Origin of the sequence: Catellatospora vulcania, assembly GCF_009720385.1 — a bacterium.
GTDB classification, from domain to species: Bacteria; Actinomycetota; Actinomycetes; order Mycobacteriales; family Micromonosporaceae; genus Catellatospora; species Catellatospora vulcania.
Genome location: NZ_ML769306.1, coordinates 238123 through 295454, shown reverse-complemented (window position 1 = coordinate 295454; position 57332 = coordinate 238123). Strand labels below are relative to the sequence as shown.

Sequence of the window (57332 nt, the reverse complement as noted above, 5' to 3'; positions counted from 1 at the left end):
ATCACGCCGGTGCGTCCTACCTGGACGTCGATGCGCAGCAGCTTGGTGGTGCGGGTGTCGGCGGGGAACTTGTAGGCGATGCCCCAGCGCGGGGCCCTGGTCGAGTATCCGGCCTGCTCCTGGTCGGCGGTGAGGTCGGCCTTGACGACGACGCCGTCGATGCCGAAGCCGAGGTCGCCCCGGCGTGCCCCGAGCGCGGCGACGGCGGCGGTGACCTCTTCGATGTCGGCGCACACGGTCAGCGCGGCGGACGACTGCGCGGTCGTGGCGATGCCGAGGGTGCCCAGGTGTTCGATCGTCGCGGAGTGGCTGTGGGCGTGTTCGGCGGGTACGCCGTACGCGGCGTAGGCCATGAACGACAGTGGCACGTCGTAGACCCGCTGTGCCCGCAGCGATCCGGCGGCCGCCGAGCGCGGGTTGGCGAACACCGGCTCACCGTGGGCCAGCCGCAGGTCGCAGCCCTTGGCGAAGTCGGCGTCGGTCATGTACACCTCGCCGCGGATCTCGATGGTCACCGGTGCGGGCAGCCGCGCGGGCAGCCCGGCGACGAGCCGGGCCTGGCTGGTGACGTCCTCGCCGGTGTGGCCACTGCCGCGGGTGGCGATCAGCGCGAGCCTGCCCTCGGTGTACCGCACGGCGATGGCGAGACCGTCGATCTTCGGTTCGACGGTGTAGCGGGTCACCGGCCGGCCGAGGGTCTTTTCGAGCTTGGCCGCCCAGTCGCGCAGCCCTTCGCTGTTGAAGACGTTGCCGATGCTGAGCATGGGTGAGCTGTGCTCGACGTCGCCGCTGGCCGTCCCGACGACCGCGGTGGGGGAGTCGGCGGCCCGCCACTGCGGGTGCTCTCGTTCGCTGGCCACGATCCGGGCGTAGAGCGCGTCGTACTCGGCGTCGTCGAGCAGGGCCTGCTCCCCGGCGTAGTACGCGGCGGCCGCGCGCCGGGCCTGGGCGACTGCCTGCAGGTACCCGTCCCGGGTGGGGTGTGCCTGGGCGTGGGCGGGGTCGACGATCGGGGCGACCGCGGTGCGTTCGGCGAGGTCGTCAGGCATGGTGCGAGCTCCTTCGTCCAGCCTGCGGGCCAGGCGGTACGCGAAGGATAGTGGCCCGGTGCGACACCCGCCGATCATGCCGGGCCGCGTTCGTGGATTCCCGGACGTGTCTGACACGGGCTGGTCTACGGTCGAGGTATGTCGTATCCGCCTGCGGTCTATACGGCTGACCATGGTGAGGTCAGCGCGGTGTTCCGGCCGGTCGGCAGCCCGCCCGAGCTGACGTACAGCAGCGGTAACACGGTGCACTACCTGTCGACCGGCGCATCCACGAACGGCCTGTTCGGCCTGTACCGCTGGGAGATCGGCCCGGAGCCGAGCGGCCCCGAGCCGCACTTCCACCGGTCGATCTCGGAGTCGTTCTTCATCCTTTCGGGCACCATGCGGATCTACGACGGGGTCCGCTGGCTGGACGCCGTGCCCGGTGACCACGTGTACGTGCCGCCGGGCGGCATCCACGGGTACCGCAACGAGTCCGGGGAGCCCGCGTCGATGCTGCTGCATTTCGCGCCGGGCGCGCCACGGGAGGGTTATTTCGAGGGTCTGCCGAACCTCGCCTCGATGACCGACGCGGAGCGCGCCGCGTTCTTCGTCGAGCACGACTCGTTCTGGGTCTAGCGAGGGCGCGGCGGAGCGAGGTCTGGTGCCGGGAGTTTCGGGCTAGTACATTCCGGCAATGACACCCGTCGCTCCGTCGCCGGTCGAGTCGGCATCCGGCGGCTCCCGGCTGATCAGCGGCCTGTTGTTGATCGCGGTCGCGGGTCTGGCCGTGCTGGTGGTGCGGTGGCCGGAGCCGCCGCCGGACGTTGCGCCGCCGTCGGCGCCGGGCGAGGTCAGCCTCGGCGAGACGACCTGCAAGGCGATCTCGCTGAGCTGGTCAGGGTCCACCGACGACCGTGCGGTGACCGGGTACGAGGTGCATCGCGACGGCCGGGTCGTCACCAGCGTCGGCGGCGGCACGCGGTCCGTGGTGATCACGGACGTGCCCGCCGGCACCTGGAGCGTTCAGGTCAAGGCCCGCGACGAAGCCGGCAACGTGTCGGCGGCCGGCGCGCCGCTCTCGGTGACGCCGCCGCCGTGCGGCGCGGATGCCAAGGCGCCCAGCACGCCGGGCGAGGTCAAAGCCACCGCCGACGGCACGACGGTCACCATGACGTGGCAGGCGGCCACCGACGACGTCGGGGTCGCCGCGTACGACGTGTTCCGGGACGGGGCGAAGGTCGGCACCGTGGCGGGCACGGGTGGCACGGAGTACACGTTCATCGACCTGGGTGTGCCCGCCTCCGCCGGGCACCGTTACCAGGTCAGCGCCCTGGACGGCCAGGGCAACGCCTCCTCGCGCAGCGCGGGGGTCGACGTCACCGCGGGCTCGGCCTGCACGCTGCTGTGCACGATCACCCCGGTCGCCAAGGACACCGGTGTCGTCCTGGGGCTGGCCTCGCTGCCCGACGGTTCGGTGCTCTACGGGCGGCGCGACACGCACGAGATCGTGCGGCTGGATCCGCGTTCCGGTCAGGTCACGCCGCTGGGTGTGGTGCCCGGTGGGGCGGTAGGCGGTGACGGGGGCCTGCTGAGTGTCGCGGTGGCGTCCTCGTTCGCCAAGGACCGCTGGATCTACGTGCTCTACACGACGGCGACGGACAACCGCGTCGTGCGGCTGCGCCTGCGCGGCGACGAGCTGGACGGCGGGTCCATGCAGTCGCTGGTCGTCGGCATTCCGCGCGGGAAGGTCCACAATGGCGGCCGGCTGCGCTTCGGCCGCGACGGCAAGCTGTACGCCGCCCTCGGCGACGCCGGGAACCCGCGGCTGGCGCAGGACCAGCGCAGCCTCGCCGGCAAGGTGCTGCGGTTCAATCCGGACGGCACGGTCCCGTCCGGGAACCCGTTCGGCGGGTACATCTGGAGCCTCGGCCACCGCAACCCGCAGGGCCTGGCCTTTGACGCGCGGGGCAGGCTGTGGGTGCACGAGTCCGGCGACGGGCTCACCGACGAGACGAACCTGATCGTCAAGGGCGGCAACTACGGTTGGCCCGCGTGCGAGGGCACCGAGTCGAAGTCCGGGGCCGGCTGTGAGACCCCCGGCTTCGTCGCGCCCCGTTACACGTTCTCCGCCGCCGAGGGCGCCTGCGGCGGTATGGCGTTCGTGCGCGACGTCGTCTTTCTCGCCTGTACGGGCAGCTCGCGGCTCTACCGGGCGGTGCTCGACGGCGACGACCTCGCCGAGGTGAAGGCGGTGCTGGTCGGCGCGTACGGGCAGCTGTCCGCGGTCGAGCCCGGGGCGGGCGGCACGCTGTGGGTCGTCGGCGGCGGCGACACCCAGTTCCTGCGGATCACGCTGCCACCGGCGGCCTGACACCGCGGCGCGGCCGCGCGATAACGAAATGATCTAGCGCAAACCCGCATATCTTGGACATCGTGACCGGTGTGCCGCTGCGGGTGGGGTCGGCTTTCCCCGATCCGCCGTTCGAGGTGCCAGGGCCGGAGCCCGCGGGATTCGACATCGACTGGACGACCGCGATCGCGGCCGAACTGGGGCAGCCGCTGACGGTGCACCGCTACGAAGGCGCGGACTTCGACGGGATTTTCGCCGAGCTGGGCCGGAGCATCGACGTGGTCGCCTCCGGGGCGACGGTCACCGAGTACCGCAGGACGCTGGCCCGGTGGTGTGAGCCGTACCTGCGCTCGGGCCAGAGCCTGGTGGTCGACGCCACCGCCACGCCCGGCGTGCACGGCTGCGACGACCTGCGCGGCCTGACCCTCGGCGTGCAGCGCGGCAACACCTCACTGTTCACCGGCCCGGACGGGCGATCCCACGTCGAGGAGTCGACGATGTCCCTCGACGCGCTCGGCCCGGACACGGCCACCGGCTGGCTGCCGACCGCGGCAGCGCGGTTCCAGCAGACCCCGCCAGGGTCGCAGCTGGCCTGGCACGACGCGCCGCAGCGCCAGTACGTCGTGACCCTCACCGGGACGCTGGAGTTCACCACCCGCGACGGCGAGAGCTTCCGCCTGTGCCCCGGCGACGTGCTGCTCGCCGAGGACACGGCCGGTGGCGGCCACCGCTGGCGCCTGCTCGGCGACGAGCCCTGGACCCGCGTCTACCTGCAGCTCCCGTAGCGGCACGGGGATATGTGGGGAGGATGTGTAGGTAGCACGCGGATAGCGTGACGGTGGCGGTTGAGGCTGGTTTGCATACCTAGCATCTCTAGGTATGCAGACAGTGGATGTGCTGGTCGTCGGCGCGGGCCTGGCCGGATTGCACACGGCCCGCCTGCTCGCGCGCCGCGAGCTGAACGTGATGGTGGTCGACCGCCGCAGGTCGCTGTCGGCGGGCATCCGCACGACAGGGATCTTCGTGCGCCGCACCCTGGAAGACTTCGACCTGCCCGAGCACCTGCTCGGCCCCGGTGTCCGCGACGTGCTGCTGTATCCGCCGTCGCGGCGCGCCCCGATCCGGCTGACCAGCGACCGGGACGAGTACCGGGTGGCCGACATGCCCGGCGTGTACGAGCACGCGCGCCGCGCGGCGGAGGCGGCGGGGGCGCAGGTCGTGCTGGGCGTGCGGTACGACGGCTCGTCGGCGGGCGTGGTGCGGTTCGACGGCGCGGAGCCGGTCCGGGCCCGGTTCATCGTCGGCGCGGACGGCGCGCGCTCCCGGGTGGCCCGTGACCTCGGCCTGGACGTCAACCGCCGCCTCATCGTCGGGGCCGAACTGGTGCACCCGATCGCGTCGGGCACCACCACCCCGGCGTTCCACTGCGTGCTCGACCCTCGGGTCGCGCCGGGCTACCTGGGCTGGGTCATCGACGACGGCCACCACGCGCACGTCGGCGTCGCGGGATACCCGGACGTGATGCGCGCCGGGGTGCGCCACCTGCTCGAGGAGTTCGCCGCCGACGCACCCGGCCGCGCCGCCCCGACCGGCCCGATCGAGCGGCGCGGCGGCCCGATCCCGGTCGGCGGAGTGCTGCGCCGGCTGGCCTGCCCGGCCGGGCTGCTGGTCGGCGACGCGGCCGGTGCGGTGTCCCCGCTGACCGCCGGCGGCCTGGACCCGTGCCTGCGCATGTCGGAGCTGGCGGCGTCGGTGGCTGCCGGATACCTGCGCACCGGCGACGAGAAGCATCTGATCCGGTACGACGGGGGAGCGCTGCGGGACCGGTTCCGTGGCCGGTTGCTGCTGCGCCGGATGCTCGCCGGTGTCCGGTCGCCGCTGGCGGCGGAGGCGGCGGTGGCGGCGCTGCGGGGCCGCGCCGGTCGTGCGGCGGCGGCCCGGGTGCTGTTCGGTGACGGCTCGTTCCCCGACGCCGACCCGCGCCCGGCCCGCCGGGCGGTCGACCACTGCGCCGCCCGCAGCGCGGGCTGACCGGGCCGTGCCGCGGTCACCTGCTCACACGGCGGACTTCGCCTCGATCGCCTCGAGGTCGCGTACGGCGTAGCGGTGGTGCTCCCATTCCTCTTCCAGGATCACGTGCAGGCAGGACAGGGTGGTCTCCTGGTATTCGGGCGCCCACGGGTTCGCGCGCGTCGCGGCCAGCTCGTCGGGGGTGACGGCGGCGAGGAAGTCGCGCACCGTCGCCACCCGACCGGCCCGGACCTCGATCACCTCGTCGTACGGCGGTGCGGTCTTCACGAAGATCGACATGTCCAGGTCGTCGCCGGCGTCGGCGTGGCCCAGGCCGACGGGGTGGAACGGCTGTCCGATCCCGAGGACCGCCCGGCCCAGCCAGGCGTCCGTGGCGAGCACCAGGTGCCGCAGCGTCTGCGCGAACGACCATTCGCCGCCCACCGAGACGTCGACCGTGCCGGCCGGCATCGCCGCGACGCGTTGGAGCGTGGCCGCCCAGGTGTGCTCCAGCGTGGCCCAGGCCGCGCGCAGGCCGTCGGGATCGGCGGCACGCCGGTCGGCACGGCCGGGAAACCGGCGGTTGAGTTCGGCCTCGACGAGCGGGATCACGTCGACGCCGTTGACGCGCAGGAAAGCGGCATGGGGAAGCCAGGGCGCGTCGATGTCAGCCCCGTCCAGGTTGACTTCGCGCATCACGACACCGGACAGGTCGGCCCTGACGAACCGGGCTCCGCGCAGGTCCGCGTCGACGAACTCCGCGCCCTGCGAAGCGTCGGACCGGGTGAAGTCAGTCATGGCTACTCCCTACCAAGAGCACGCGACGATGGCAATCGCGCGAGCGATCGGTCAGGTTCGTTCGCCTTCCTCGGTCTTGAACGTGCTGAAGCCGCGCCGGTGATAGTTGGGCAGGGCCGCCGGGTGGTCGACCGACGAGGTGTGCAGCCACACCCGCGTCACCGTCGGCGTGAGGTCCCAGGCTTGCCGTACGGCGAGCGTCAGCGCGTATCCGCCCAGGCCCCTGCCGACGAACTCCGGCACCAGCCCGAACGTGTCGATCTCCACCTCGTCGCCGGGGTGCACGTCGCACGCGAGCAGGCCCGCCGGCTCGCCGTCGAAGGCCAGCAGCCAGAAGGCCCGGTCCGGATGCCGGGCGAACCAGAGGGCCCACTCATCGCCGGTGCGCACAGCGCTCTGCCAGCCATGGGGCGCGCCGATTCGGGCCTGGACGTCGACGACCAACGGCGAGTCCCGGTCCAGCGGTGTCAGGGTCAGACCGGGCACCGGATCCGCCGGGAGGAACTGCTCCCGGGTGGTCATGTGGACGTACGTCACGATCTCCCTCACCCGCGGAGCGTAACGCCGCCGGTACGGAAGGAGGACGGCCACCGGCGGTGGGCGCCGGGGACCGTCAGCGGTGTTCGTACTGGCCGGCAGTCGGCCTGGTGCACCGCACATCGGGACGCCGCGGCTCGCCGAAGTGGGTTAACCTGCTCCGCCGTGCCCGCGTCAGCGACGCGAGCATCGAACTCGTGTGAAAGGTGCGTCGACATGCAACTGCTGCGTGGAGTGTCGGTGCTGGTGGTCGTGCCGGTGCTCGCGGCCTGCTCGATGTTGCAGGCACCGCCCCCGATCACCACTGAGGCGCTGGTGGGTGAGTGGCGCGCGCAGTGCAACACCCTGGACGTGTCACCTGTCCTGAGCCTGGAGGCGGACGGTGACTTCTCCGTGGCCGACTTCCCGACCGACGAGTCCGATCCGCTCGTCGTCGACGGGACCGGCGAGTGGGGGCTGGACGAGATCGGCGACCATGGCAAGTTTCTCGACCTGCGGTTCCACCGCGGAGACCATGACGAGAGCTATGCCTTGCTGCTCGACTACGAGGACGACGATTTTAAGATCGTCCACTACCTGGGCGACCCCGACGACATGAACGGCTGCTGGTTCTCGCGTTGACGGCTCGGCCGGCATGACGAGGCCCATAATCTGCGCGGCGGCGCTTGCGTCCAGAAAATAGATATCACTATGATAGCTCCATGGCGGGCGAGCGGAAGCAGTTGTTGCTGCGGCTCGACCCTGCCGTGCACGACGCTTTGGCCAGGTGGGCGGCAGACGATCTGCGCAGCGTCAACGCGCAGATCGAATTCCTGCTGCGCCAGGCGCTGGCCCGCGACGGCAGGCTGCCCGGCGGGGTCGGCGAGCCGAGGCGGCGCGGACGTCCCCCCAAGGATCCGGACTGAAAGAGGCAGACATGGAGCTCACCTCACAGGTCTATCTGCTGGCCTACAACACCGACCGGCACAAGCTCACCTGCAACGGCTACCTCGGGTATGTCCTTCGCGCCGCGGCGCTGACCGAGCTCCTCCAGCTCGGTGCACTGTCCGATGCGGACGGCAAGGTCAAAGCCACCGGCGTACGCGTCACCGACCCCGTGCTCGCCGATGTGCTCCGGGACATCGCCGAGGCGCCCAAGCTGAAGAACTGGGCGCACTGGGTGCACCGGGCGCAGACGCCGATGTTCCGCGCGGTGCAGCAGCGGCTGGTCGACGCCCGCCTCATCAGCACCGAGCGCTACCGGATGCTCGGCATCTTCCCGGCGACCCGGGTCAAGGTGCACCAGCACCGGCCGGTCAGCGAGCTGCGTACGGCGGTGTCCCGGACACTGGGCGCGAGCAGCGCCGACCCGCAGGAGGCGGCGCTGGCGGCGCTGGCCGCCGTCGGGGAGATCCGGATCGCGATCAGCCGAGCCCAGACCCGCGAGCGCAAGCAGCGTATCGAACACCTGGTAGGTCAGGCCGGGCCCGCGCTGCCCGCACTGCGCAAAGTCATCCGCAACCACCACGCCGCCATGGCCTCGGCCTCGGGCTGACCGACCGAGGTCGCCGGTTTGACAGCTCAGCCCGGCGGTCAGCGCAGGCGTTCCACGGTGACCGGGATCAGGCCCTGGCCGCGGGCTTCGGCACGCAGGCGGCGCAGCAGTGGGGCCAGGGTGTGGGCCGACGTGTCGTCGGAGCGGTCGGTGGCCAGGTCGACGGCCCAGGCCGTGTCGGCGCCGATCCGGCGCAGGGTCCAGGTCACCGTCTGCCCGTCCAGGGTGCGTCTGGTGCGCCCGGCGATCCGGTGCGCGGTGTCGTCGGCGCGGTCGAACGGCTGCATCCGCCACCCGCTGCGCAGCGCCGCCAGGCCCGACTCGGGCAGCTCGCCGGCGAGCAGCACCCGGTAGATGCGGCGTTCGGGCGTGGCCTGGGCGGGCACGAGGTTGAGCGGCGCGGCGTCGGGCAGGTCCAGGCGGTCCAGGAAGTGGCGGCGCAGGTCCGGTTCGGCGAGCAGTTCGCCGCCGCCCAGCATCCGGTACGCCGCCTGCGCGCTCGCCCGGTCGACCGGTGTCACCCTGGCTTGCAGCCGGGCGTCGGCGCGCAGGCCGCGGCTGAACGCGGCCGCGCTCCACCAGGTGCCCCCGACGGTCCAACCCGCACTGTCCAGCGCGGACGCGGTGCCGTCGGCGCGCAGCACGAACTCCTCGACGACGATGCCCTCGGGCGGCAGCGCGCGCTCGCGGGCCCGGATGTTGGCGAAGACCAGGTAGTAGTCGAGCTGTTCGGCGACATCGACGGCGGCAGGATGTCCGGCGCGGCTCATGGGTTCGATGGTGCCGTCGAGGGTGCGCGCCCGCGGGGCTGACACGCCGTGCGAGAGGTGTCGGATATCGATGGTTGACGTGTGACCTGCAGTGGCACCGGCACGCGTCCACCGCCTGCGGGACGGCGGGTGCGGGGTCGTCGTGTCGACGGCCCCGCACCGGCCTTTCAGCATCTGGTGATGGTCGAGTTGTTCAGGGTGATGCCGGTGATGGTCAGGTTGTCGGCGCAGGGATTCTCGACGATGCGGTTGTTGACCAGGGTGAAGTTGCGCAGGGTGATGTCGCGGTTGCCCGCGAATTCGGTGCGTTCGGCGAGCCGCACCTCGCCGCCGCCGCTGATCGTGCCGCCGTTCGCGGCGATGTTCACGGTGTAGCAGTTCTCGATCAGGATCGCGTTGTTGCCGGTGGAGGCGATGTCGACACGGTCGATGGCGGCGCCGCCGCTCTCGGATACGCAGAAGATGCCCCGGCCGCCGCCGCGGGCCCGCACGGTGCCGACGCGGATGTTGGTCGCGTAGCTGGATCCGATGCGGCCGTTGCGGTTGGCCATGCGGAACGCCGCGTATCCGGTGCCCGCCCCCGCGTTCTCGGCGTCGACGGTGCCGACGGTGGCGTTGACGGTCTGGTTGAGCAGCAGGCCCGATTCGCCGACGTTGCGGGCGGTCACGGTGCCGACGGTGAGACCGTCCACGCCGTAGGTCTCCACGGCGTGCGAACTCGCGCCGGAGACGTACACGTTGTCGATGCGCACGTTGCGGGTCCACTGGCTGGTGTCGCCGCGGTTGTCGATGCGCACGCCGAGGCCGGCGGACAGTCTCATGTCGATCTGGCCGAGGACCACATCGGTGACGTTGCGCATGAATATGCCGTACAGCGGGGCGCCGGTGAGGTTGAGGTGCTGGACTTCGACCTGGGTGGCGCCGCGCGAGTAGATGGGCGCCTGGTCGCCGGTCCCGGTGCCGGTCACGTTGATGGTGCCGCACACGTCGATGGTGGTGTAGCTGGGCAGCGAGATACGGGCGTTGGCGCTCATGGATCCCGAGCCGCGCACGACGACGCGCTGCTTCGACGTGCGTCCGGCGGACAGGCTGTTGACCGCCGCCTGTACCGCGGCGCGCAGGTCGGAGCCGGTGTAGACGGTGCTGCTGCCGTTGCGGGCGGTCCAGGTGGATCCGCTGAGCACGGCTTCGGCGTGGAAGGACCCGCTGCCGCAGCCGGAGCCGCCGCCGGTGCCGAGTTTGACGAGCTGCCACTGCTGGTTGTAGCCGTCGAGGTCCCGGTACTGGGAGATCATCGCACCGTCGGCGGTGGACCAGCTCCACACTTCGAGGGCTTTGCCGCTGTGGCGGTTGACGAATCGCACGTGGCCGCCGGCCGAGTCGGCGATGCCGAAGTGCTGGCGGGTGTTGCCGCTGACGGCGGTGTTCTGGACGAGCTGGACGCCGTCGACGGCGCTGGGCAGTTCGAGCACCTTGCCGCTGTGCACGGACCGGATCTGGTAGTAGCCGCTGCCGACGTCGACGAACCGCCACTGCTGCACGGCCAGGTCGTTGCGGGTGTACTGGTTGACCGGCGCGCCGTCGGCGGTGGACCAGTTCCACAGGTCCATCGCCTTGCCGCTGTTGCGGTTGACCAGGACGTAGCTCGCGGCCGGGTCGACGGTCGCCGCGTGTGCGGCACCGGTCGGCACCAGTGCGCCGGTGACGACCAGGGCCGCTGCGGCGAGACCGGCCGCCGGGATGCGCCACCGTCGCCGCGTTCGTGCGTCGGGAACCTCGGGTCGCATGTTGCCTCCTTCTGTCGAGACATCAAGGAGCCGTCCGCGATCGGGTCGAGTGCCGTCGGCATCGCTGCGGAAAGCGTTTTCCGCAACGGAGGCTACGACAGGGTAGTCATATGTGTCAATGCCGATCTGTCGGACATCGCGGGGTTCATCGCCGCGAGGACGGGGTGCGCCGGCGTGTCCTCGGCTGGGCGCGCTTACGGGATCAGTCGGCCCGGGTCTCCCAGGCGCGGATGAGGTCGCCGACACGGCGCAGTGACGTCCGGACGCGTTCGGTCCAGCCGCTGTCGCCGAGCAGGATCATCGCCTCGCCGCCGAGGAACGACGTTCCCACCAGGACCGCGAGCTCGGCGGCGGTGAAGGGGCCGAGGGAGCCGATCCGCTGCTCGGCTTCGCCGGCGACCTCTTCGAGCAGGGTCATCCAGCCCTGCAGCATCGTGAGCACGCGCTCGGCCACCAGTGCGTCGGACCAGCCCGCGGCGATCATCTCCTGCAGCACCCGCACGTATCCGGAGGCCAGGTCGTCGTCGAGGAAGTCGCACGCCTGCTCGTACCGCCTCCACAGCGGCTCGGACGCGGCGTACATCTGGCGCTGCCGGTCGACGAGGCGCTCGTTCTCGTGATCGAGCAGTGCCAGGACCATGCCCTGCTTGCCGCCGAAGTGGTAGTGGATCTGGCTGAGCGAGACGCCCGCCTGGTCGGCGACCTTGCGGGTGGACAGGTTCGCGTATCCCTCCGACAGCAGGCACGACCGGGCGGACTCCATGATCTTCATCGATGCCGTGGTCAATCGATACCCCTTGCTCGGTCGGTCGACCGAATGTTAACGTACCGGCGATTCGGTCGGTCGACCGAACGACGAGGAGGATCCCATGGTACGGCGGATTCTGGCGCTCGCCTACGGCGTGCTCGCCTATGCCGCGTTCCTCGCGGCGATCGTCTACACGATCGGCTTCCTGGCCAACGCGCTGGTGCCCAAGGGCGTCGACGACGGCGCCGCCGGCCCGGCGTGGCTCGCCGTGCTCATCGACGCCGGCCTGCTCGGCGTCTTCGCCGTCCAGCACAGCGTGATGGCGCGGCCGTGGTTCAAACGGTGGTGGACCCGCTTCGTGCCCGCCGCGATCGAGCGCAGCACCTTCGTGCTGCTGTCCAGTCTCGCCGTCGGCCTGCTGCTGTGGCAGTGGCGGCCGCTGACCGCCGACGTCTGGTCGGTCGGGACCGGCTGGCTGCGCGTGCTGCTGTGGACGGTGTGCGGGCTCGGCTGGGGGCTGCTCGTGCTGAGCACGTTCGTCATCGGGCACTTCGACCTGTTCGGACTGCGGCAGGCACTCGCCCGCGCCCGCCAGACCGCCTACGCCGAGCCGGGGTTCCGGCAGCCGCTGCTCTACCGGATCGTCCGGCACCCGATCATGGTCGGCTTCATCATCGCCTTCTGGGCCACCCCCGACATGAGCGCCGGGCACCTGCTGTTCGCCGCGGCGGCGACCGGATACATCCTGATCGCCGTGCGGTTCGAGGAGCACGACCTGCGTAGGAGCCTGGGCGAGCCGTACGAGCGCTACGCCCGGCAGGTGCCGCGGTTCGTGCCCCGGGCGCGGCGGCTGTCCGAGCAGGTGGAGGCCTGACGATGCGGGCACGGGAGGCGGACGCGGACGGCTTCGTCGAACACCTCGGCGTGCGGATCCACTACGAGGTGTACGGCGACGGCGAGGTGACCGTCCTGCTCATGCCGACCTGGACCGTCATCGACAAGCGGTTCTGGAAGGCGCAAATCCCCTACCTGGCCCGGCACCACCGCGTCGTGGTCTACGACGGCCCCGGCAACGGCCGCTCCGACCGCCCGCTCGACCCGGCCGCCTACGCGCAGGACGCCCAGGTCGCGTACGCGCTGAAGGTCCTCGACGCGACCGGGACCGCCCGCGCGGTCCCGGTCGCCCTGTCCATGGCCGCCAACTGGGCACTCGGGCTCGCCGCCGACCACCCCGACCGGGTCCGCGGGACCGTCCTGATCGGGCCCACGGTGCCCGTCGCCTCACCACCGGACACGCCGCGGGCGGCCTACAACCGCGTCGACGGCCCGTCGCCCGTCCTCGAACCGTCGCGCGTGCCGGTCCTCGGCAGCGACCCGCCTGAGCAGTGGTTGAAATACAACCGCGAGTACTGGATCGAGAACTACGACGACTTCCTCTGGTTCTTCATGGGCCAGTGCTTCAGCGAACCCCACTCCACCAAGCAGATCGAGGACGGCGTCGGCTGGGGCCGCGGGACCACGGGAGAGGTGCTCATCGCCAAGAGCCACGCCCCTTGGCCCGACAACCGCGACCTCACCGACTGGTGCGCACGCACCACCAGCCCGGTCCTGCTGATCCACGGCGACGACGACCACATCAGCTCCATCCACCGCAGCCGGGTCCTCGCCGAACTGACCGGCGGCGACCTGGTGACCCTCGAAGGCGCCGGACACATCCCGCTCGCCCGCGACCCGGTCAAGGTGAACCTGCTCATCCACGACTTCGCCCAGCGCTTCCGCACCCCCGCCTCGCAGCGGCGGACCTGGTCGCGTTTCGGGCACCGGCGCAAGCGCGTGCTCTACCTCAGCTCGCCGATCGGCCTGGGCCACGCCCGCCGCGACGTCGCCATCGCCGCGGAACTACGGCGGCGCCATCCCGACGTGCAGATCGACTGGCTGGCCCAGGACCCGGTGACCCAGGTCCTCGAACAGGCCGGCGAGCGGCTGCACCCGGCGAGCCGGTGGCTGGCCAACGAGTCCGCGCACATCGAGGCCGAGGCCGGCGAACACGACCTGCACTGCTTCGAGGCGCTGCGGCGCATGGACGAGGTGCTGCTCGCGAACTTCATGGTGTTCCACGACGTCGTCCACGACACCGACTACGACCTCGTGGTCGGCGACGAGGCCTGGGACGTCGACCACTTCCTGCACGAGAACCCCGAACTGAAACGGTTCGCGTACGCCTGGTTCACCGACTTCGTCGGGTTCCTGCCGATGCCCGACGGCGGGCCGCGCGAGGCGCTGGTCACGGCCGACTACAACGCCGAGATGATCGAACACATCGCACGGTATCCACGGATCAGGGACCGGGCGATCTTCGTCGGCAGCCCTGACGACGTGGTGGACGAGCGGTTCGGCCCCGATCTGCCGATGATCCGGGAGTGGACGCGCGAGCACTACGAGTTCGCCGGATACGTCACCGGGTTCGACCCCGCCGCCGTCGCCGACCGGGACGCGCTGCGTGCCGAGCTCGGCTACCGGCCGGACGAGCGGGTCTGCGTGGTGACCGTCGGCGGGTCCGGGGTCGGCCACCACCTGCTGCGCCGGGTCGTGGAGTCCTACGGCGAGGCAGCCCGGCTGGTGCCGGGGCTGCGGATGCTCGTCGTCACCGGTCCGCGTATCGACCCGGCCATGGTCGAGCCGGTGGCGGGCCTGGACGTACGCGCGTTCGTGCCTGATCTGCACCGGCATCTGGCCGCGAGCGACCTGGCGGTCGTGCAGGGCGGTCTGACCACGTGCATGGAGCTGACCGCGGCGCGCCGCCCCTTCATCTACATCCCGCTGCGCCACCACTTCGAGCAGAACTTCCACGTGGCGCACCGGCTGGAGCGATACGGAGCAGGCCGTCGCCTCGACTACGCCGACCTGACGCCGGAGGTGCTGGCCAAGGCCATCGCCGAGGAGATCGGGCGGGAGGTCGCCTACCGGCCGGTGGAGCGCGATGGCGCCGCACACGCGGCACGGATGCTGGCAGAGCTGCTCTGACGGCGGACGGGGGGCCTCAATCCAGAGGTCCCTCGCCTGGGCCGTCGGGATCGTCCACCACGTGCATCGCGGCTTCTTCGGCGCTGGCGCCGCCGCCGTCGATGCCGACGTCCCAGGCCACCGAGTCGGGCTGGTCGTCCTCGCCGAAGCCCTGGTCGTCGGCGACCAGGCGGCCGGCGCGCGGCTCCCGCTCGTAGCCCCGCCGGATCAGCTCGTCCTCGTCCACGTAGGTGGGCTCGGCGTACGGGTCGATGTCCGGCTCCTCCTCGGCGAGATGCTGTTCGAGGGACTCGCCGGCGAGTGCCTCGGCCGGGGTCGTGCCGAAGCGGTTGGCCCCGGACCAGCGGTCGGCAGGTGCCACGCCCGTGTCGAGAGGATCGGTGACGGGATCACCGTCGAGCGTGTCGGAGGCGTCGAGCACGCCGTCGTCCTCGACCTCGTCCCATTCGCCGACGCCGTCGATCCTGTCGCTCTGCGCGCCGTCCTGGCTCATGACACCTCCCCGGCCCGACCCGGTGTCGCCGGTAAATGCCAGCATATCGCGGAGGATGCCCGTTTCGGGGTCGTCGCGTGCTTCGCGTACGCCCCTGAACTGCTGCGAATCTGTGAGAACTTCGTGAATCAGGCCATAGTCTGCTTAACGTGTTCTCATGGTTGGAACGCCGAGCACCCCGCTTCGAGACCGTGCCGCATGGCAGGCGCTGGAGTCGCACCATGCCGAGCTGGCCGGGCGGCATCTGCGTGAACTGTTCGCCGCCGACCCCGGCCGCGGTGAGCGGCTGACCGCGCAGGCGGGCGGGATCTACCTCGACTACTCGAAGAACCTGATCACCGACGAGACGCTCCGCCTGCTGGTGCGCCTCGCCGAGGAGTCAGGCCTGGCCGAGCACCGCGACGCGATGTTCCGGGGCGAGCCCATCAACGTCTCGGAACACCGCGCGGTCCTGCACGTCGCCCTGCGTATGCCCAAGGGAAGCTCGCTGGTGGTCGACGGCGTCGACGTCGTCGCGCAGGTCCACGAGGTGCTCGACCGGATGGCCGACTTCGCGCGGCGCGTGCGCTCCGGCGAGTGGAAGGGCCACACCGGCAAACGCATCAGGAACGTCGTCAACGTCGGCATCGGCGGCTCGGACCTGGGGCCGGTCATGGCGTACGAGGCGCTGCGCCATTACACCGATCGTGACCTGACGTTCCGCTTCGTGTCCAACGTCGACGCCACCGACTTCGTCGAGGCGACCCGTGACCTGTCCGCCGACGAGACGCTGTTCATCATCTCCTCCAAGACCTTCGGCACGCTGGAGACCCTGACCAACGCCCACTCCGCCCGCGACTGGCTCGTCTCCCGGCTGGGCGCCGAGGACGCGATCGCGAAGCACTTCGTGGCGGTCTCCACCAACGCCGAGAAGGTCGCGCAGTTCGGCATCGACACCGCGAACATGTTCGGCTTCTGGGACTGGGTCGGCGGGCGCTACTCGATGGACTCCGCGATCGGGCTGTCCACGATGCTCGCGATCGGCCCGGAGCAGTTCGGCGACCTGCTCGCCGGCTTCCACGAGATGGACGAGCACTTCCGCGCCGCGCCGCTGCCGGAGAACCTGCCGGCGCTGATGGGCCTGCTGGCCGTCTGGTACGCGAACTTCTTCGGCGCGCAGACCGTCGGCGTCATGCCCTACGAGCAGTACCTGAAGCGGTTCCCCGCCTACCTGCAGCAGCTGACGATGGAGTCCAACGGCAAGCACGTGACCCTGGCCGGAGACCCTGTCGACTACGACACCGGGGCGGTCTACTGGGGCGAGCCGGGCACCAACGGCCAGCACAGCTTCTACCAGCTGATCCACCAGGGCACCCGGCTGATCCCGGTCGACCTGATCGGCTTCGGCAAGAGCCTGAACCCGCTCGGCGACCACCACGACATCCTGTCGTCCAACGTGTTCGCGCAGGCCCAGGCCCTGGCGTTCGGCAAGACCGAGGACGAGGTACGGGCCGAGGGCACCGCTGCCGATGTCGTGCCGCACCGGGTGATGCAGGGCAACCGCCCCACCAACGTCCTGCTCGCCGAGAAGCTGACCCCGCACCTGCTCGGCTGCCTGATCGCCCTGTACGAGCACAGCGTCTTCACGCAGGGCGCGGTCTGGGGCGTGGACTCCTTCGACCAGTGGGGTGTGGAACTCGGCAAGCAGCTCGCCGCCCAGATCGTTCCCGAACTCACCGCCGGCGCGGAGCCGGACCTGAACCACGACTCGTCGACGAACGCCCTCATCCGACACTACCGCCGCCTCAAGGGATAGGAGCAGGCGATGGCTACGGCCAAACCCATGCAGCTGGGCATGATCGGTCTCGGACGGATGGGCGCCAACCTCGTCCGCCGCCTCATGCGCGACGGGCACCACTGCGTCGTGTATGACGTCAACGCCGCCGCCATCGCCGAGCTGGAGGCCGAGGGAGCGGTCGGCGCGACCTCGCTCGCCGATCTCGTGGCGAAGCTGGACAAGCCGCGGTCGGTATGGCTCATGCTGCCCGCGGCCATCGTGCAGTCGACGCTCGACGAACTCGCCGGGCTGCTCGCACCGCATGACGTGGTGATCGACGGCGGCAACTCCTACTACCGCGACGACATCGACCGGGCCCGGCAGCTCGCCGCGAAGAAGATCGACTATGTGGACTGCGGGACCTCTGGCGGGGTTTGGGGACTCGAACGCGGATACTGCCTCATGATCGGCGGTGAGCAGAAGGTCGTCGACCGGCTGGACCCGATCTTCAAGACCATCGCGCCCGGCGTCGGCGACGTCGAGCCCACCCCCGGCCGCACCCGCAAGGGCGGGACCGCGCCGGAAGGCTACCTGCGCTGCGGGCCCAACGGCGCGGGGCACTTCGTCAAGATGGTCCACAACGGCGTGGAGTACGCCATGATGGCCGGCATCGCCGAGGGTCTGAGCATCATCAAGGGGGCCGACGTCGGCAAGCTCGACCACATCGTGGATGCCGAGACCGCTCCGCTGCGCGACCCCGAGGCCTACCAGTACGAGATCGACGTCGCGGAGGTCGCCGAGGTGTGGCGGCGCGGGTCGGTCGTCGGATCGTGGCTGGTCGACCTGGTCGCGTCCGCGCTGGCCCGCTCCCCGCAACTCGACGACTTCGCCGGGCACGTCTCCGATTCCGGCGAGGGCAGGTGGACCGTCATCGCCGCGATCGACGAGAGCGTGCCGGCTCCCGTCATCACCGCGTCGCTGTACGAGCGGTTCGAATCCCGGGGGCTCGGCGAGTTCACCGGCAAGGTTCTCTCGGCGATGCGCAGCGAGTTCGGCGGCCACGCGGAGAAGAAGGCCAGGAAGAAGCCGGGAGGTCACCAGTAGGTCCGGGGTCGGCGTGAGGGCGGCGCGGCGGCTGACACGATGTGGTGGTGACCGGCCCGCGTCGACGGCCGGGCGAGCGTTGCCGCCCGGCCGTGTCCGCTGCCGCTCAGCCGACGCGCGGCGGTGCGACCGGCTCCCGGCTCTCGGCCCGCAGGGCGGCGGCCAACGCGCGGCCCAGGTCGGTCGCGGCGGTCCCCAGGGCTGCGCTGTATACGAACCGGTCGGGACGCAGCAGCGCGGCACCCGCGCGGTGCCGGGCGAACCAGGCCGTCAGGTGTCCGTCGACATCTGCCACCTCGTGGTAGTCGCCGTCCGCGAGCGCCGGGGCCGTCCCGGCGGGGCAGAGCCGGACGAACCGCACCGGCAGGCCGCGCCAGTGCGGATCGGCGGCGAACGCCGCGTTCACCTGCGGCCCGATCAGCGCGAACCCGCCGCCCAGGACGTCGTCCAGCGGCACCGGGCTCGTCGCGCCGGGCACGGCGACCCGCGGCTGGGGGAACATGGTGCCCGCCGGGCGGCCGCCGACGTGCCAGCCGTGGCGGTGCACCGGCAGCGGCTTGAACTCGAAGTGCCGCACGAAGCGGCGCACCCGCGGCACCAGCTGCACGCCGCGCAGCAGCACGTCCCGTAGCTTCGCACCGGTGCGGTTGCGCGCGAGGAACACCCGCCCGACCCGCACCGTGATCGCGGCCATCTCCTCGGTGTGCGGGCGGCGCTCCTGTTCGTAGGTGTCGAGCAGGCCGGGCGCGGCCAGCCCGGACAGCACGAGGTCCAGCTTCCAGACCAGGTTGGCGGCGTCGCGCAGGCCGCTGCACAGCCCCTGGCCCATGAACGGCGGCATCTGGTGCGCGGCGTCGCCCAGCAGGAACACCCGCCCGGCCCGCCACCGGTCGGCGACCAGGTGGTTGAACGTGTACACGGCGGCCCGGCGGACCTGGAACCGGTCCGGGTCCACATACGGCGCGACCAGCTCCGCCACCGCCGCGGGCTGCTCCAACTGCGCGGCCGTCTCCCCGCCGCGGAGCATGAACTCCAGCCGGTAGCCGCCGTCCGCGGCCGGGGACACGAACGCCGGCCGCCGCCAGTCGCACACGAACCGGGTCCGGTCCAGCCGCACCGCCTCCGGCGGCAGCTCACCGGAGACGGCCAGCCACGGCTCCGCGTACGTGGACCCGCGCAGCTCGATGCCCGCCAGCGTGCGGGTCGTGCTGCGCGCCCCGTCGCAGCCCAGCACGTACCGGGCGCGCACCTGCCGGGTCAGGCCGGTGTCGAGGTCGCGGATCCGCGCGGTCACGCCGTCGTCGCCGGTGTGCAGGGCCTCCAGTGCGACGCCCAGGCGCAGCGACACGTGCGGGAACCGGTCCAGGCCGGTGCGCAGCGCGTGTTCCAACCGGGGCTGGTCGAAGAACTGCAGCGGCGGATGCCCGAGCCCGAAGTCGACCTCGGACAGCGCGATCTCGGCGAACGGCCGGCCGTTGCCATCGGTGTAGTCCACCAGCGGCGCGGTGCGCATGCCGTCGTGTACCTCGGCCAGCAGGCCCGCCTGCTGGTAGATGCGCAGTGCTTCGTCGTCGCAGGAGAAGGCGCGGGGCTGGCCGTGCGGCTCGCGGCTGCGCTCCACGACGAGCGTGCGGACACCACGCCGGCCGAGCAGGTTCGCGGTGAGCGCGCCGACCGGCCCGCATCCGACGATCAGCACGTCGACGTCGGTGGGGCTCGCGGGGGAGGACACGGTGACTCCTTCACAGGTGGGGGATCGGTGCCCGTCCAGCCGACCATCCCCGCGTGGAGGCGGCGTGGAGCCCGCGTGGAGGCCCGGCTACCCCTGCTCGACGGACGCGGCGACCCGTGCGGCGAGCAGCCGGGCGCCCTGCTCCGCGGCGACGGCGGCGGCCGCGCGCAGCCCTTCGGGTTCACCCGTCGCGACCGCGCGCACCCGCAGCAGTTCGGCGAGCAGCACCCGCTCGCCGGTGCGCTCCGCCAGGGCGAGGCCCTCGGCGGCCAGCTCGGCGGCGCCGTCACGGTCGCCGACGGCCAGGTGGGCGTTGGCCATCGCGCTGAGGGTGACCGTACGCGTGGCGCGCAGCCCCAGCCGGTAGAGCGACTCGTACGCCGCGCGCATCCGCGGCCGCTGGGCGGCGTCGCCGCCGTACACCGCCGCCCACGCTGCGAAGACCTCGGCCGTGGTGACGAAGTGCGGCATGCCGTGGGCCAGGCCCAGCTCACGGAAGCGCAGTGCGGCGGCGTGCCCGGCCGGCGCGTCGAGCTCCTGCAGTTGCAGCCAGGCCGCGTACAGCCGCGCGTTGGCCCGGCCGTAGGCGTCGTCGAGCCGCTCCGCCAGCGCCGCCGCCGCGACGAGGTCTGCCTCGGCGGCGACCCGCTCGCCCCGCAGCGACCGCACCAGCGCCCGGAAGTTGTACGCGGCCAGCGCCGGCCGCCGCGCCACCTCCCGGCTCAGCACCCGCGCGTCCATGCCGGACAGCAGCTCCGCCGACGTGGTCAGGTGCTGCTCCGCCTCGGCCAGCCTGCCTTGGAAGTAGCAGGCCGCGCCGAGCAGGTAGGAGCCCGCCGCGCGGGTCAGCACGGCGCCGTCGGCGTCGGCGGCCAGCGGCTCGGCCAGCTCCAGGCAGATCGCGTACTCGGCCCGGTTGGCGGCCAGCTCGCCGAGCACCCAGCGCGCCGAGGCCAGGTCCGTGCCCGCCGGGACGAGACCGAGCAGCTCACGTGCGCGTACGCAGGCCCGGTCCACGGCGTCGCTGCCGATGCCGACGGTGACCTGCAGCAGCGCCGCCCGTCGCAGGTGCACGGCCAGTTCCTCGGCGGCCGTCTCGGCGCCGGCGGCCAGCCGGTCGGCGGCCAGGTCGAGATGGGCCAGCGCGTCCTCATAGGCCAGCCGCCGGGTGGCGTCGTCGGCGGCGCGCAGCAGCCAGTGCAGGTGGTCGGCGTCGTGGCCCAGCCCGGCGCAGCGGCCGTAGTGGTAGGCGATCTCGGCGGGCGCGGCCCCGCCCAGCCGCTCGTGCGCGCCGGCGAGCCGCGCGTGCAGCAGCGCCCGGCGCGGCGGGCTCAACGTCGCGTAGCCGACCTCGGCGAACAGCGGGTGCGCGAACCCGGCCCGGCCGGGCCCGTCCTCGGCGACCAGCCGGGCCGCGTACGCCGGCAGCAGTTCCTCGGCCACCGTCGCGGCGGGCCGCCCGAGCACGTCGGCCAGCACCCGCAGCTCCAGACCGTGACCGGCGGCGGCGAGCACCTCCAGGCTCTGCCGCGTCACCGCCGGCAGCGCGTCCAGCCGCAGGCACAGCGTGTCCCGGATGGTCGGCGGGAGCTCGCCCGCACCGTCGTGGCGCAGCAGCTCCGTGACGAAGAACGGGTTGCCGCCGGTGCGTCCGAGCAGCGCCGCGACCGCGCCGGGGGCCGGCTCCGCGCCGGTCTCCCGGCGGACCAGTGTCGTGATCGCGGCCTCGTTCAGGCCGGTCAGGTCCAGGCGGGTGAAGCCCGGCGTGCGGGCCAGCTCCGCGGTGGTGGCGACCAGCCCGGGATCGTGCTGGTACGGCCGCGTGGTGGCCAGCACCAGCGCCCGTGTCGAGGCCAGGGCCCCGGCCAGGTAGCGCAGCAGCAGGAGCGAATCGGGATCGGCGGCGTGCAGGTCGTCGAGCACCACCAGCAGGCCGTGCTCGCGTGCCGAGGCGGCGATGAGCCGCACGACGGCTTCGTACAGCCGGAACCGTGCGGCGGGGTCGTTGCCCTGGGTGTCGTCGGGGGCGTGCGCGCCCAGCGCGGCCAGGGCGGTGTCGTCCGCGCCCGGCGCATCGGCCAGCCGGCCCACGACCTGGATCCAGATCCAGAACGGCGGGGCCTGGCCCACCGCGGGGCAGCGCGCCCGCACGACCGGCATACCGCCCTGCGCGGCCGCCGCCGCGGCGCGGGCGACCAGCGTGGTCTTGCCGATCCCGGCTTCGCCGGCCACCAGCGCGACCCGGCCCGCGCCACCCGCCGCCCCGGCGACGGCGGCGGCGATGGTGTCCAGTTCGGACGTGCGTCCGGGCAGTGGGTGCGCGGCTGGTTCGGCAGCGGACGGTGGGATCACCTCGCTGTGCCTGTCCAGTGCCGGGTCCTGCGCCAGGATCGCCCGGTGCATGGCACGCAGGCGCTCGCCGGGGTCGATCCCGAAGTCGGCGGACAGCAGCCGGTGCGTCTCGGTGAACACGGCCAGCGCGTCGGTCTGGCGGCCGCAGCGGTACAGGGCGAGCATCAGCAGCGCCGTCGCGTCCTCCCGCAGCGGGTGGGCAGCCGTGAACGCCTGCAACTCGGCCAGCACGCGCAGGTGCCCGCCGGCGTCGACAGCCGCCGCGAGGCGCCCCTGCTCGGCCTGTACCCGTAGCCCGCGCAGGCGAGCCAGTTCGGGTTGCGCGGCGGACAGGTCCGCGATGTCGGGCAGCGGGTCGCCCCGCCAGAGCCGTAGCGCCGCCGTGTGGTCGCGTTCGGCGGCGGCCGCGTCGCCCGCGCCGTACGCGGTGGCGGCCCGCCCGGTCAGCGCTGCGAAACGGACCAGGTCCAGGGCGTCGGGGTCCACGTCGAGCAGGTATCCGCCGTCCCGGCTGTGCAGGGTCGCGGATGCCGCGCCTGCCGCACGATCCGGTTCGAGGGCGCGGCGCAGGCCCGCGACGTGGGTGCGCAGGGTGGTCTCGGCGCTGGGCGGCGGCGTGCCGTCCCACAGCGCGTCGGTCAGCCAGTCGACCGTGGCGAACCGGTCCGGGCGGATCAGCAGCAGGCAGAGCAGCGCCCGCTGCTTCGGGCTGCCGACGGTGAGCGGCCGGCCGGCCCGCCGGACCTCCAGCCGCCCCAGGACGCCCACGCTCAGCTCCGGCACGGAGACGATCTGAGTCATGAGGCTGTGGTGTCCACGGCGTCATCCTAATGAGTGTGCCGAGCGAGACGGTCCGCGTGTGCGCCGGCCCGACCATCGAAAGGGCCTACCAGGCCAGGCCGCCTGACGGGAGATGGAACCCCGCAGTCGACACGGTGGTGTCGACGATGCCGTTTCCGAAGTAGCCGACCAGCGCCTGCACCTGCTGGTAGTAGCCACGGGTCCGCAGGTCAGCGCTCTTATCCGGCCGTCAGGGCGCATGTGGAGACCGGACGCCGTGCGTCAAGGTGACCGGCGGCAGGTACTCGCCGACCAGCGTGCGGTGCCACCACGCGCCGGTGGTGCGCCGCTCAGCGGACGTGGTGAACCGGTAGCGGTAGAGCAGCGCCCGCACATACGTCGGCGGCTTGTCGGGGAACGGGTTCGTTCGGAGCAGCCGCAGCACCGTCCGGTCGTCGGTGAGCAGGCGGCCGAGCAGGGCCGGCACCCACGGGTGGGCGTACGGCGGGGACATGGCGGCGAACCACATCAGCCAGTCAAGGCGCAGGTGGTACGGCGCGACCTGCCGTGGCAGCCGCCGGGGATCGCCGGGTTTGCCCTTGAAGCCGTACTCCCGCCAGAGTGTCTGCGGCCCGGGGTCGGTCTCGTCGGTGCCCTCGATGACGATCTCGTGGCGGACCTTGGTGACCCGGCCGAACGCGCCATAGGTGTTGACCAGGCGCAACGGATCGAAGCCGGCGTTCATCAGCTGGCGTTTCGACAACAGGTTGCGGGCCGGCCGGTAGCTGAGCGCGAGCACCAGCGCCGCGGCGGCGAGCACGAGCACCTGGTGCCAGCCGGGTCCGGTCGTGGCGGTGCCGCTGCCCAGCAGCGGGGAGAGATCCAGCACCGAGGCTGCCAGGACGATCGCGATCCAGTTCAGCCAGGAGAAGTTGCCCGACGCGACCAGCCACAGCTGGGTGACGATGATGAGCCCGGCGGCCACGCTCGCGACCGGCTGCGGCAGGAACAGCCCGAACGGCACGATGAGCTGCGTGACGTGGTTGGCGGCGACCTCGGCGCGGTGCAGCGGGCGGGGCAGGTGGTGGAACCACCAGCTCAGCGGTCCAGGCATGGGCTGGGTCTCGTGGTGGTAGTTCAGGCAGGTCAGGTCGCGCCAGCACTTGTCACCGCGCAGTTTGATCAGCCCGGCCCCGAATTCGACCCGGAACAGCAGCCAGCGCAGCAGCCACAGCATCACGACCGGCGGGCCGACCCGGGCGTTGCCGAGGAAGATCGCCAGGAAGCCCGCCTCCAGCAGCAGACTCTCCCAGCCGAAGGCGTACCACACCTGGCCCACGTTGACGATCGACAGGTACAGCAGCCACAGCAGCAGCCACATCACCGTCGCGGTCCACAGTGGCGCCAGGTCGCCCAGGCCGATGAGCAGCGCGCCGGACACCGCCACGCCGGTCCAGGCGACCGCGGTGAGCAGCCGGTCCGAGTAGCGCAGGTGGAACAGGCTCGGCGCGCGCCGCCAGGGGGTGTGGGCGAGGAACCGCGGCACGGGAGTGAGGCCGTGCTCGCCGAGCAGGGCCCGGAACTGGTTGGCGGCGACCAGGAACGCGAGCAGGTATACGGCGGCCAGGCCGCGCTGGAACAGCAGCCGGCTCCACCAGTATTCGGGCGCGGTGAGCCAGTCCATGTCAGCTCTCCAGGTGTACGCCGAAGACCCGTCGCAGCGCGACCCGGGCGGCGTGGAAGCCGCACATGCCGTGCACGCCGGGGCCGGGCGGCGTGGACGACGAGCACAGGAACACCGCCGGGTCCGGGGTGGCGTAGGGGACAGGCGTGAAGTCCGGCCGGAACAGCAGCCGCAGGCCTTCGCAGCTGCCGCCGGCGATGTCGCCGCCGACGTAGTTGGGGTTGCGGCGCTGCAGCTCGGCGGGCCCGGCGACAGCCCGGGCGAGCACCAGGTCGCGGAACCCGGGTGCGAACCGCTCGAGTTGCGCCTCGACGACCGGCGTGAGGTCGCCGGTCCAGCCGTTGGGCACGTGGGCGTACACCCAGAACACGTGCTTGCCGGCCGGGGCGCGGGAGGGGTCCCAGAGGCTGGGCTGGGACGTGATCAGGAACGGCGGGTCCGGTGCGTTGCCGTGGTGCACGGCCTGCAGCGCCGCGCCGATGTCGGTGTCGTACGGGCCGAGGTGCACGGTGCCGGCCTGCCGGCAGGCGGGCGAGGTCCACGGCACCGGACCCGCCAACGCATAGTCGATCTTGAACACGGCGGGGCCGGGTCGCGTCCGGCGCAGCCGGTCGCGGTAGCGCTCCGGCAGCCGGGCGCCGGCGATCCCGGCGAGGTGCTGCGGCACGACGTCCAGCAGGTATGCCCGCGCCCGCGGCAACTCGTCGAGGCTTGTCACCAGGTGCCCGGTGTGCACCTGCCCGCCCAGCTCTCGAAGATGGGCCGCCAGGGCGTCGGAGATGGACTGCGACCCGCCACGCGCCAGCGGCCACCCGACGAAGTGCGCGGCCAGGGCGAACGTCAACGCCACGCCGCCCGTGCCGGGCGAGCCCAGCGGCGAGGTGGTGTGCGCCGCGAGCCCGGCGAACAGCGCCCGCGCGCGCGGACCGCGGAACCAGCGCATCAGGACCGCGGCGGGCAGCGCGGCCGGTATCCCGAACCGGGCGAGCAGCAGCGGATGGCGGGGCGGTGCGGCCAGCGCCGGACGCAGCACGTCCGGCGCTAGCTCGTCCCAGCGGCCCACGAACGGGCGCACCAGCCGCCGGTACTGCTCGGCGTCGGCCTGCAGCGAGGCGGCGGTCTGCGCGACGGAACGGGCCAGCGTCGCCGCCGTGCCGTCCGGGAACGGATGCGCCAGCGCCACCTCCGGGTGCAGCCATTGCAGGCCGTGCCGGTCCAGGGGCCAGGACCGCAGCACCGGCGAGCCCGCGCCCAGCGGGTGCACGGCCGAGCACGGGTCGTGCCAGAAGCCCGGCAGCGTCAGCTGCTCGGTGCGCGCCCCGCCGCCCACGGTGCCGGCGGCCTCGTGGACGCTCACCCGCAGACCGGCCCTCGCGAGGGTCACCGCCGCGGCGAGCCCGTTGGGTCCCGCGCCCACCACCACCGCGTCGACGCCGTCTACACCGCCACCAGCCATCGCACCAGCCGTCCTGTGCGGAGCACGAGCGTTCGACGTGCTGAGTACCCGGGTTCCGGTCCGGTCACACTGTTCGACGCCGGATCAGGCCTCCGGCGGAGGCGACGTCGCCCCGAACTTCTCCAGGACCTGCCCGGCGTCGGTCTGCAGCAGGCTGGCGAGTTCGACCAGGGCCCGAGCGGCCGCAAGATCGTCGCCGACGCGCGCCAGATCCAGGTCGCGGGGATGGCGGTGGGCGGTGCCGGTGCCCTCCAGGCTGGTTCCGTCGCGGTGCAGCCTCGCCACCGCGTGCGTGCTGCGTTCCTCCTCAAGCTCCTCGATGTCGAGGTCGATGACCCAGCGCGTCTTCTTCGGCATCGTCCACCTCCTGGGGCGCCCCTACCATTCTGCCTCGCGTCTGTGCTCCGCCCGGACGGCCTTGCTCAGGTGGCGACGTCGTGCAGGGCTGCGGCGAGCGTCTTGAGGTCGAGTCCGGCCAGGTGGTCGAGGAAGTGCCGGCGCACCGAGGCCAGGTTGGTCGGCCATGCCTGCGCCAGGCGGGCGAGGCCGGCGTCGGTGAGCACGGCGTTCCAGCCGCGGGCGTCGTGCTCGCTCCTGACCCGCTGGACGAACCCCTCGCTTTCGAGCCGGCCCACGATGCGGCTGATGCCGCTGATGGACATCTCGCTGGCGGTGGCGAGTTCGCTCATCCGCAGCCGGCGGTCGGGCGCTTCGGACAGGTGCTTCAGGACGAGGAACTCGGTGAAGGGGAGCCGCTGCTCGCGGACCATGTCGGCGTCGATGGCGCGGGGCAGGGCGTACATGAGGCGGCTGAGGGCCCGGACCAGGGCGTCTTCATCCTCGCTGAAGGGCTGCGGCCCGTCCGTGGCCGACGTCGGGTGCGCTGTGACGGCTGACATATCTCCAGCTTACTTGCTTGACGAAGGAAGTATCGGCGCTATGTTTGCTTGACGAAGCAAGTACATAGCTCAGGAGGAACCGCAGATGACCAGAATCGGGATCATCATCGGCAGCACCCGGCCCGGACGAAACGGGGCGGCCGTGGGGCAGTGGGTGTACGAGGTCGCACAGGAACGCACGGACGCCGAGTTCGAGCTCGTCGACCTGGTCGACTACAAGCTGCCGCACCTGGACGAGGTGTATCCGCCCTCGATGGGGCAGTACACGCAGCCGCACACCCTGGCGTGGGCGAGCAGGATCGCGTCGTTCGACGGGTTCGTCATGGTGACGCCGGAGTACAACCACTCGACCTCCGGCGCGCTGAAAAACGCGATCGACTTCCTGTACGGCGAGTGGAACAACAAGGCCGTCGGCTTCGTCAGCTACGGCTCGCTGGGCGGCGCCCGGGCCGTGGAGCACCTGCGGCTGATCGCCGGTGAGCTGCAACTGGCCGACGTGCGATCGCAGGTGGCGCTGTCGCTGTTCACCGACTTCGAGAACTTCAGCGTGTTCAAGCCCGGCCAGTTCCAGCGCGACGCGCTCAATACGACCCTCGACCAGGTGGTGACCTGGAGCAGAGCCCTCGCGCCGCTGCGCGCCAACTGACCGGGACGGGAGGAGTCTCATGGGAACGATCGACGACAAGGTCGTGCTGGTGACCGGTAGCGGCGGGGGACTGGGACGTGCTTCGGCGCTGGTCTTCGCACGCGAAGGCGCAAGAGTCGTCGGGCTCGACATCAGGACCGAGGCCAATGACGAGACGGTCGAACTCGTCCGTCGCGGCGGCGGAGAGATGACCGGCCTCGCACCGGTCGACCTCACCGATCCGGAGCAGGTACGGCGTGCCGTCGACGACGCCGCCGCCGTGTACGGCGGGCTCGACGTCGTCTACAACAACGCCGCCATGGTCCGCTTCGGCCCGATGCCCGAGTTCTCGGTCGAGGACTGGCGCACCACCATCACCGGGGAACTCGACATCCCGTTCTTCGTGTCGAAGTTCGCGTGGCCGCACCTGGTACAGCGCGGCGGCGGCGTCATCATCAACGTCGCGTCCATGGCCGGCATGGTCGCCGGGGAGGTTCCGCCGATGGTCGCCCACAGTGCGGCCAACGCAGGCGTCATCGGCATGACCCGGCAACTCGCGCTGGAAGGCGCACGCCACGGTATCCGTGCCGTGGCGATCAGCCCGGGGCCGACCCTGACCCCGCTCAGCGACCGCGACCTGGGCGACGATCAGGCCGCCCGGGATGCGATCACCGCCAAGACACTGCTCAAGCGCTTTGCCCGACCCGAGGAGGTCGTGGAACTGGCAGCGTTCCTCGCATCGGACCGGGCGGCGTACATCACCGGCGCGAACTACCCGGTCGACGGCGGTTCGACCGCCTGGTGAGGCGGCCGGGAACCCGGGCGTGAACAGGACCGGGCCACGTTCGGGTGGGGGCGGCCGACGCCCCCGCCCGAACGCTGCCCGAACTCGGCGGCGAAGCGGACGCAGGCCCGCTCGACCCGGCTGCGCGCCGCGTAGATCCCATCCGGGCGGGCGTCCTCGGAAACATGCCGGAAAACTGCCTGGAATACCAGCGCAAAGGCTGTAGTGACAAAGAAATCAATCGCTGGCCTTTACCGCAACCTCGGTTATGCTCATGCCTTAATCACCCGTCAGTGACGCCGGGACCGACACGGCACCGTTTCCCCGCGGTGGCCCGTTCGGTGCAGACCGCGAACGACGGAGGCTAACCGTGGAAATCCTGCTTCTGGTGACCGCACGTGCCGGTGAACCATCGGCCGTCCTGCCCGCGATCGACCTGCTTCCGCACACCGTGCGCACCGCGCCCCGTGACGTGCGCACCCTGGTGTCGGCGCCGACTCCGGACGCGGTCCTGGTCGATGCGCGTTCCGAACTCTCCGAGGCCCGTGCCACCTGCCGGATGCTGCACGCGACCGGCCTCGGCGTGCCGCTGATCGCCGTGGTCACCGAGGCGGGCCTGGTCGCCGTCAATGCCGACTGGGGCGTCGACGACGTCATCCTGGCCACCGCCGGTCCGGCGGAGGTCGAGGCGCGGCTGCGCGTGGCGACCGGGCGTCTGCACTCCGCGAGCGCGGCGGCCGGCGGCGTGATCCGCGGCGGCGAGCTGACCATCGACCCCGACACCTACGCGGCGAAGCTCAAGGGCCGGCACCTCGACCTCACGTACAAGGAGTTCGAGCTGCTGAAGTTCCTTGCGCAGCACCCGGGCCGGGTCTTCACCCGCGACCAGCTGCTGCGCGAGGTGTGGGGCTACGACTACTTCGGCGGCACCCGCACCGTCGACGTGCACGTGCGGCGGCTGCGCGCCAAGCTCGGCTCCGAGTACGAAGCCATGATCGGCACCGTGCGCCAGGTCGGCTACAAGTTCGTGCTCCCGTCGTCGCGCCCCCAGCTGTCCGAGGACCTGGGGTCCAGCCTCGCCGACGCGCTCCTGGTCGACCTCAACCTGGCCGGCTGACCGCAAGCGCGGGAACTTCAAGCCTGACGTATCACGCACGAGGGCTCCGGCAACAGCCGGAGCCCTCGTCTGTCGTCACACCGTGGTGGGCCTGGTGCCGGCTCCCGGCCGGCGTCAGATGCCCAGGAAAGCGGCGATGCCTCTGGCGTGGCCGCGGGCGGTGGCGGTGATGAAGTCGGCGCGCTTGAGCAGGTTGGCGTTGGCCACGGTGTCGATGAACAGGTTCTCGGTGAGCACCGCGGGCATCGCGGTCTCGCGCAGCACGTGGAGGTTGGCTGTCTTCTGGCCACGGTCGGTCACGGCGGCGACCGAGCGCATCTGGGACAGCACGTTGCTGTGCAGGGTGCTCTGCAGGCGGGCGGTGTTGCCGGCAGTGCCCGGGTAGCGGTAGCTCTCGAAGCCGGTGCCGCCGCCCGCGTTGATGTGGATGCTGACGAAGATCGTGGCGCCCCAGGCGTTGGCGTCGTCGGTGCGGTAGGTGAGGCTGCGGGTGATGTCGGTGGTCCGCGACATGCGCACGTCGACGTTCCAGCCCGCCTTCAGGATGTCGCGCGTCTGCAGGGCGATGTTGAGGGTGAGGGTCTTCTCCTGCAGGCCGTTGCCGACCGCGCCGGCGTCGGTGCCGCCGTGCCCGGGGTCGATGTAGACCTTGGGAACCGCGGCGAAGGCCGGGCCGGCCGCGAACGGGGCCACGGCGATGCCCGCCGCCGCGGCCAGCAGGGTTCGGCGGCGCGCGCCGGAGTTGCCGATCATGTGTGCGCCTCTCGGGTGGGGGAACGAGGAGACCTGGAGCGACTGAACATATAGCATTTCGATGTATCGATGAAGATGTCTTGCAAGAAAGTTTTGCAATCCGGCGATTATCTTCGAGTCCGACGTGGCCGTCGCCCGGCTTGGTTGCGCGGCCGAACTTGGCGGGCCCGTCGACAGTTGAGGCGCCTCGCGGACTCATACCTGGTGTGGCAGAGGGCATGAGCTTCGAAGAGTTCTTCCTAGCGTGCGGCCCAGCGCCGGTCCGCCTGGCCCGGCTGCTGGCGGATGGTCCACATCGGGCCGGGACCTGGTGCGGGACGCGCTGCTGCGGACCTAGCCGCGATGGCAACGCCACGGCACGCCGTCACCGGTATCCGGCCCGCAAGCATCGATCGGCGGCGTCGCCGCGGCCGTCAACAGCGTGCTCAGTTGCGATGGAGGAAGGTGTCGTCCGTTGCCGGGGGTGTCGCGTTGCCGGGGGTTCCCGCCGTCGGCTCGTCCGAGTCCGCGTCGGTCTCGCCGGTCAGCAGATCCAGCACACCGGTGACCGCCAGCACTCGGCGGACGATCCCGGTAGCCCCGGCGACGCGGAAGCCGACGCCCGAACGGTGTGCCCGTTCGCGGGCGGCGATCAGGACATGCAGACCCGTCGAGTCCATGAACGAGACCTGGCTGAGGTCGACGACGACCCTGGCGACTCCTGCGCTGCGGATCGCCGTATGAAGAGTGTCGAGCAGGTCGTCGCGGACTGCCAGGTCGATTTCGCCGGACACGGCCACGACCGCTTCGCTCGGGTCGTTGCCGGTCAAGTCGACGCCGGATGTCTCCACGTCAACTTTCCTCCCCCTCCGAGGGCACCGGCTCCAGGCCGGTCGCCACTGCGACCTTGTCGATGTCCTGCTGGCCGAATGCGGTGCGTACTCCCGACACCGACATCCCCGACGCCGACGCCAGTTCACCGAACGTGTACGGGTGCGGGTACACGAACTGGCGGCCGTAGGCGAGCAGCAGCCGGATCTCTTCCTCAGCCTGCACGCGCCGGGCATGCGCGTCCGCCAGCGCCGCCAGCACCGCATCGCTGCTGGACGCCGCGGACGGGTTCGGCACAGCTGCCAGCACTGCCTTCACGTCTGCGGTAACCCTGCGCGTACTCACTCGACGAGATTCGCACAGACCTGCGATGAGCGCAAGAAAAGATGATCATCGTCAAGTATGACGCGCCACACCGCATCTGTTGGCAGGAAACAACTTGTGCGAGCCCCACTTCTCGGCGAGTGCCATGCCCCGCCCGCACCACTAGGCTCATGTGCCGAGGGCGTGGTGGAGGAGGCAGCGTGATCGAGGCAGCAGGCCGGGCGTCGGAGCCCTCGGGCATGCCCACCGGCGAGGCGGCCACGCCGTTCGTGCGTGAGCTGCTGTCCGGGCTTCCGGCCAGCTGCAGCTGGCTGCTTCCGGTGGTCGACGCCGAGGCGACGGTGGTCGACTTCCGGATCGCGGCGGTCGGCACGCGCGCCGACGACGTCGGCGGGCGCAGCGGGCAGGACCGGGTCGGCCGCACCATGGCCGAGCTGTACCCCACGCTGGTGGGGGAGCCGCTGTGGCAGCTGTACCACCAGGTGCTGGCCGACGGCACGCCCGGCCGGCTGCCGGACTTCAGGTACACCGCCGACCAGGCCGGCATCATCGCGACGTCGCTGTTCGACATCACGGTGCACCGGGCCTGCGGCGGCCTGCTGGTGTACTGGCAGCGGCTCGACGAGGACCTGCGGCGGCTGGAGCAGACCGAGACGCTGGGCGGCCTGGGCTGGGGCGAGACCGACCTGACCACCGGCGAGACGACGTGGTCGCCGGGCATGTACCGGATCTTCGAACGCGACCCGGCACTCGGCCCGCTGAGCCGCCGCGCGCAAGCCGAAATGATCATCGAGGAGGACCGTCCGCTGCGGGAGACGACCTGGCAGATCCTCGACAGCGGCACCGTCTCCGACCTGACCCTGCGCGTGCGCATCGGGGACGGGGTCAAGCACCTGCGGCTGGTCGCCGACACCGCGCGCGACCCGGCCGGCCACCCGGTGAAGGTGTACGGCGTCGTGCAGGACGTCACCGCCCGGGAGACGAGCCGCAGCACGATGCACCGGCTCCGCGAGCAGCTGCACACCCAGGAGCTGACCACGCTGGCCGAGCACCGGCTGGCCGGGCGGCTGCAGCAGATCATCCAGCCGGTGCCCGAGGATGTCGTCGAGCTGGGCTGCGTGCAGGCGCTGGTGCGCTACCTGCCGGCCGAGAACTCGGTCCGCGTCGGCGGCGACTGGTACCACGCGCTCACCCTGCCGGCAGGGCGGGTGCTGCTGGCCGTCGGTGACGTGGTCGGCCACGGCCTGCCCGCGGCCACCGCCATGGCCCACCTGCGCTACTCGCTGACCGCGTGGACCTCGGTCGGCATCGGCGACCCCGCTCAGCTGCTGCGCCACATGAACACGCTGTGCCTGCAGCTGAACACCACCGCCACCGCCGTCATCGCCGTGTACGACCCGGCGGACGGCATGCTGGTCTGGGGCCGCGCCGGTCACCCCCTGCCGCTGCTCGGCAGTGCCGGGAAGGCCCAGCCGCTGCCCTGGCTGGACGGGCTGCTGCTGGGCGCCTCGGCACAGGCCGAGTACCCGCTGGGACGGGTGCGGCTGCGGCCGCAGGACGTGCTGCTGCTCTACACCGACGGCCTGGTCGAACGCCGCGAGGGCGACAGCGACCAGGCACTGCAGGAGGTGAGCCGGGCCCTGGCAGTGCTCAGCGGCCCTGCCGCACCACCGCTGGCCACGCTGCTGCCGCCGTCGAACCCGCACGACGACACCTGCGTGCTGGCCGCCCGCGTGGGGCGCTGACCTGGCGGGCGACGGTCACAGCCGCATCCGCACCTGGACCACGGTCGCCTGCTCGGTGCGGTAGGTGCGCACCTCGTCGCAGACCTCGTCCACGATCGCCAGCCCGCGCCCGCTGGGAGCGTCTGCCGCCGGCATCCGGGCGGTCGCCGGCCGGCCGCCGACGGGGCGCTGGTCGTGCAACTCGCACACGATCGCACCCGGCTCCGCCCACAGCACCATCGTGCCGCCGCCGACGGTGTACATCAGGGTGTTGGTGGCCAGTTCGCTGACGGCGAGCGCGAGCAGCCCGGACCGGAACGGGGGCAGGCCGGCCCGTTCGGCGTACGAGGTGACGTGGGTGCGCAGCGTCCCCAGGTCGCCGGCCTCGCGGTAGGCGATGCGCTGTGGCTCGGCGGCGAAGGCGGGCGGCTCAGTGCTCATGGCCGTGCTCCGGGGTCGGCGGGGCCAGCAGTTCGGCCACTCCGGTCAGCTTCAGCACGTGCGAGACCATGCCGCTGGCTCCGGTGACGTACAGCGCGCGTCCGTGCTGCTCGGCGTGGCGGTATCCGGTGACCATGGCATGGATGCCGCTGGAGTCGAGGAACCCGACGGCGGAGAGATCGATCTGCACGGCTGCCGCATCGGCGAGCGAGGACGAGATCGCCTGCTGCAGCTCGGGCAGGCTGGACAGGTCACAGTCGCCGAACAGGCGCAGCACGATGCAGTCCGACTGCGGCTCCGCGCTGAAACGGAACGGCACCACTTCACCACCCAGCTAGCCGGAGCGCACGATCACGACATCTTCGCACCTCCGTGCCGTGAGCGCATCCCACGGCCGGGGGAGCGGCAGACGTGTTCCGGACTCGGCGGACGGTGCGCCGCTCCGGGTGGCCTCGACCGGTGCGGATTGCGGCTGATCGGCAGGTCAGGGCACCGGGTGTGTCGCCGAAACGTACGGTATTCGGTCCATTACTGTACGTATATACATGCCGATCATGAGCATGTTCGACCAGACCCGTCCATGCGCGTGGATGCCGCATGGGCTGAACGGAGCCGTGCCCATGTCAGTTGCGAAACCCGGGGCTGCGTGTCGGGCGCCTCGCGGGAGACGACCACACCCGACGTCCGTCATCCGGCACCGGCTGCCGGCACGAGCCGGCCTGGCGGCCGTGCTGGCGGCGGCACTCGTCGCGATACAGGCCGGACCGGCGCACGCGGCCGCCTACGACACCATCCTCGCCAGCCGCGCGAACGGCACCGCCGGCGCGGCCGGCAACGGCCACTCCACGATGGCGTCGATCTCCGCGAACGGCCGCTTCGTCGCCTTCGTCTCCGACGCCGACAACCTCAGCGATCAGGACGACAACGGCCAGCCCAACGTCTTCGTGCGGGATCTGCAGACCGGCGAGACGAGCTACGTCAGCCGGGCCGACGGGGCCGCGGGAGCGGCTGCCGACGGCCCGTCCGCGGATCCGTCGATCTCCGCCGATGGGCGTCACGTGGCGTTCCGGTCGACCGCGGCGAACCTGAGCACGCAGGACAACGACATCTGCACCGGAGTGTGGTTCGACGGCGAGGGACCCTGCTCCAACATCTTCGTACGCGACCTCGTGTCCGGCACGACGACATTCGTCGGCAGGGCGGACGGCGCGCAGGGCGCCGCGGCCGACGGCGGCTCCTTCACCCCGTCCATCTCCGCCGACGGGACCAGGGTCGCCTTCACCTCGCTCGCCGCGAACCTCAGCGACCTCGACGTGAACGAGTGCTCCACCTTCGGCGGTGATCCGCACCCCTGCACCAACTTCTTCGTGCGCGACCTGTCGGCGGGCGCCACGGTGTACATCGGCAACGGCACCCCGCCCATCGACCGCAACGTGCCCTGCCCGGCGGTGATCTCCGGCAACGGGCGGTTCGTCGCCTACGAGACCGAGGAGCTCCGCTCGCCGCAGGACAACAACGGCTATCACGACGTCGTCGTGCTCGACCTGCAGAGCGGCACAGTGAGCTACGCGAGCAGGGCCGACGGCGCCGGTGGCGCGATCGCGTTCGGCGGGCCCTCGCTCTGCCCGTCGATCTCCGCCGACGGGCGCCACGTCGCCTTCAGCTCCGACGCGTACAACCTCAGCGCCGACGATGTCGACACCTTCGACACCCCCAGCGTGTACGTGCGGGACCTGCAGGACGGCCGGACCACCCTCGCCAGCAGGGCGGACGGGGCCGCGGGTGCGGTGGCGGCGCTGGCCTCGACCGAGCCGTCGATCTCCGGCGACGGGCGGTACGTCGCCTTCACCTCGCGCGCGCTGAACCTCAGCGGCAGCGACCTCGACAACTGCCACGACCCGGCGCAGGGCGTCGACCGGCCGTGCCCGGACGTGTTCGTCCGGGACCTGCAGGCCCAGACCACCGCCTTCGTGAGCCGGGCGAGCGGTGCCGGCGGTGCGGGCGGCGACGACCGGTCGACGCACCCGTCGATCTCCGGCGACGGCAAGCTGATCGCCTTCGAGTCCGTGGCGGACAACCTCAGCACCGAGGACTCCGACGCCCACGCCGACGTGTACGTACGCGACTGGGGCGCGGGACTGCCACCGGCGCCGACCATCGACCTGTCGGTCACGGTGACGGCGTCCGCCACCGCCGTGCCGGTCGGCTCGAACGTGACGTACACGGTGCGCGTCACCAACGCCGGACCCGCCCCGGCGACCGGCGTGGCCGTCACCGACCAGCTGCCGTCGGGTGTGACCTTCGTGTCCGCCGCCCCCGGCCAGGGGACCTACGCCGCGACCACCGGCGTGTGGTCCGTCGGCGGACTGGCCGCCGGCGCGACGGCGAGCCTCCAGCTCGTCGGCCGGATCACCACCGCCGGGCAGAAGGTGAACACCGCGCAGGTCTCCGCCGCGGCCCAGCCCGACGCGGACTCGACGCCCGGCAACGGCGTGCCCACCGAGGACGACCAGGCGTCGGTGACCGTCAACGGCACGGTCGCCTGCCCGGCCACGGCGACCAGGACCGCCGACTACGACACGTGGATCACGACGAGCTGGTCCACGACGAACTTCGGCAAGGACGCGATCCTCAAGGTCCGCAGCAAGGCCCAGGCCGACGCGCGTACGCTCGTGCACTTCGCGCTGCCGAGCCTGCCGGCCGGCTGCAAGGTCACCAGCGCGAAACTGCGCCTGTACCTGTCCTCGGTCGTCGGGACACGCACCCTGCGGGCCGTCCGGCTCGCCGGGCCGTGGACCGAGACCGGTGTCACCTGGCGCAACCAGCCGGCCTCGACCGGCGATCCCGCCACCGCGCCCGCGGTCAAGGGCTGGGCGGAGTGGACCGTCACCCCGCAGGTCGCCGGCTTGTACTCCGCGGGCAACCACGGGCTGCTCATCCGTGACGCCGCCGAGGGCGCCGTGGGCTACGAGCAGCGCCTGCACAGCCGGGAGAACACCAACAAGCCCACGCTGACCGTCTCCTTCGGACCGAGCTGACCGGCCCGCGGCTCCGGACGGCGTGAAAGCGGGGCCGTGACCAGCTCGTACGAGCTGGTCACGGCCCCGCTTTCCGAGCTAGGCCGTCGGCGTGGTGACGCAGACCCATTCGCCGGCCGCGGCCGGGGCGTAGCCCGAAACGCCGCCGGAGTGGTATGCGCGGACCTTGAAACACATGTACGTGCCGGGGGCCAGGCCGTCCCACTCGTACGTCGTGGTGTCCGCGCCGACGTTGCGCGACGTGTTGCCGTTGGTGATGGTGAACCCCGTCTCGTCGGACGAGTTGTCGTTCCACTGCAGGCGGATCGTGTCGGCGCTCGGTGTCGTCGCGCGCAGGTTGGTGGGCGCGGCCGGTCCCGAGCCGTCCAAGGTGGTGGCGCAGACCCAGTCGCCTTCGGCGGCCGGGTGGTAGGCCGAGACCCCGGCGGAGTTGTACGCCCGGATCTTGAAGCACGTGTGCGTCGCGGGCTGCAGCCCGGTCCAGTCGTAGGTGGTCGTGTTCGCGGCGACGTCGCGTGACGTGCTGCCGTCGATGACGGTGAAGCCGACCTCGCTGGTCGACGTGTCCTTCCAGCGCAGGCGGATCGTACCGGCGCCGACCGCTGTCGCCGTCAGGTTCCTCGGCGGCGCGAGCGACGTGGTCCCGGCGTTGGGCTTCGGGCTCGGGACGGCGGAACCCGGCGCGGAGGTGGCCGCGCCGGGACTCGTCGACGGGCTCGCGGGCGGGCTCGCGGCCACGTCGTCGGCGGCCGGGCTCGGGATGCCCGCGCCGGGGCTCGGCGGGAGGCTCTGCGACGGCGAGTCGGCGGGGTCGCTCAGGACGATCCCGGCTGTCGCGACGGCCGCGAGGACCAGGCCGACGAGCACAGGGACGAGCAGCCGCCTGCCGCGGCGCGGGCCGGCACCCGGCTGGTCGCGGGTCGGCACCGCCACCACGCCCTGCGGCCGGGTCGGAGCCGACGCCGTCGCAGGTGGAACCGCCGCCGTGGGCTGGTGGGCAGGCGGGTCCGCCGCCGCGTGCCGGGCCTGGACGGCGAGCGCGGCCCCGGTGGGCCAGCGCAGCGCCGGGTCCTTGGCCATCGCCCTTTCGACGACCGCCCGGACGGCGGGTGGCACGTCCGGCGGCAGCGGCGGGGGGTCGTCCTGGACATGCCGCAGCGCGATCTCCACCACGCTGTCCCCGGTGAACGGCATGTGCCCGGCCAGGCACCGGTATGCCACGATGCCGAGCGCGTAGATGTCCGAGGCGGGGGTGGCCGGCCGGCCCATCGCCCGCTCGGGCGAGATGTATCCGGCGGTGCCGACCAGCGATCCGGTCGTGGTGAACCCGGCCGCCCCGGCGGATCGGGCGATGCCGAAGTCGGTGACCAGCGTGCTGCCGTCGGTGCGCAGCAGCAGGTTGCCGGGCTTGATGTCGCGGTGGGTCACACCCTTGTCGTGGGCCGCGTGCAGCGCCTCGGCGGCCTCGGCGACCAGCCGCATCGTCGCCTCCGGGCTGAGCCGCCCGACCCGGGCCAGCGTGTGTGCCAGCGACTCGCCCTCGATGTACTTCATGACCAGGTACACGCCCGCCGCCAGGTCGTCGCCGAAGTCGTGCACCTCCACCACGCCGGGGTGGCTGATCGTGGCCATGATGCGGGCCTCGGCCCGGAACCGGTCGACGAAGGTCGGGTCGTCGGGCCGGCCGTCCAGCAGGCACTTGACCGCGACGGTGCGGCCCAGCACCTCGTCGAAGGCGCGCCACACCTCGCCCATGCCGCCGCTGCCGACCCGCTGCTCAAGCCGGTACCGTCCGGCGAGCACGGTTCCCGCATGGACCAAAGCGACCACCTTCGCAGGCCAGAACCCGAATCCGTTCCCGACTCGCAGTAGGGTACGTCGCCCGGCCGGGACCTTCGGCGCGGCCTCCCTGATGTTCGCGCCTCGCTCGGCAGCGGGTTGCCGTGGCCCCGGACCCGTACTAGGTGCGAGTCGCGAAGTCGGCCACCGCCGCGTATTCGCCGCCCGCCGTGAGCGCTACGGCGCCGACGTGGGTGAGGCCGCAGTCGCTGATGATCGCGCGGTGGCCGGAGCTGTCCATCCAGGCGTCGACGGCCTGCCGCGCGTCGCCGGCACCCTGCGCCCAGTAGAGGATCTCGCCGCTTGCGGAGGCGTCGAAGCCGGTGTCGGCGATGCGCTGCTGCGCGGTGCTGCCGTCGGAGCCGGTGTGGTCGCGCACATCGTGGTCGAGCATGTCCCGCGCGTGGCGGCCGGCGGCTTCGGCCAGCTGCGTGTCGGCCGTGACCGCGGGGCAGGACACCTCCGCCCGCCGCTGGTTCAGCAACGCCACGAGGGACTCCCCGCCACCCGGTGTCGCGGGATCGGCCTGTCCGCCCGAGCATGCGGCCAGGCAGATCACGAGTCCTGCAACCAGGAGCCGGCGCACCATGGCCGACCGATGCCCGGTCTCGCCGTGCGGCAAACCGGTCAGGTGACCAGGCCCGGCCGCTATACCCTCGCCTCGGCGCCGCGCCCGATCTCGCGCATCGCATCGGCGTAGCGCAGCCGGGCCCGCTTCGCCTCGCCGTGCCGGCCGGCGAGGTCGAGCAGTTTGACCACCTCCCGATGGCAGGGCTCGTCATAGGGGTCACGGGCGAGGATCCGCAGCAGGTAGCCCAGCGCCTCGTCGGTCGCGCCCCGGTCCGCGGCGAGCGCCGCGAGCAGCCGGGTGATCCGCAGGTAGGTGGCCCGTGCCTCCTCGCGGGCCGGCACCGCCCAGTCGTCATACGGCTCGTCTTCGAACACGTCGCCGACGTAGCGGCGCTCGGCGGCGGCCAGCACCTCCCTCGCCTCGGCGAAGCGGCGCTGCTCGTGCAGCCGCCGGCCGATCTCGGCCTCACCGAGAAACGTGTCCAGGTCGATGTCGAGGTGGGCCGGATCGGCGGCGAGGGCGGTCGAGGTGGCGAACACGTAGTGGTCGCTCGGCAGCCTGCGGTCGGGGTCGAGCACGGACCGCAGCGTGGACAGCGCCACCGACAGCCGGTGGGCGACGGCCTGGTGGTCGTCGTCGTCCGGCCACAGCAGCCCGGCCAGCTCCTCGCGGGCGACCCGCCGCCCGCGCCGGGCGACCAGGATGCGCAGCAGGTCCTGCGCCTTGCGGGAGCGCCACGCCGGGCCGGGCGCCTCGTCGATGAGGACCTCGAACCGGCCGAGCACCCGGACCGCCACGTGCGGCGCGCGGGCGGCGCTCGGGTCGCCGGCCGCGGCCGGCAGCACGCCCGCGGCCTCCAGCGAGGCGCGGGCCACCCGTGAGGCGAGCTGCTCCTCGTCGCTGGCGCCGGGCAGTTGCCCGAGGCGGCAGGCGACGCGGTCGGCGTCGAGCCGGGCCCCGGTGGCGCGCCAGGTCCGGGCCGCCTCGGTGAGGGCCGTGCGCCGGGCCGACGGCCGGTCGCTGGTGTCGGCGCGCAGCTCCAGGGCTTCGGCGAGGCCGGCCCGGTCGCGGTGCAACCGGGCGGAGTCCTCGGCCCGGTCGGCGGCCGCCGCGGCGGCGAGGCCGTCGCCAGCGGCGATCGCGGCCCAGCCGACGGCGAGCAGCGCGCGGGTGGCCAGGGGGCCGTTGGCGCGCGAGGCGGCGGTCTCGGCGTGGCGCCGGGCGGTGGCCGGGTCGTCGTACGCGACCAGGCACGCCAGCCCGGCCAGCGCGGGGACGAAGCACTGCTGCATCCCGTCGGTGTCGGCGGCGCGCACCGCCTCCTCGTACGCGGCTCGGGCCAGGCTGCGCTGCCCGCGCCGGGCCCGCACGTCACCGAGGATGGTCAGCGCGTACGCCGTCTTGCCGGAACCCGCCCGCTGGCTGATCGCCAGGGCCCGCTCGCCGCAGCGCTCGGCCTCGTCGAGCCGGCCGAGCCGGGCCAGTGCCTCGCTGCGGTTGACCAGCGCGACGGTCAGCGCGGTGGCGTTGCCGGACGCCTCCGCGGCGGCCACCGCCTCCGCCGACTCGGTCAGCGCCTGCGGGTAGCGCGCCTCCTCCAGCAGCTGCGACAGCCGGTTGCTGCGGATGCGGGCGGCCTGGACCGCGTCGCGGGCCGCTTCGGCGTGGGCGAGCGCGATGGCGTACTGCTCGATGTTGCTCGCGCGGTCGCCGGTCAGGACGGCGTGCAGGGCCAGCGCGACGTGCGCGGCGGCCAGCGCCCGGTCGTCGCCGGTGGCGGCCGCGGCGTGCCGGGCGCGCTCGGCGTGGTCGCGGCAGGCGTCACGGTCGCCGACGCTCCAGTGCACGGTCGCGGTCCAGGACAGCAGCAGCGCCTCGTCGACGGTGTCGGCGCGGTCGAGGCGCCCCCGGCCGAGCACGTCGAACGCGGCGCGATGTTCGGCGCGGGCGTAGTACGCCAGGCCCAGCCGCCAGGCCAGCCCGGGTTCGATCGAGGCACGGTCGGCCAGCAACGGGGTCAGGCAGGCCAGGGCCTCGTCGAGCCGCCCGGTGACCGCCAGCGCCTCGCCGTGCAGCAGCCGGAGCCCGTCGTCGGCGTCGGCGGTGGCGGCGTCGATGACCACGCCCGCGCCACCTGCGGCGACGATCGCCGAGCCGTGCTCGCGCAGCAGCGCTGCCACCCCGGCCCGGTCCCCGGCCCGCAGCCGCGCGTGCGCGGCCTGTGTCCAGATGCTCCGGTCGGCGTGCCAGGCGCCGGCTTCGGTGTGCAGGCGGCGCCTGGCCGGGGCGGGCAGCGGCTCGCGCTGCGCGGCCACGGCGGCCAGCGCGGGCACGGGGCGCAGCCAGTGCGGCATCGGCGCCAGCCCGTACGTGCCCGGCGGAGCGCCCGCGGGCAGGACGAGCCCGGTGCGGGTCAGCAGCCGCAGCGTCCGGCGGTCCCGCGGGCCGACCAGGTCCTCGCAGACGGTTCCCAGCTCGCCGAGCCTGCCCAGCAGCCGGCGCTCCGCCGCGGACAGGTGGCCGAGCACGTGGTCGGCGACGTAGGCGTCCAGTTCGGCGCCGCCGGCGCACAGGGTGGCCACGGTGCCGCCCTGCAGGTGCCGGCCGGCGCGGTGGACCAGCGACGGCCAGCCCGCGGTGAGTTCGTGCACGGCGGCGGCCAGGTCGGCGGAGCCGAGGCCGTACTCCTCGGCCAGCACCCGGGCCACCGCGTGTTCCGGCAGGGCCAGGTCGTGGGCGTCGAGTGCCGCGCAGTCCGCGGGCAGCCGGCCCGGCCACGGCGTACGCGAGATCAGGACCACCCGCGTCGTCGCGGGGAGCCGGTCCAGCCGGGCCACGAGGGCCTGCGCGGCGGCGGTGTCGAGCATGGGCAGATCGTCGATGACCAGCCAGTCCTCGACCGCGGCCGGGTCGACGTCGCTGTCGGCCCAGGTCGCCCGCTGATCGGCGAGCCAGGCCCGGACCAGCCAGGACTTGCCGAAGCCCGGCGCGGCCGTCACGAGCAGGCGGCGTCGGTCCGGCAGCATCGGCACGGTGGGGAGCGCCATGTGCCCATTGAGGCAGAGTGGCCGCGCGAAACGCTCGGACCGGTCGACATCGTGACAGTCCGCGTTTGACCGGAGTTTGACGCCGGCCGTACGCCGATCCGGACCCTGGGTGGCACCCGGCCGTTGCGGCCGCCGAAGATCCTGGGAAGGACGACACATGGAAACGACCACGGCGCCTCGACGTGTAGGCCGGCTGCGGCGGCTCGCGCTGCTGCTGGCGGCAATGGTGGCCGGTCTTGGCGTGGTCACGTTCGTGGCCCCGAGCCCGGCGCAGGCCGCCACGTCGATCACCTACTGCTTCGAGTACCCGAAGAAGACCCCGTGGGGCTGGATCTGGGTGGAGCACTGCTTCGAGGTCCCGTACGCCTACGAACCGAACCCGTGCTGCATCTGGGACTACGGCATCGACCTGGGCATCGACAAGGTGCTGCCGGAGGAGATCGAGCGCGGCTTCCTGGGCCACGTCGCCAACGGGCTGGGGCTGCTCGGGCAGGCCCGGCAGGCCGACCCCCGCACGGCGGCGGTGCTGCGGGCGCGGGCGCAGGACGCGTTCATCGCCGGCGCGGGGCTGGTGCGGGGCGCGAAGGTGACGGTGGAGCAGGTCGGCATCGCCGACCTCGACAAGCACACCTTCGACCCGCAGCCGAATCCGTGGCTGCGGTCGGCCGCCGTCGACGTCGCCGACGGCGTCGGGCTGATGCAGAAGGCGCTGACCGATCCGTCCCCGAATCCGTGGACGCAGGCCGCGATGGCCGAATTCGAGAAGGCGGCCGCCCAGTTCGCGGCACCGCAGCTGGGCTGAGCCCCGCGCGCCGGGCCCGGGTGGGGCTGAGCCTCACCCGGGCCCGGCGCGTCTGCGGTCCGGGGGTGCCCGATGCCGCGTCACTGCCAGACGTCGACGAGGCCCGCGACGATCAACACCGTCAGGGCGGTCAGGGTCATGGCGGTCGCCACGGCGATCAGGTGGCCGACGACGACGGCGGCGATCATCCTGCCGACGGGGTCGACCGCCCAGATCTTGCGCATCCCGGTGTGGTAGCGCACCCTCATGGTCGACCCCAGCGGACCGGGCTCGGTGTAGCCCAGGTCCAGGCCGCGATCGAAGGCGTCACCCGATGTCGTACGCCCGGTGACGCGGACGCTCCACCTCAGGTCGCCGTCGGAATCCGCAGTGGACTCCCGGACGGTGACGGTTGCGTGCACGGACTCGCCCTGTAGCACCGTCCGCCAGAGCCGCACGTACATCCAGGCGGCCGCCAGCACCGCCCAGCCGATCAGCAGCAGGCCGCTGAACAGCCCCGCGGTGATCGCCAGCCGCTCCGGAGTCGGTTTCGCGCCCTCAGGTCCGGCTGGCAGCACGGTGGCGGAGTACAGCGTCAGCAGCACGACCGCCGCGACGGCGGCGGCGGCCCACCACAGCAGGCGGCGGCGCGGTGCGGGGCGGGATTCGCGGTCGTCGTCGACGGTCACATCCACATGGTTCCCTGCGGCGTCAACCGGGCCGGCGACTGACGTGAATATTGTGGTATTCATGTAGGCCGATCTCCTACCTTGTGCCGCATGAAGACGTCCAGGCGAACCAGGCTCGGCCTCGCGGCAGCCGCGGCGCTGCTCTTCGCGCTGCCGGGGACTGCCCACGCGGCCGCTCCGGCCCCCGTCTACGCGCCGTCCGCCGCGATCGCCGACCCCGGTGTGCTCCGGGAGAACGGTGACTTCTACGTCTACTCGACCGGATCCGGCGTACGGGTCAGCCGGGGCGACGAGGCCGTCGGGCCGTGGAGCAACACGGGCGCGGCACTCGACCTCGACCCGATGCCCGGCTGGATGGCCAACGGCGACGTCTGGGCGCCCGACGTGTGGCGCACCGGAGCCGGGTTCGTCATGTACTTCGCGGCCGTGGCCAAGGACTTCGGCGGCCAGCGCTGCATCGGCGTCGCCGTCAACGCCACCGCCGACCCGGGCGGGACGTTCCAGCCGGCCGACCAGCCCCTGGTCTGTCCGGGCGGGCGGCACGGCGGCGAGGACCGGGTCCCCGGGCGGCCGATAGCCGACGCCGGGGTCATCGACCCGTCGCCGTTCACCGACAGCGACGGCAAGCGCTTCCTGCTGTACAAGACCCAGCAGACGCCGTCCACGCTGCGGATGGTCCGGCTGGCCGACAGCGGCCTGCACTGGTTCGGCAACGACAGCGGCGAGCTGCTGCAGCGCGACGGCATCATCGAGAACCCCGTGCTGGTCCAGCGCGGCAACCAGTTCGTCCTGTTCGCCTCCCGGTACGGGTACGACAACTGCAGCTACGCGACGGTCTGGCTGCGGTCGGCGGACCGCTGGCACTTCGGCGGCGCGACCGAGCACAGCCTGCTGACCACCGCCGGGACCGGCATCTGCGGTCCGGGTGGCAGCGATGTCACCACGTCGCTGGACGGCGGCTGGCGGATCTTCCTGCACGGCTGGGTATGCGGCGCCGGCACCAAGGCCTGCACCCCGAGCCAGATCGGCAACGGCGCCGACCGCCGGCGCGCCCTGTACGCGGCCATCCTGAACTGGGGCGCGGACAACGCGACCCCGGTCGTCGGCGCATTTCTGTGACCTCGCGAAAGGAAGCGGCAATGCAGCTGAGGCGCGCCATCTGCGGCCTGTTCGCCGCCACGGCGGTGCTGACCGGTCTGGCGGCTCCCGCGTCGGCGATCCCGAGCTGACCCGGCCGTTCACCGCGCGGACCTGGACTCCGACCGTGGAACGCGTCGCCGTGGTCGCGGTCACCGCGAAACTGTTCCACGGCAGCCGGCGGCACGACGCGCGGATCCGGACCTATACGGGTAAGACTGTGCAGGTGAGTGGCAAGACGACGGCGATGAGCGTGATGAGCGACGGCGAGATCGAGCGGCTGTCGCCGCCACTGCGGTATGAGATCCGGGCGCTGGCCGTGCCGGCACGGGGCGCGGCCGCGTGAAGCCGGTGAACCTGCGCATCGCGCAGATCGCCGACCTGCACTTCGGCCGCGACATTCCGGCGGTCGCGCAGGCGTTGCTGGCCGAGCTGCACGAAGCCGCCCCGACGCTGGTCGCGGTGTGCGGCGACCTGACCCAGACGGCGCGCGAGGCCGAGTTCCGGGCGGCTCGCGCGTTCCTGGCCGAGCTGCCCGCCCCGGCGCTGGTCGTGCCCGGCAACCACGACCTGCCCGGCTGGCGGGTGTGGGCGCGGTTCACCCGGCCCTGGCGGCCGTGGCGGCAGCACCTGGACTCCGACCCGTACGGCGCAGTCGCGCACAAGGCTGACGGCCTGGTCGCCGTAGGTGTCAACACCGCCAGGCAGTGGGGCTGGCACCCCGACTGGTCGCGGGGCCGGATCGACGCCAGGCAGCTCACCTCGATCGGCGCGGCCTTCGACGAGGCACCGGGCGACGATTTGCGCGTGGTCATCGCCCACCACCCGTTCCTGCTGACCCCTGCAGGACAGCACCGCGGACTGGTCGGCCGGTCGAAGGCGGCCCTGCGGCGGTTGCGCCGGCGCGCGGACCTGCTGCTCGGCGGGCACATCCACCTGGCGTACAGCGGCGTCGCCGACGGCCTGGTCGTGGCGCAGTGCGGCACGGCGTTCTCGGACCGGCTCAAGGGCGAACCCAACAGCTACAACCTGATCGAGGCCGAGGGCGACCGGATGACCGTGTCGACCCGGCACTGGGACGGCGACCGCTTCGGCACCCACCAGCGCACCGACTACGCCCGCGACGGCCACGAGTGGACCACGGTCTGAGTTGCTCCCGGGAGGTCACGGCTGGACGAGGTACGCCCCACCCAGCAGACGGGTGCCGGAGCGATGCATCGGCACGACGTAGCGGAGCCGGGCAACGCTGTCAGACCCGTAGGCACAGGTCAGCGAGGTTTGTTCTTGGGCCCGAGATCCTTTTCGGCGATCACGAGGTCCCGGCGGTTGCGGCGGCGCAGCGCGCCGGCCACCCCGGCGGCCGCCGCTCCGGCGAGCACCGTGAAGACCGCCACCCGCGCCCCGACCGACATCCCGTTGCCCTGCGTAGGCATCGCACACCCCCTGTTCCTGCAGCATAGGGCCTGTCCCGGCCGCCGCGGCGGGGTTGGCGCGACTGGCTCGGCGGCCGGTGCCCGTAGGTCACCCGTCGCCGGACTGCCGCAGCCGGGCTCGCTCCTGCTCGATGATCTGGCGTTCGGCGGAGGCCCGGGTGCTGTCGCCGTCGGAGGTGTCGACGGCTTGGGCGTTGGCGTCCTTGAACGCGCTGCGCCGGGCGTACTCGTCGAAGATCGCGGCCTTGCCCGCGACCAGCTCGCGCATGCTGGTGTCCACGGTGTCCTCGGCGATCAGCCGGAACACCTGCACCGGGCGGACCTGACCCATCCGGTGGCAGCGGGCGATGGCCTGCTCCTCGGTGCTGGGCTTCCACTGCGGCTCGACGAGGATCACGACCGAGGCGGTCTGCAGGTTCAGGCCGACGCCGCCGACTTCGATCTGGCTGACCAGCACCGCCGGTCTCTTGCCGGCGGTGAACTTGTCGATGACCTGCTGGCGCTGCAAGGGTGGCGTCGAGCCGGTCAGCGGCCCGTGCGCGCGGGCGCCCAGCGCCGCGGCGACCGCGGTGAGCACGTCCCGGAAGTACGAGAACACGACGACCTTGTGCCCCTCGGCCAGCGCCTCACCGGCGATCTCGCGGATCTGGTCGAGTTTGGTGGAGGTCTTCGCCGGGTCGCCGAACGTGGCCCTGCGCATGGTCATGAAGTGTCCCTCCCAGACGGCCTTGCGGTAGGCGGCGGCCTCGGTAGGGGCCAGCGTGACCGGCAGCACGTTCTCGATCCGGGCGGGCAGTTCGGCGAGCACGTCGGACTGGTTGCGGCGCAGGTACGCCGGGGCGATGGCCTGCCGGAACGCCTCGGCGGACGGCGCCGCGGCGGCCTGCTGGGCGACGTCGGCGTTGACGTGCTCGGTGAGCGCGGCGAACTCCGACACCCGGTTCTCCAGCGGGGTGCCGGTCAGCAGCGCGACCCGCTCGACCCGGTCGATGAGTCGGCGGCTCTGCTTGGTGCGCCTGGTCTCCGGGTTCTTGATGTAGTGGGCCTCGTCGAAGGCGGCCATGGCGACCGTGACGTCCTTGAGGTCCAGCCGGTCCAGGGCCGTGTACGAGGCGACGCCGATGCCGCCCTGGGCGCGCCAGGCGGCGGTGTTCTTGGCGAGGTCGCCGCCGTAGAGCAGACGCGGGGTCAGCCGGCAGTGCCGTTTGATCTCGTGCATCCAGTTGCCGGCAAGGCTCGGCGGGCACACCACCAGGAAATGCCGCTCGCCCTGCGCCGCCAGGTGGCACATGGCGGCGAGGGTTTCGACGGTCTTGCCCAGGCCCATCTCGTCGCCGAGGATCACCCGCCGCTGCACGACCATGAAACGCGCGCCGAACGACTGGTAGCCGCGCAGCGTGGAGATCAGCAGGCTGGTGTCCAGGCGCAGCTCGTCGATCCGCACGGCGTCGTCGGCCGACAGGTGATCGGCCGGGCCCCGCTCGCCGGTCCGCCGGCCGGTGACCTCGGCCAGCAGGGTCAGGAAGGTCGCGGCGTCGGCCTTGTACTTCTGCCAAAGCTGCTTGGCCGTGGGTTCGGCCGCCAGCGCCGTCGCGGCGGCCTGCACCCGGGTGCGGGCGGTTTCCAGCCGCGGCGAGCGCAGGTCGGCTTCGAGCGCGGCCAGCTCCGCGGCATCGGCCTGGCGGCCCTGGCGGCCGCGGAACAGGCTGCGCCAGCGGTTGTTGGCCCGCCGCGCGCCGTCGATGCGGCCGGCGACGGCGTCGTGCAGCTCGCCGGCCCGGCCGAGGACCGGGCGCGCCCGGCGGCGGAAGACGGCCAGCCGGTGCAGCGACAGCAGCAGGTGGGTGTCTTCCGGGGAGCGGCGGTCGGGGTCGGGGCGCAGTACCGTGTCGGCCTCGACGGTCTCGGCCAGCGACTCGATGGCGGCCTCGATCTGCGCGACGCTGGCCGAGCCCATGCCGGGGTACTGGTGGAGCTGCTGGCGCCGGGCGATGAGGTCGCCGACGGTTCTGAACCCGGCGGCCTGCAGCGGGCCGAGGCGCAACCGGCCGTCGGCCGTGTCCCGCAGCCGCGCGATGTCGGCCTGGTGCAGCCGCTCGTCGAGCAGCCGCCGCCGGTGGGCGTCGGCGAGCCCGCGGATCTCCGTGACGAGGTGCTGCTCGGTGTCGAGCAGCGTGCGGGCGGTCCGCTGCGCGTCGGCGGCGTCGGCGACCAGGGCACGCGCTTCACGGCTGCGGGCAGCGGCGACCATCGTGACCTCGTTTCACACCCGCCGCGCCGGTACGGCGCGGACCATGGATTCTTGCGTTGATGCGGGCCGCTCGGCATCGGGCCGTCGGCGCTTGCGGCGTCGGCCGCCCGCCACCCTCATGCCCACCGGGCAGCGCCGTCACGCCCTCGTCGGCTCAGCTGTCGGTGCCGGCACGAGCACGGGGCAGCCGCAGCAGCGGCAGCGGCCGGTGCGTACGGATGATCCAGGCCTCGAACCCGTTGAGCGCGAGCAGGACCGCGACCAGCAGCGCGGCCGTCACCAGGATCGGGAGCACGACGGCAGCCGCGGCCACGGCGCAGCAGGCGAGCGCGGCGGTGAAGCGCTGCAGCGTCGCCGCGCCGAACATGCGCCAGCGGGCGTAGCAGAACCCCCACAGGTACAGCGCGACGCCGGGTGCCAGCAGCAGTTCGGGCAGGCTGTGCGGCACGTCCAGGGGATGGGCGAGCAGCTTCTTCAGGCCGACGGCGACGGCCACGATCGCGATCACGTAGCCGAGGTGGGCGTAGCTGAACACGTCGGTGACGATGCGGGACTGGGCGGGCGTGTGCTCCAGGCTGTGCCGCACGGCCGGGGCCCCGTAGTGGAAGTACGTCCACCACAGCAGCACGATGAGGGTGAAGGCGAGCAGCAGCGCGGCCAGTTCGGGCGCGGCGAGGCGACCCGCGGCGGCCTGGTTGCCGGTGGCCACCACTGTCTCGCCCAGCGCGATGATCAGCACCAGGCCGAACCGCTCGGGCAGGTGGGCTGTCTCGAACCGCATCCCGCTCAACCGCCGCCGCAGCAGCCGCGGGCTGCTGAGCTCGATGAGCGCGGCGGCCGCCCACAGCGCGGTCTGCCACGACCCGCCGAGCAGGGCGCCGGCCAGGTACAGCGGGGCGCTGACGAACAGCGCGACAGCGAACGGCTCCAGTGCCGGCCGGCGCGTTCCGGACAGTCCACTGCGGACCGCCCACAGCACCAGCCGCAGCACGGCGTACGCGACGGCGAACAGCACCGCGTGCTCGCCCCAGGCCCGGCCGATGGCGACCGACACCAGCAGGCCGCAACCGGCGGAGCCGAACAGCACGAGCCTGCCCGCGGCCCGGTCGACGCGGCTGCCGGCCAGGTTCGCCACCAGGGTGGTGCCGACCCAGCCCCACCACAGCGGCAGGAACAGCAGCAGCGTGCGGGCGGCCTCGCCCGCGGTGTGCGCGCCGGCCAGCGTCGTGGTGATCTGGGTGATCGCGAACACCCAGATCAGGTCGAAGAACAGCTCCGCCCAGGCGACCCGTTGTTCCTCGTGGTGGGCGGGCGGGGCGGCGGGGGTTTCGGCGACCGGGTCTGCGGCGAGCGGCGGGTGGTTCACGGGACTCCCTGCGGTGAGGCTGCCCGGCAACGCTATGGGCCTGCGGCCCGCCGGACAACTTCTTACTCAGCAGGCTTTCTTGAACGGCTTCGGCATCGGCGGGGCGTGGTTCGGGGCCACGTACGCGGCGATCAGGCGGAACACGTGGTCGCTGGCGTCGGGGTAGTTGCCCTCGCAGTCGAACGCGCCCGGCAGGAAGGTGACGGCCACCGAGATGCCGACCTTCTCCGGCGGCAGGTACGACTCGGGCGCGCTGTACCCGCCGACCAGGGGGTTCTGCATGATCCAGGCACCGGAGCGGATCACGCCCAGGCCGAAGTTGTACCCGTCGACCTGTTTGAAGCAGGACGGGGCGCAGTCGGCCTGCGCCTGCCCGAACCCGATCAAGTTCGTGTCGGTCATCGCCCGGTAGCTCGACTCCGACAGCAGCTTGCCGGTGCCGACGGCGACGGCCGTGGTGGCCAGGTCGTCGATGGTCGAGGTCTGGTTCGCGCCGGGCGGGGTGCCCCAGTCGGAGTTCCAGAACGTCGACTCCTCGTAGAACGCGGTCTTCGGCGGGACGCCCAGCGCCTGGCGGCGCTCGGAGCTGAACGAGTGCAGCACCGGCGGCGGGATGGCCCCGGTCTGGGCGGCAACGGTGTCCGTCAACCCCATCGGATCCAGGACCTTCTCGCGCAGCAGCACGTCGAGCGGCTTGCCGCCGATCTTCGCGAGGATCTCGCCGAGGATCATGAAGTTGGTGTGCGAGTAGCTCCAGTTGGTGCCCGGCGCGAACTGCATCGGCCGGGAGAACGCGTACTTCAGCCGCCGTTGCACCGTCCAGGACTGGAACGGGTCGGCGTTGAAGGCGGCGTTCCAGCCGGGGTCGGTCTCGTAGTCCGGGTAGCCCGAGGTCTGGTTCGCCAGCATCTTCAGCGTGACCTTGCCGGATTCGGCCAGGGCCGGCATCCAGCGGTCGATCGTGTCGTCGAGTCCGGCCCTGCCCTCGTCGACGAAGAGCATCAGCAGCGTGCCGAGGTACGCGAAGACGACCGCGCCGTTGCGGAAGCGCATGTCCGTGGTGGCGGGCACGCCGTCCAGGGACTGGCCGAACGCCTGGGACGTGACGACCTCGTCGCCTCTGGTCACCTTCACGATGACCGCCCGCAGGGACTGGGCGGCCATCTCGTCGCCCACGATCTTCGCGATGGCCTCGGCCTGAGGGGTCGGGGCCATCGCGGTGACCTTCGCGGACGCGTCCGCGGGGACCGTGCACGCCCCCAGCGCGAGCACTCCCGCGACGGCGGCGGCCAGCGCGGCGCGGCGGCGGGGCCGGTCGTCGGTCTCGATCACCCTGTCCTCGCCTCCGGTCCGGGCGTCCGGGTGGACTGCCGCTGTCGGGTCACTCAGAGCGTATCGACGTACATGGGGCAAAACGCCGCATTGACCAAAGACAGTCGGCTTTGACCGGACGGGCCGGAGCTCCCCCTGCCGTCCGCCGGACGGCTGGTTCACGCCGTCGGCTCGCGAGGCGGCCGAGGACCTTGGCCTGGCCGGCGGGGGGACACGGTGACCGCGCTCGTGAAGTCGACCGACGTCAGCGTGGCGGTCCGGTGACCGGGCGGTAGCGTACCTCCATCGCCGGGGCGCCCGCGGTCAGAACACCGACCAGCCGCTCAGTGAGGCGAAGTGCTCCAGCGCGAGCATGCCGGACACGGAGTTGCCGGAGGAATCCAGGCCGGGGCCCCACACGCAGACGGTGCCCACCCGGGGCGCCACGGCCAGGATCCCTCCCCCCACCCCCGACTTCAGGGGGAGTCCGACGCGGTGCGCGATGTCGGCACTCGCGTCGTAGGCGCCGCAGGTCAGCATGGTGGCGTTGATGCGCCGGGTGTCCTGCGGGGCCAGCAGCCGCCGTCCGTCTGCCCCTACCCCGCCCCGGGCCAGCAGCAGCCCGGCCTGGGCGAGGTCGTGGCAGCTGGCGGCGATCGCGCACTGCCAGATGTAGTGCGTCAACACCGCGTCGACGGGGTGGTGCAGGTTGCCGTAGGCCGCGATGAGGTGCGCGATGGCGGTGTTGCGCTCGGCGCGCTCGTGCTCGGCGCGGGCCACCGCGGGGTCCACGTCCAGGGCGGGGTTGGCGGACTCGGCCCGGATCAGGTCGAGCACGCTGTGGCAGGACTGACCGCCGGTGAGTTCCAGCAGCCGGTCGACGACGACGAGCGCGCCTGAGTTGAGCAGCGGGTTGCGGGGGATGCCGCGTTCGGTGTCCAACTCGGAGATCGCGTTGTAGGGGCGGCTGGAGGGCCTGCGGCCGACCCGCGCCCAGACCTTGTCGCCGTCGAGGGCGATGACCTGGGCCAGGGCGAACACCTTGGCGATGCTCTGGATCGCGAACGGCTCCCGCCACTGCCCGGCGCCGTGCACGCGCCCGTCGACGGTGGCCGCGGCGAGGCCGAAGCGCCGGTCGGGGGCCGCGATGAGCTGCGCTGCCGCGTACACCGTCTCCACGACGACGTCGAGTTTCATGTGCGGCTCCACTGGTCGGCGGTCGCGGTGGCGGGCAGGCCCGAGGTGATCGGAGCGTGCCCGGCCACCCCGCGGGTTCCGTGGCGTGGAGGTCGGCCCACGCGCGGTCCCCGCCCGGCCGCGGCGCTGGTGTGCCGTGGCCCGGTTCATCGTGCCGACGGCGACCGGGTGCGCGAAACGGGGAAAGCCCTTGCATCCGCGTGTGCTCGCCCTCGCCCCGGCCGCGCTGTCGGCCGTCGGGTGAACGCGGCATGAATAGGGTTCTCCCTTGCGTTCGCCTGCCGGACAGATCGCGGGTTCTGCACCGGAGTCACCGGCCATATCTTCGGTCCACCCGACCTGGACCGATCCTCGTCGATGCGGCCGGGTGGCGCCTTCAACGGTTTACCCCACCCCGCGGACCACGTGTCTCCTCTGCGGACGCCAGTGGGGTGATCTCCGAATCCCCCTACTCCAAGGAGAGATGATGCGTTCGCGCACCAGATTCGCCGCCGCGCTCACCGGCGCGGCGCTGCTCGGCACCATGACCGTCACGGCCTGGACCGTCACCTCGGCGACGGCGTCGAGCGCCCCACCGCAGAGCGGGGCCGCGCCCGTGGCCGCGGTAGACGGTGTCGCCCGCGCCCTGGGCATCAGCGCCGACACCGCCCGGCGTGAACTCCAGGCACAGGAGCAGGCGCACCGCGTCGCCGCCTCGCTGCCCGCCCCGCTACAGGCACAGTCGTCCGGGAAGTGGTTCGACCCGCAGCGCGGCCTGGTCGTCGCGGTGACGACCGAAGCCGCCGCCGCTCAGGTCCGCGCCGCGGGCGCACAGCCGCATTTGGTGACCCGCGGCCCCGTCGAGCTGCAGCGGCTGGCCAAGTCCGTACGCGCCGTCGTCGGCAAGGGCGTGCCCGGCATCTACGGCTGGGGTGTCGACGTGCAGGCCAACGTGGTCAGCGTCAACTTCAACACGGCCCGGCACACCGCCGCCACCGACACCGCTGTCGCCCGGTTGCGGGCCCTCGGCAGCGGGGTCAGGCTCGTGCACAGCGACTCCCAGCCGCGCCAGCAGGCCGGCGACATCCGCACCGGCAGCCCCTGGTGGCCCGGCACCGAGAGCAACTGCTCCGTCGGGTTCGCCGCCACCGACTCCACCGGCGGCAAGCACTTCCTCACCGCCGGGCACTGCACCAACAACGCCAACCAGGCCGCGTACGGCCAGTCCGGCCAGCAGAACAGGATCGGCACCTCGAACGTCGGCGGCACCCGCAGCGTCAACGCCCGCGAGGGCGACATGGGCGTCGTCGCCGTCACCGAGGCGGGCTGGAACCTGTCCGCCTCCGTGAACACCTGGGACCAGCCCGCGGTCACCATCACCGGCTCCGCCGAGGCGATGGTCGGCGACCGGGTCTGCCACTCCGGCAACACCTCCAAATGGCAGTGCGGCGTCGTCAAGTACACCCACAAGTCGGTCGACTACGGCGGCGGCCTGATCATCGAGGACCTGACCTGGACCACCGCCTGCTCGCTGGGCGGCGACTCCGGCGGCGGCTGGCTGCTCGGCGACAAGGCCGTCGGCCTGCACGACGGCGGCCCGTCCAGCTGCGTGACCAACCCGACCGACGACGCCGACCTGTCCATCTTCCAGCCGGTCAACGAGGCCCTGGCCAAGTGGAACCTCACCCTCGTCACCGGCTCCGGCGGCGGGGACACGGCCGCGCCGACCGCACCGGGCAACCCGCGCGCCACCGGCGCCACGGCGAGCAGCGTCTCGCTGGCCTGGGACGCCGCGACCGACAACGTCGGCGTCACCGCGTACGACGTCTACCGCGGTGCGACGCTGGCCACCACGGTCACCGGCCTGACCGCGACCGTCACCGGGCTGACCGCCGACACGGCGTACTCGTTCACGGTCAAGGCCCGCGACGCCGCCGGCAACGTCGGCCCCGCCTCGGCCGCGGTCAGCGCCCGCACCCAGCCCGGCGGGGGCGACACCCAGCCGCCGACCGCGCCCGGCAACCTGCGCTCCACCGCCCAGACCAGCACGTCGATCACGCTGGCCTGGGACGCGGCCACCGACAACGTCGGCGTCAGTGCCTACGACGTCTACCGCGGCACCACCCTGGCCACGACGGTCGCCGGCCTGACCGCGACCGTCACCGGGCTGACCGCCGACACGGCGTACTCGTTCACCGTCCAGGCCCGCGACGCCGCCGGCAACAAGTCCAGCCCCACCGCCGCGCTCTCCGTGCGCACCAAGCCCGCCGGCGGCGGCGGGCGCACCTTCACCAGCAACACCGACTACCAGATCTACGACTACAACCAGTTCTTCAGCCCGGTCACGTCCACCGCGACCGGACCGGCCGCGACCACGGTCAGCCTGGTCGTCACCATCAACCACACCTGCGCCGAGGACCTGGGCATCTCCCTGGTCGCACCCAACGGCAACCTCTACGCCGTCAAGTACAGCGGCGGCTACACCTGCACCCCCTGGAGCGGCCCGGCGACCTTCACCGTCCCGTCCGTGTCCAGCCCCGCCGGCGGCGTCTGGAAACTGCGCGTCACCGACTACGGCCCCGGTGACACCGGCGTGCTCGACAGCTGGTCGATCACCCTGTAGCAGCCGACGGCAGCCGGGGTGTGCGGTCTCCCAGGCACACCCCGGCCACCCCTATCCTGTGAGGCGACATGGACACCGCCGGCACCGACCTCATCGGCCGGGAAACCCTGCTCGACACCGTCCGGCGGCTGCTCGCCGACGGCGGCCGGATCACCCTGCACGGCCTGGCCGGGTCAGGGCGCAGTGCCGTGGCCGGCGCCGCCACCGACGGCATACGTCCCAGCTGGACGCTGCACCCCGGCCCCGCCGACCGCGACATCGCCTTCTGCGCATTGGCGGACCTGCTCATGCTGCTCGACGCGCAGGGGCGCCTCGGCGACGCCCTGCCGGTCCCGCAACGCCACGCCGTCGACGCCGTGCTCAACCGCCGCCCCGGCGACCCGGAACCGCTCGCGCTGCGCCTGGCGCTGCTCAGCCTCCTGCAGACCGGGGTCCTCGTCATCGACGACGCCCACTGGCTCGACCCGCCCAGCCGCGAGATCCTCGCCTACCTGCTGCGCCGCGGCGGCAGGACCCTCGGCGTACTGGCCACGACCGGCTCGGAGCAGCCGTCGCTGCCCGGCACCACGCCACTGGCCCTGCCCCCGCTGGAACTGCACCACACCGCGCAGCTGCTGAGCAGGCACGCGATACCGGCCCGGCTGGCCGGCAAGATCCACGCCGCCGCGGGCGGCAACCCGGGCCTGATCCTGGCCCTCTGCACCGCGGCGGGCACCGGCGTGGACCCGGCCGCCTTCGACACCACCACCCCCACCCCGGCCGTGCTGTCGGCAGCCCGCCGTATGCTGGCCCCACTCGACGCCTCCCAGCGCGGATCCCTGCTGCTCGCGGCACTGGCCGAGCGGCCCAGCCTGCAGTTGCTGCACCGCGCGGGCCGCGACGGGGCCACCAGGGACCTCGCCGCCGCGCGCGACGCCGGACTCGCCGAGCTGAGCCCCAGCGGACGGATCACCCTGCCCGCCGGCGCCGTGGCGCTCACCCTCAGACACGACGCCGACCTCGACCAGCTGGCCGAATGCCACCGCGCACTCGCCGCGACCGCCGACGACGACAGCACCCGGCTGTGGCACACCAGTGCCGTCGGCCAGACCCCCGACGCGGCGCTGGCCCGGTCACTGGCCGACGCCTCCACGACCGCAATGGCCCAGGGCCGGCCCACCCGCGCCGCCGAACTCGCGCTGCGCGCCGCGACGCTGGCCACCCTGGCCATCCCCGCCGACCGGATCGCCACCTGGCTGATCGCGGCAGCCGCCGCCGGCGGCGCAGCCGGCCGCACCGACCTGGTACGCGCCGCCGTGAACCTGCTCGAAGAGACCCCGTCCACCCCGGCCGACCGGGCCCGCGCCCGCGTCGCCATGGCCGACGCGGCAGGACAGGCCCTCGACGGACTCGACGACCTGCTCGCCCGAGCGCTCGCCGAAGCGGGCGACGACCACGCCCTCATCGCCGCCGTACGGCTGCGCCTGGCCTGGCGCGCCAACCTCGCCGAAGGCTCCCCACGCCGCGCCGCCGGGCAGGCCCGCGCCGCGGCCCGCCACGCCCGCCTCGCCGCACAGTGCCCGGACGAGGCCCTCGCGCTGACGATGGTCGCCCGGATGGAGCGCATCCTCGGCGACCCCGCCGCCGAATCGACCCTGGCCCGGGCCCTGGCGCTGCCCGAGACCCCCGCCGCGTACGGGCTGCACAACTCGCCGCGCTACCTCGCCCTGCGGCACGCGTTCTTCGACGACCACCTCACCCACGCGCGCCGAGGGCTGCTCGCCATGCTGCCCGCGGCGGAGTCCTCCGGCATCCCCGAGGACATCGTCGACATCCTGCGCTCCCTGGCCGAGGTCGAGCTCCGCGCGGGCCGCTGCCACTCCGCGGCCACCCGGTCGATGCGGGCGCTGCGGCTGAGCGAACGGGCCGGGCTGTCACCGGGACCGTCGTGCTACACCGCCGCCCTGGCCGAGCTGGCCGTCGGCTCACCCGAGCGGGCCCGCTCCTACGCCGAACGGGCCCTGGCCGCGTCCACCTACGAGCACGACCAGATCTACCTCGCCCGTGCCTGGCACGCCATCGGACAGATCGAACTCGCCTGCCGCGACGCCACCGCCGCCGTGCGGGCCCTGCGCCACGTCCAGGAACTCGAGCAGCGCCAGCAGGTCCGCGACCCGTCCCTGCTGCGCTGGCACGGCGACCTCGCCGAAGCGCTGGTCGGGGCGGGTCAGTCCGGCGCGGCCGAGCAGTTGATCAACGAGACCCGGGCGGTGGCCGGCGAGCTGGGCCGGGCGGGCGTCATCGCGGCACTGGACCGGGCCGAAGGGGTATACCGCTGTGCGGTGGCCGAACCCGCCCACGCTGTCGTGCTGCTGCGCCGCTCCCAGGAGCAGTTCGCGATGCTCGGCATGCCGCTGGAACGCGGCCGCAGCCTGCTGGCACTGGCCGGCGCGGAACGCCGTCGGCGTCGGCGCTCGGCTGCCCGCGAGGCCGTGCAGCAGGCGGAGGAGGTCTTCGCCGACGCGGGAGCCGCCTTCTGGGCGTCCTCGGCACGTGCGGCCGCCGAGCGCAGCCACCCGGAAGGCTTGACCGAGGCGGCACTGGAGCTCTCCGAGGCAGAGACGCAGATCGTGCGCCTGGCGACCGGCGGGGCTTCGAACCGCGAGAT

The 57332-nt window shown here is 72.5% G+C and carries 49 protein-coding genes (2 of these 49 only partly in view); 22 read left to right on the top strand and 27 right to left on the bottom strand.

Annotated features, from left to right (window positions below):
* Window positions 1–1049, bottom strand: partial view of an NAD-dependent DNA ligase LigA gene (ligA, locus tag F6W97_RS14645; RefSeq protein ID WP_155370854.1) — the beginning only. The gene continues 1111 nt to the left of window position 1, outside the view; only the first 1049 of its 2160 coding nucleotides appear in the window; it begins with the start codon at window positions 1047–1049; the stop codon falls past the left edge of the window.
* A 138-nt stretch (window positions 1050–1187) separates the two neighbouring features.
* Between ligA and F6W97_RS14640 the strand changes: the two genes are divergently transcribed.
* From F6W97_RS14640 to F6W97_RS14625, 4 genes are all read left to right on the top strand, one after another.
* Complete coding sequence (locus F6W97_RS14640) at window positions 1188–1667, top strand: cupin domain-containing protein (protein ID WP_155370853.1); 480 nt, start codon at window positions 1188–1190, stop codon at window positions 1665–1667.
* A gap of 58 nt (window positions 1668–1725) precedes the next feature.
* Window positions 1726–3402 carry a PQQ-dependent sugar dehydrogenase gene (locus F6W97_RS14635; protein ID WP_155370852.1) on the top strand — a complete coding sequence of 559 codons (1677 nt, stop codon included), beginning with the start codon at window positions 1726–1728 and terminating at the stop codon, window positions 3400–3402.
* A 62-nt stretch (window positions 3403–3464) separates the two neighbouring features.
* Window positions 3465–4166 (top strand): transporter substrate-binding domain-containing protein, encoded by a 702-nt coding sequence (locus F6W97_RS14630; RefSeq protein ID WP_155370851.1) that lies wholly within the window; start codon window positions 3465–3467, stop codon window positions 4164–4166.
* A gap of 94 nt (window positions 4167–4260) precedes the next feature.
* Complete coding sequence (locus F6W97_RS14625) at window positions 4261–5412, top strand: NAD(P)/FAD-dependent oxidoreductase (protein WP_155370850.1); 1152 nt, start codon at window positions 4261–4263, stop codon at window positions 5410–5412.
* A 24-nt stretch (window positions 5413–5436) separates the two neighbouring features.
* On the opposite strand, the gene F6W97_RS14620 is transcribed toward F6W97_RS14625, so the two are convergent.
* Together F6W97_RS14620 and F6W97_RS14615 are read right to left on the bottom strand one after the other, a co-directional pair.
* Complete coding sequence (locus F6W97_RS14620; RefSeq protein ID WP_155370849.1) at window positions 5437–6189, bottom strand: DinB family protein; 753 nt, start codon at window positions 6187–6189, stop codon at window positions 5437–5439.
* Between the two features lie 51 nt (window positions 6190–6240).
* Window positions 6241–6738: a GNAT family N-acetyltransferase gene (locus F6W97_RS14615; RefSeq protein ID WP_155370848.1), complete on the bottom strand. Its 498-nt coding sequence runs from the start codon at window positions 6736–6738 to the stop codon at window positions 6241–6243.
* A gap of 204 nt (window positions 6739–6942) precedes the next feature.
* On the opposite strand from F6W97_RS14615, the gene F6W97_RS14610 reads away from it, so the two are divergent.
* From F6W97_RS14610 to F6W97_RS14600, 3 genes are all read left to right on the top strand, one after another.
* Window positions 6943–7347, top strand: coding sequence for a hypothetical protein (locus tag F6W97_RS14610; RefSeq protein ID WP_155370847.1), 405 nt, complete (start codon window positions 6943–6945; stop codon window positions 7345–7347).
* 80 nt (window positions 7348–7427) lie between these two features.
* Window positions 7428–7631, top strand: a complete 204-nt coding sequence (locus F6W97_RS14605; protein ID WP_155370846.1) for a type II toxin-antitoxin system antitoxin — start codon at window positions 7428–7430, stop codon at window positions 7629–7631.
* 11 nt (window positions 7632–7642) lie between these two features.
* Window positions 7643–8260, top strand: coding sequence for a GOLPH3/VPS74 family protein (locus F6W97_RS14600; RefSeq protein WP_155370845.1), 618 nt, complete (start codon window positions 7643–7645; stop codon window positions 8258–8260).
* A 38-nt stretch (window positions 8261–8298) separates the two neighbouring features.
* Here F6W97_RS14600 and F6W97_RS14595 read toward each other — a convergent pair whose 3' ends face one another.
* The 3 genes from F6W97_RS14595 to F6W97_RS14585 all read right to left on the bottom strand — a co-directional run bounded on the left by F6W97_RS14595 (window position 8299) and on the right by F6W97_RS14585 (window position 11604).
* Complete coding sequence (locus F6W97_RS14595) at window positions 8299–9030, bottom strand: hypothetical protein (protein ID WP_155370844.1); 732 nt, start codon at window positions 9028–9030, stop codon at window positions 8299–8301.
* Window positions 9031–9197: 167 nt separating this feature from the next.
* Window positions 9198–10817 (bottom strand): RICIN domain-containing protein, encoded by a 1620-nt coding sequence (locus F6W97_RS14590; RefSeq protein WP_155370843.1) that lies wholly within the window; start codon window positions 10815–10817, stop codon window positions 9198–9200.
* 202 nt (window positions 10818–11019) lie between these two features.
* Entirely contained in the window at window positions 11020–11604 is a 585-nt protein-coding gene (locus F6W97_RS14585; RefSeq protein ID WP_230686677.1) for a TetR/AcrR family transcriptional regulator, read from the bottom strand.
* Window positions 11605–11686: 82 nt separating this feature from the next.
* Here F6W97_RS14585 and mddA point away from each other — a divergent pair, with 82 nt between their 5' ends.
* Window positions 11687–12439 carry a methanethiol S-methyltransferase gene (gene mddA, locus F6W97_RS14580; protein ID WP_155370842.1) on the top strand — a complete coding sequence of 251 codons (753 nt, stop codon included), beginning with the start codon at window positions 11687–11689 and terminating at the stop codon, window positions 12437–12439.
* Window positions 12440–12441: 2 nt separating this feature from the next.
* Entirely contained in the window at window positions 12442–14589 is a 2148-nt protein-coding gene (locus F6W97_RS14575) for an alpha/beta hydrolase (protein ID WP_155370841.1), read from the top strand.
* 16 nt (window positions 14590–14605) lie between these two features.
* On the opposite strand, the gene F6W97_RS14570 is transcribed toward F6W97_RS14575, so the two are convergent.
* Window positions 14606–15082, bottom strand: a complete 477-nt coding sequence (locus tag F6W97_RS14570) for a DUF5709 domain-containing protein (RefSeq protein WP_155370840.1) — start codon at window positions 15080–15082, stop codon at window positions 14606–14608.
* Window positions 15083–15239: 157 nt separating this feature from the next.
* Between F6W97_RS14570 and pgi the strand changes: the two genes are divergently transcribed.
* Both pgi and gnd read left to right on the top strand, forming a co-directional pair.
* The gene (gene pgi, locus F6W97_RS14565) at window positions 15240–16877 is read left to right on the top strand and encodes a glucose-6-phosphate isomerase (protein WP_155370839.1); all 1638 of its coding nucleotides are present in this window, start codon (window positions 15240–15242) and stop codon (window positions 16875–16877) included.
* A 9-nt stretch (window positions 16878–16886) separates the two neighbouring features.
* Window positions 16887–17942 (top strand): phosphogluconate dehydrogenase (NAD(+)-dependent, decarboxylating), encoded by a 1056-nt coding sequence (gene gnd / locus F6W97_RS14560; RefSeq protein WP_155370838.1) that lies wholly within the window; start codon window positions 16887–16889, stop codon window positions 17940–17942.
* 106 nt (window positions 17943–18048) lie between these two features.
* On the opposite strand, the gene mhpA is transcribed toward gnd, so the two are convergent.
* The 6 genes from mhpA to F6W97_RS14530 form a co-directional block, all read right to left on the bottom strand.
* Window positions 18049–19674 carry a bifunctional 3-(3-hydroxy-phenyl)propionate/3-hydroxycinnamic acid hydroxylase MhpA gene (gene mhpA, locus F6W97_RS14555; protein WP_155370837.1) on the bottom strand — a complete coding sequence of 542 codons (1626 nt, stop codon included), beginning with the start codon at window positions 19672–19674 and terminating at the stop codon, window positions 18049–18051.
* An 87-nt stretch (window positions 19675–19761) separates the two neighbouring features.
* Window positions 19762–22827, bottom strand: coding sequence for an AfsR/SARP family transcriptional regulator (locus tag F6W97_RS14550; protein ID WP_230686676.1), 3066 nt, complete (start codon window positions 22825–22827; stop codon window positions 19762–19764).
* Between the two features lie 229 nt (window positions 22828–23056).
* Window positions 23057–24490 (bottom strand): lipase maturation factor family protein, encoded by a 1434-nt coding sequence (locus F6W97_RS14545; RefSeq protein WP_155370836.1) that lies wholly within the window; start codon window positions 24488–24490, stop codon window positions 23057–23059.
* A 1-nt stretch (window position 24491) separates the two neighbouring features.
* Complete coding sequence (locus tag F6W97_RS14540) at window positions 24492–25946, bottom strand: phytoene desaturase family protein (RefSeq protein WP_155370835.1); 1455 nt, start codon at window positions 25944–25946, stop codon at window positions 24492–24494.
* Window positions 25947–26030: 84 nt separating this feature from the next.
* A complete protein-coding gene (locus F6W97_RS14535) occupies window positions 26031–26303 on the bottom strand; it encodes a dsRBD fold-containing protein (RefSeq protein ID WP_155370834.1) in 273 nt (90 codons plus the stop codon).
* A gap of 65 nt (window positions 26304–26368) precedes the next feature.
* On the bottom strand, window positions 26369–26845 hold the full coding sequence (locus F6W97_RS14530; protein WP_155370833.1) for a MarR family winged helix-turn-helix transcriptional regulator: 477 nt from the start codon (window positions 26843–26845) through the stop codon (window positions 26369–26371).
* An 85-nt stretch (window positions 26846–26930) separates the two neighbouring features.
* Here F6W97_RS14530 and F6W97_RS14525 point away from each other — a divergent pair, with 85 nt between their 5' ends.
* The 3 genes from F6W97_RS14525 to F6W97_RS14515 all read left to right on the top strand — a co-directional run bounded on the left by F6W97_RS14525 (window position 26931) and on the right by F6W97_RS14515 (window position 29371).
* Entirely contained in the window at window positions 26931–27491 is a 561-nt protein-coding gene (locus F6W97_RS14525; protein WP_155370832.1) for an NADPH-dependent FMN reductase, read from the top strand.
* 19 nt (window positions 27492–27510) lie between these two features.
* Window positions 27511–28275: an SDR family NAD(P)-dependent oxidoreductase gene (locus F6W97_RS14520; RefSeq protein WP_155370831.1), complete on the top strand. Its 765-nt coding sequence runs from the start codon at window positions 27511–27513 to the stop codon at window positions 28273–28275.
* 349 nt (window positions 28276–28624) lie between these two features.
* On the top strand, window positions 28625–29371 hold the full coding sequence (locus tag F6W97_RS14515; protein WP_230686675.1) for a winged helix-turn-helix transcriptional regulator: 747 nt from the start codon (window positions 28625–28627) through the stop codon (window positions 29369–29371).
* Window positions 29372–29485: 114 nt separating this feature from the next.
* Here F6W97_RS14515 and F6W97_RS14510 read toward each other — a convergent pair whose 3' ends face one another.
* The 3 genes from F6W97_RS14510 to F6W97_RS40105 all read right to left on the bottom strand — a co-directional run bounded on the left by F6W97_RS14510 (window position 29486) and on the right by F6W97_RS40105 (window position 31252).
* Window positions 29486–30124, bottom strand: coding sequence for an N-acetylmuramoyl-L-alanine amidase (locus F6W97_RS14510; protein WP_155370830.1), 639 nt, complete (start codon window positions 30122–30124; stop codon window positions 29486–29488).
* A 425-nt stretch (window positions 30125–30549) separates the two neighbouring features.
* A complete protein-coding gene (locus F6W97_RS40110; RefSeq protein WP_196279146.1) occupies window positions 30550–30954 on the bottom strand; it encodes an STAS domain-containing protein in 405 nt (134 codons plus the stop codon).
* 1 nt (window position 30955) lies between these two features.
* Window positions 30956–31252: a hypothetical protein gene (locus F6W97_RS40105; protein WP_196279145.1), complete on the bottom strand. Its 297-nt coding sequence runs from the start codon at window positions 31250–31252 to the stop codon at window positions 30956–30958.
* A gap of 206 nt (window positions 31253–31458) precedes the next feature.
* Between F6W97_RS40105 and F6W97_RS14500 the strand changes: the two genes are divergently transcribed.
* Window positions 31459–33003 carry a PP2C family protein-serine/threonine phosphatase gene (locus tag F6W97_RS14500; RefSeq protein WP_196279144.1) on the top strand — a complete coding sequence of 515 codons (1545 nt, stop codon included), beginning with the start codon at window positions 31459–31461 and terminating at the stop codon, window positions 33001–33003.
* A 15-nt stretch (window positions 33004–33018) separates the two neighbouring features.
* On the opposite strand, the gene F6W97_RS14495 is transcribed toward F6W97_RS14500, so the two are convergent.
* On the bottom strand, window positions 33019–33423 hold the full coding sequence (locus F6W97_RS14495) for an ATP-binding protein (protein ID WP_155370827.1): 405 nt from the start codon (window positions 33421–33423) through the stop codon (window positions 33019–33021).
* Entirely contained in the window at window positions 33413–33742 is a 330-nt protein-coding gene (locus tag F6W97_RS14490; RefSeq protein ID WP_196279143.1) for an STAS domain-containing protein, read from the bottom strand. Before F6W97_RS14490 ends, F6W97_RS14495 begins: the two co-directional genes overlap by 11 nt.
* 409 nt (window positions 33743–34151) lie before the next feature.
* Between F6W97_RS14490 and F6W97_RS14485 the strand changes: the two genes are divergently transcribed.
* Window positions 34152–36461 carry a CBM96 family carbohydrate-binding protein gene (locus F6W97_RS14485; RefSeq protein ID WP_196279142.1) on the top strand — a complete coding sequence of 770 codons (2310 nt, stop codon included), beginning with the start codon at window positions 34152–34154 and terminating at the stop codon, window positions 36459–36461.
* 78 nt (window positions 36462–36539) lie between these two features.
* Here F6W97_RS14485 and F6W97_RS41390 read toward each other — a convergent pair whose 3' ends face one another.
* The 3 genes from F6W97_RS41390 to F6W97_RS14470 all read right to left on the bottom strand — a co-directional run bounded on the left by F6W97_RS41390 (window position 36540) and on the right by F6W97_RS14470 (window position 41918).
* Window positions 36540–38282, bottom strand: coding sequence for a protein kinase domain-containing protein (locus F6W97_RS41390; protein WP_155370824.1), 1743 nt, complete (start codon window positions 38280–38282; stop codon window positions 36540–36542).
* Between the two features lie 139 nt (window positions 38283–38421).
* Window positions 38422–38790, bottom strand: a complete 369-nt coding sequence (locus F6W97_RS14475; protein WP_196279141.1) for a CAP domain-containing protein — start codon at window positions 38788–38790, stop codon at window positions 38422–38424.
* 158 nt (window positions 38791–38948) lie between these two features.
* Window positions 38949–41918 carry a BTAD domain-containing putative transcriptional regulator gene (locus F6W97_RS14470; protein WP_155370822.1) on the bottom strand — a complete coding sequence of 990 codons (2970 nt, stop codon included), beginning with the start codon at window positions 41916–41918 and terminating at the stop codon, window positions 38949–38951.
* A gap of 157 nt (window positions 41919–42075) precedes the next feature.
* Here F6W97_RS14470 and F6W97_RS14465 point away from each other — a divergent pair, with 157 nt between their 5' ends.
* Window positions 42076–42720: a hypothetical protein gene (locus F6W97_RS14465; protein WP_155370821.1), complete on the top strand. Its 645-nt coding sequence runs from the start codon at window positions 42076–42078 to the stop codon at window positions 42718–42720.
* Between the two features lie 80 nt (window positions 42721–42800).
* On the opposite strand, the gene F6W97_RS14460 is transcribed toward F6W97_RS14465, so the two are convergent.
* A complete protein-coding gene (locus F6W97_RS14460) occupies window positions 42801–43388 on the bottom strand; it encodes a hypothetical protein (RefSeq protein WP_155370820.1) in 588 nt (195 codons plus the stop codon).
* Window positions 43389–43478: 90 nt separating this feature from the next.
* Between F6W97_RS14460 and F6W97_RS14455 the strand changes: the two genes are divergently transcribed.
* From F6W97_RS14455 to F6W97_RS14445, 3 genes are all read left to right on the top strand, one after another.
* A complete protein-coding gene (locus tag F6W97_RS14455) occupies window positions 43479–44507 on the top strand; it encodes a family 43 glycosylhydrolase (RefSeq protein WP_155370819.1) in 1029 nt (342 codons plus the stop codon).
* Between the two features lie 145 nt (window positions 44508–44652).
* Window positions 44653–44871, top strand: coding sequence for a diacylglycerol kinase family protein (locus F6W97_RS14450; RefSeq protein WP_155370818.1), 219 nt, complete (start codon window positions 44653–44655; stop codon window positions 44869–44871).
* Window positions 44868–45674 carry a metallophosphoesterase family protein gene (locus F6W97_RS14445; RefSeq protein ID WP_230686674.1) on the top strand — a complete coding sequence of 269 codons (807 nt, stop codon included), beginning with the start codon at window positions 44868–44870 and terminating at the stop codon, window positions 45672–45674. Before F6W97_RS14450 ends, F6W97_RS14445 begins: the two co-directional genes overlap by 4 nt.
* 119 nt (window positions 45675–45793) lie before the next feature.
* On the opposite strand, the gene F6W97_RS14440 is transcribed toward F6W97_RS14445, so the two are convergent.
* From F6W97_RS14440 to glsA, 5 genes are all read right to left on the bottom strand, one after another.
* Entirely contained in the window at window positions 45794–45958 is a 165-nt protein-coding gene (locus F6W97_RS14440; RefSeq protein WP_155370817.1) for a hypothetical protein, read from the bottom strand.
* Between the two features lie 88 nt (window positions 45959–46046).
* Window positions 46047–48209, bottom strand: a complete 2163-nt coding sequence (locus tag F6W97_RS14435) for a DEAD/DEAH box helicase (protein WP_155370816.1) — start codon at window positions 48207–48209, stop codon at window positions 46047–46049.
* Between the two features lie 154 nt (window positions 48210–48363).
* Window positions 48364–49575 (bottom strand): low temperature requirement protein A, encoded by a 1212-nt coding sequence (locus tag F6W97_RS14430; protein ID WP_196279140.1) that lies wholly within the window; start codon window positions 49573–49575, stop codon window positions 48364–48366.
* Between the two features lie 66 nt (window positions 49576–49641).
* Window positions 49642–50907, bottom strand: a complete 1266-nt coding sequence (locus tag F6W97_RS14425) for a serine hydrolase domain-containing protein (RefSeq protein ID WP_230686673.1) — start codon at window positions 50905–50907, stop codon at window positions 49642–49644.
* A 303-nt stretch (window positions 50908–51210) separates the two neighbouring features.
* A complete protein-coding gene (gene glsA / locus F6W97_RS14420; RefSeq protein WP_155370814.1) occupies window positions 51211–52083 on the bottom strand; it encodes a glutaminase A in 873 nt (290 codons plus the stop codon).
* A gap of 466 nt (window positions 52084–52549) precedes the next feature.
* On the opposite strand from glsA, the gene F6W97_RS14415 reads away from it, so the two are divergent.
* Both F6W97_RS14415 and F6W97_RS14410 read left to right on the top strand, forming a co-directional pair.
* A complete protein-coding gene (locus F6W97_RS14415) occupies window positions 52550–54685 on the top strand; it encodes a fibronectin type III domain-containing protein (RefSeq protein WP_155370813.1) in 2136 nt (711 codons plus the stop codon).
* Window positions 54686–54753: 68 nt separating this feature from the next.
* On the top strand, window positions 54754–57332 hold the 5' portion of the coding sequence (locus tag F6W97_RS14410; RefSeq protein ID WP_155370812.1) for a helix-turn-helix transcriptional regulator. It continues 124 nt past the right edge of the window; 2579 of the gene's 2703 nt are visible here — the first part of the coding sequence; its start codon is at window positions 54754–54756; the stop codon falls past the right edge of the window.

Excerpts from the sequence above, each read along its gene's own strand:
- F6W97_RS14625 (WP_155370850.1), top strand. The coding sequence starts at position 4,261 with ATGCAGACAGTGGATGTGCTGGTCGTCGGCGCGGGCCTGGCCGGATTG.
- pgi (WP_155370839.1), top strand. The coding sequence starts at position 15,240 with ATGGTTGGAACGCCGAGCACCCCGCTTCGAGACCGTGCCGCATGGCAG.
- F6W97_RS14470 (WP_155370822.1), bottom strand. The coding sequence starts at position 41,918 with ATGGCGCTCCCCACCGTGCCGATGCTGCCGGACCGACGCCGCCTGCTC.
- F6W97_RS14530 (WP_155370833.1), bottom strand. The coding sequence starts at position 26,845 with ATGTCAGCCGTCACAGCGCACCCGACGTCGGCCACGGACGGGCCGCAG.
- F6W97_RS14570 (WP_155370840.1), bottom strand. The coding sequence starts at position 15,082 with ATGAGCCAGGACGGCGCGCAGAGCGACAGGATCGACGGCGTCGGCGAA.
- F6W97_RS14510 (WP_155370830.1), bottom strand. The coding sequence starts at position 30,124 with ATGATCGGCAACTCCGGCGCGCGCCGCCGAACCCTGCTGGCCGCGGCG.
- F6W97_RS14465 (WP_155370821.1), top strand. The coding sequence starts at position 42,076 with ATGGAAACGACCACGGCGCCTCGACGTGTAGGCCGGCTGCGGCGGCTC.
- F6W97_RS14590 (WP_155370843.1), bottom strand. The coding sequence starts at position 10,817 with ATGCGACCCGAGGTTCCCGACGCACGAACGCGGCGACGGTGGCGCATC.
- F6W97_RS14605 (WP_155370846.1), top strand. The coding sequence starts at position 7,428 with ATGGCGGGCGAGCGGAAGCAGTTGTTGCTGCGGCTCGACCCTGCCGTG.
- F6W97_RS14495 (WP_155370827.1), bottom strand. The coding sequence starts at position 33,423 with ATGAGCACTGAGCCGCCCGCCTTCGCCGCCGAGCCACAGCGCATCGCC.
- F6W97_RS14595 (WP_155370844.1), bottom strand. The coding sequence starts at position 9,030 with ATGAGCCGCGCCGGACATCCTGCCGCCGTCGATGTCGCCGAACAGCTC.
- F6W97_RS14610 (WP_155370847.1), top strand. The coding sequence starts at position 6,943 with ATGCAACTGCTGCGTGGAGTGTCGGTGCTGGTGGTCGTGCCGGTGCTC.
- F6W97_RS14550 (WP_230686676.1), bottom strand. The coding sequence starts at position 22,827 with ATGACTCAGATCGTCTCCGTGCCGGAGCTGAGCGTGGGCGTCCTGGGG.
- F6W97_RS14635 (WP_155370852.1), top strand. The coding sequence starts at position 1,726 with ATGACACCCGTCGCTCCGTCGCCGGTCGAGTCGGCATCCGGCGGCTCC.
- mddA (WP_155370842.1), top strand. The coding sequence starts at position 11,687 with ATGGTACGGCGGATTCTGGCGCTCGCCTACGGCGTGCTCGCCTATGCC.
- F6W97_RS14455 (WP_155370819.1), top strand. The coding sequence starts at position 43,479 with ATGAAGACGTCCAGGCGAACCAGGCTCGGCCTCGCGGCAGCCGCGGCG.
- F6W97_RS14535 (WP_155370834.1), bottom strand. The coding sequence starts at position 26,303 with ATGCCGAAGAAGACGCGCTGGGTCATCGACCTCGACATCGAGGAGCTT.
- F6W97_RS14415 (WP_155370813.1), top strand. The coding sequence starts at position 52,550 with ATGCGTTCGCGCACCAGATTCGCCGCCGCGCTCACCGGCGCGGCGCTG.
- F6W97_RS14540 (WP_155370835.1), bottom strand. The coding sequence starts at position 25,946 with ATGGCTGGTGGCGGTGTAGACGGCGTCGACGCGGTGGTGGTGGGCGCG.
- gnd (WP_155370838.1), top strand. The coding sequence starts at position 16,887 with ATGGCTACGGCCAAACCCATGCAGCTGGGCATGATCGGTCTCGGACGG.
- F6W97_RS14620 (WP_155370849.1), bottom strand. The coding sequence starts at position 6,189 with ATGACTGACTTCACCCGGTCCGACGCTTCGCAGGGCGCGGAGTTCGTC.
- F6W97_RS14600 (WP_155370845.1), top strand. The coding sequence starts at position 7,643 with ATGGAGCTCACCTCACAGGTCTATCTGCTGGCCTACAACACCGACCGG.
- F6W97_RS14525 (WP_155370832.1), top strand. The coding sequence starts at position 26,931 with ATGACCAGAATCGGGATCATCATCGGCAGCACCCGGCCCGGACGAAAC.
- F6W97_RS14545 (WP_155370836.1), bottom strand. The coding sequence starts at position 24,490 with ATGGACTGGCTCACCGCGCCCGAATACTGGTGGAGCCGGCTGCTGTTC.
- F6W97_RS14640 (WP_155370853.1), top strand. The coding sequence starts at position 1,188 with ATGTCGTATCCGCCTGCGGTCTATACGGCTGACCATGGTGAGGTCAGC.
- glsA (WP_155370814.1), bottom strand. The coding sequence starts at position 52,083 with ATGAAACTCGACGTCGTCGTGGAGACGGTGTACGCGGCAGCGCAGCTC.
- F6W97_RS14520 (WP_155370831.1), top strand. The coding sequence starts at position 27,511 with ATGGGAACGATCGACGACAAGGTCGTGCTGGTGACCGGTAGCGGCGGG.
- F6W97_RS14575 (WP_155370841.1), top strand. The coding sequence starts at position 12,442 with ATGCGGGCACGGGAGGCGGACGCGGACGGCTTCGTCGAACACCTCGGC.
- F6W97_RS14440 (WP_155370817.1), bottom strand. The coding sequence starts at position 45,958 with ATGCCTACGCAGGGCAACGGGATGTCGGTCGGGGCGCGGGTGGCGGTC.
- F6W97_RS14435 (WP_155370816.1), bottom strand. The coding sequence starts at position 48,209 with ATGGTCGCCGCTGCCCGCAGCCGTGAAGCGCGTGCCCTGGTCGCCGAC.